This is a genomic window from Enterobacter sp. CRENT-193 (genome assembly GCF_002787395.1).
Classification (GTDB): domain Bacteria; phylum Pseudomonadota; class Gammaproteobacteria; order Enterobacterales; family Enterobacteriaceae; genus Enterobacter; species Enterobacter hormaechei_C.
This window is the reverse complement of sequence record NZ_CP024812.1, coordinates 3,369,574-3,427,244: the sequence shown is the minus strand read 5'-3', so window position 1 is coordinate 3,427,244 and position 57,671 is coordinate 3,369,574. Positions and strand designations below refer to the sequence as shown.

Genomic DNA, 57,671 nt, shown 5'->3' with positions numbered 1-57,671 from the left:
CAAACTGACCGGCGTATACGACATTGAAATTCAGAACCAACAACAGAAAACCGTCGCTCTTTTTCGCGGGAAATCGCACCGCACCGGCGGCAGTGTGACAGGAGAAGCCTGATGCGTGACGCATTTATTTGTGAGGGTGTGCGTACCCCGGTCGGTCGCTACGGTGGAGGATTATCCAGCGTGCGTGCCGATGACTTAGGGGCCGTGCCGCTGCGTGCGCTGCTGGCGCGTTACCCGCAGCTCGATCTGGAGCGCATAGATGATGTGATCTTCGGCTGCGCAAATCAGGCCGGAGAGGATAACCGCAACGTAGCGCGCATGTCGTCGCTGCTGGCCGGGCTGCCTCAGACCGTTTCCGGTACCACCATTAACCGCCTGTGCGGCTCCGGTCTGGATGCCCTTGGCTTTGCGGCACGCGCCATTAAGGCCGGGGATGGCGATCTGCTGATCGCCGGTGGCGTCGAATCCATGTCCCGTGCGCCATTCGTGATGGGCAAAGCCTCCGCGGCGTTTCAGCGTCAGGCGGAGATCTTCGACACCACCATCGGCTGGCGATTTGTGAATCCGCTCATGCATCAGCAATACGGAACTGACAGCATGCCGGAAACGGCAGAGAATGTAGCGGAATTGTTAAATATAAGCCGTGCCGATCAGGATGCATTTGCCCTGCGCAGCCAGCAGCGCACCGCGCGGGCGCAGCAGAATGGCGTTCTGGCGCAGGAGATTATCCCGGTACAGTTGGCGGGGAAAAAAGGTGCCGTAACGGAAGTGTGCGTGGACGAGCATCCGCGCGCCGAAACCACCCTTGAACAGCTTGCCGCGCTGAAAGCTCCGTTCCGCAAGAACGGTGTGGTGACGGCGGGGAACGCCTCCGGCGTGAACGACGGGGCGGCGGCGCTGATTATCGCCAGCGAGCCGATGGCGCTTGCACAGGGGTTAACCCCGCGCACCCGCATTGTGGCCATGGCGACCGCGGGCGTCGAGCCGCGCCTGATGGGATTAGGCCCGATTCCCGCCACCCGTAAGGTGCTGGAACGTGCCGGACTCAGTATCACCGATATGGACGTCATTGAGCTTAACGAAGCCTTCGCCGCACAGGCGCTGGGCGTGCTGCGTCAGCTGGGTTTGCCGGATGACGCGGAGCATGTGAACCCGAATGGCGGGGCGATCGCGTTAGGTCATCCGCTGGGAATGAGCGGTGCCAGACTGGCGCTGGCCGCGAGCAATGAATTGCACCGACGCGGCGGGCGCTACGCGCTGTGTACGATGTGCATCGGTGTGGGTCAGGGCATTGCCATGATCCTTGAGCGTGTTTGAGCGAACAATAATGTGAGTACCCTGCGATGATAAATACAACAAAGCTTGATCCGATCGAAACCGCGTCCATTGATGAATTGCAGGCGTTGCAGACCGCGCGCCTGAAGTGGACGCTGAACCACGCCTACAACAACGTTCCGATGTACAAACGCAAGTTTGACGCCGCGGGCGTTCACCCTGACGATTTTAACGAGCTGGCGGACCTGCAAAAATTCCCGTGCACCACCAAGCAGGATCTGCGCGACAACTACCCGTTCGATACCTTTGCGGTGCCGATGGAGCAGGTGGTGCGCATCCACGCCTCGTCGGGCACCACCGGAAAGCCGACCGTGGTGGGATATACCCAGAATGATATCGACAACTGGGCCAATATAGTTGCCCGTTCCCTGCGCGCCGCCGGGGGCAGCGCGAAGGATAAAATTCACGTGGCCTACGGCTACGGGCTATTCACCGGCGGGCTGGGGGCGCACTACGGTGCCGAGCGTCTGGGTGCGACGGTGATCCCGATGTCCGGCGGCCAGACGGAGAAGCAGGCGCAGCTGATCCGCGATTTTCAGCCGGATATGATCATGGTGACGCCCTCATACTGCCTGAATTTAATTGAAGAGCTGGAGCGTCAGATGGGCGGTGACGCCAGCGCCTGTTCCCTGCGCGTCGGCGTGTTTGGCGCCGAGCCGTGGACGCAGGCGATGCGCCGCGAAATTGAAAAACGGCTGGGCATTACCGCGCTGGATATCTATGGTCTCTCCGAAGTGATGGGGCCGGGCGTGGCGATGGAGTGTCTTGAAACCGCTGACGGCCCGACCATCTGGGAAGATCACTTCTACCCGGAGATCGTCAACCCGAATGACGGCACGCCGCTGGCTGACGGCGAGCAGGGCGAACTGCTATTCACCACCCTGACCAAAGAGGCGCTGCCGGTGATCCGCTACCGCACCCGCGACCTGACGCGCCTGCTGCCGGGCACTGCACGCACCATGCGCCGGATGGATCGCATCAGCGGGCGCAGCGACGACATGCTCATCATTCGCGGCGTGAACGTCTTCCCGTCACAGCTGGAAGAGGAGATCGTTAAGTTCGAACATCTTTCGCCACACTATCAGCTGGAGGTGAACCGCCGCGGGCATCTTGATTCACTTTCGGTGAAGGTCGAGCTGAAACAGAGCAGCTTAACGCTGACCCATGAGCAGCGCTGTCAGGTCTGCCATAAGCTGCGTCATCGGATTAAATCGATGGTGGGGATCTCGACCGACGTGATGATCGTTAACTGTGGCAGCATACCGCGCTCCGAGGGTAAAGCTTGCCGGGTGTTTGATTTGCGTAAAGTGGCAGCCAACGGTTGAATTCTCCTCACCCCAGCCCTCTCCCAAAGGGAGAGGGTGTATTAAGTTCCCTCTCCCTTTGGGAGAGGGTTAGGGTGAGGGTACACTCCAGATTCGTATGCTATGATTCATCCAGGAAAAAAATAACAACAGAATGAATCACATGAATAAACTTGATGCCTTTATCCAGCATGCAGTCGGCTCTGTTCCCGTCAGCGGAACGTCGCTTATCTCCTCACTGTATGGCGACGCGCTTTCGCACCGCGGCGGAGAGATCTGGCTCGGCAGCCTGGCGGCCCTGCTGGAAGGGATGGGATTTGGCGAGCGCTTTGTGCGCACCGCGCTGTTTCGCCTCAACAAAGAGGGCTGGCTGGACGTGTCCCGCATTGGCCGCCGCAGCTTTTACCGTCTCAGCGACAAGGGGCTGCGTTTGACACGCCGCGCGGAAAATAAAATCTACCGTGCGGAACTGCCGGCGTGGGATGGTAAATGGCTGCTGCTGCTCTCCGAGGGGCTGGATAAAACCACCCTCGCGGACGTGAAAAAACAGCTCATCTGGCAAGGGTTCGGCACGCTGGCGCCGAGCCTGATGGCCTCGCCGTCGCAGAACCTGGCGGACGTGCAGTCTCTGCTGCATGACGCGGGCGTGGCGGAAAACGTCATTTTCTTTGAGGCCCATTCACCGCTGGCCTTATCACGTGCGGCGTTACGAGCCCGCGTGGAAGAGTGCTGGCAGTTGACCGAACAAAACGCGATGTACGAAACGTTTATCAGCTCGTTCCGTCCGCTGTTGCCGCTGCTGAAAGAAGCGCCGCCTGAGGATTTGACCCCGGAACGCTGCTTCCAGATCCAGCTGTTACTCATTCATTTTTATCGTCGCGTGGTGCTGAAAGATCCGCTGTTGCCGGAGGAGTTACTTCCTGCGCACTGGGCGGGACAGAGCGCGCGACAGCTGTGCATTAACATCTACCAGCGCGTGGCGGCGGGAGCCCTGGCGTTTGTCAGTGAGAAGGGGGAAACCTCCGTGGGCGAGCTGCCCGCTCCCGGCACGCTTTATCACCAGCGTTTTGGTGGTCTGAATATCACATAAGGAGAGGGTATGCCTGTTTATCAAATTGATGGTCTGACGCCGGTCGTGCCTGAAGAGAGCTATGTTCACCCGACCGCGGTGCTGATTGGCGACGTGATCCTCGGCCAAGGCGTTTACGTGGGTCCCAACGCCAGCCTGCGCGGCGATTTTGGCCGGATCGTGGTGAAAGACGGCGCGAACATTCAGGATAACTGCGTGATGCACGGTTTTCCGGAGCAGGACACGGTGGTGGAAGAGGACGGGCATATCGGCCACAGTGCGATCCTGCACGGCTGCATTATCCGCCGTAATGCGCTGGTGGGGATGAATGCGGTGGTGATGGACGGGGCGACGATCGGCGAAAACAGCATCGTCGGGGCGGCGGCGTTTGTGAAGGCCAAAGCGGAAATGCCTGCGAATCACTTAATTCTTGGCAGTCCGGCGAAAGCGATTCGTGAGCTAAGTGCGCAGGAAATAGAGTGGAAAAAGCAGGGCACGCGGGAGTATCAGGTGCTGGTGGACCGTTGTAAGCAGACGCTGCACCAGGTGGAGCCGCTGCGGGAAGAAGAGCCAGGACGCAAACGGCTGGTCTTCGATGAGAATTTACGGCCCAAGTCGGCTGGCCGGGATAAATAAGGCTGTTCGCTCCCGCACGTTGATCAAGGCGTGAAAATGAGCTCAATACGCATCCGGCAGGGGCCGGTCAATCGACACCAGCTTTCCGCGCTTCATGGTGATATATCCCCCGGCTTTAAGATCTGCCAGCACGCGAAAGACATGCGTTCGTGACAGGTTAGTGCGCTTGATGATAAACAGCGCCAGGCCCTCATTCTCTCCCGTGTGGGTCTCCTGCCGATAGAGATAGCGGTACAGCATTGGTTTGATGGTCTGGTAGCTGGTGACCTGCCTGCGTTCATTGTGCAGGTCGATGGTAAATATGGACATGTAGGTCAGTATGGTGGCCAGCGCCTGCATGCGCTCAGGCCCGCCCTGGAAAAATATCTGGTCGAAGTCGACCCAGGATATTCTCACCAGCTTCACCTTCGCACTGCTGCGATATTCATACTTCGCCAGTGGACAATACCTTTCCATTAACCCTATCGGCATATACTCGATAGTATTGCCAATATTAAGGCCATCATCAGGCATTAATATCGTCAGCGACCCTTCAGTGCAAAAATAGATATAGCCAGGCTCGACGGTGAGTTTTTTATTTGCGGCAACGGTTAAGGCCTCGCCTTTACAAAGCATGTGCGGAAAAAATTGCCCAATATTGAGTTGCTGATAATAGGTATGGATATCCTGAAAATTCACGCTAAGCCTCTCCCCGCAACGTCTGCCGTGGTAGCGAGTATAGCAGCAATAGCCCCCGAATTACGAACCCATAAATAACCAGTCCCATATGGGACTATGATGGAAAGGTATTCTGTTTAGAATGGTCGTCAATGAGTTCGCATTAAAATTATCCGCCAACAGTAAATATCCAGGCGGCGCAATTAATCTATGAGGCCATTCAATGAAATTAACCCTAATTGCTAAACATCTGGCGCTTGCCGGTGTGTTGACGTCGCTGTCGCTTTCCGCGTTTGCGGAAGTGCAGCCGCAGGATGCCACTGCCACGACCCGGCAGGTAAATAACGCCCTGTATAACAAATTACCGTTTGCCGATAAAACCGACTTTGAGAACGCCCATAAAGGTTTTATCGCCCCGCTGCCGCAAAACATGATTAAAGGCGAGCAGGGGAACGTTATCTGGAACCCGGCGAAATATGATTTCGTGAAAGAGGGTGAGAAAGCCCCGGATACGGTAAACCCGAGCCTGTGGCGTCAGTCACAGTTGATCAACATTGGCGGGCTGTTTAAGGTCACCGACGGCGTGTATCAGATCCGTAATCTCGATCTCTCCAACATGACCATCATTGAGGGCGAGAAGGGCATTACCGTTATCGACCCGCTGTTAAGCGCTGAACCGGCGAAAGAAGCGCTGGATCTCTACTATGCGAACCGCGGCAAGAAACCGGTCGTCGCTGTGGTGATCACCCACAGCCACGTTGACCACTATGGCGGCCTGCGCGGCGTGGTTGACGAAGCTGACGTCAAGTCTGGCAAAGTGAAAATCTACGCGCCGGATGGCTTTATGAAAGAGGCGGTTTCCGAAAACATTATGGCCGGAAACGCGATGAGCCGCCGTGCGAGCTATATGTACGGCAACCTGCTGAAGCCGAATGCAAAAGGCCAGGTGGGTGCAGGCCTTGGCACCACCACCTCTGCGGGTACTGTCACCCTCATCCCGCCGACCGACTACATTACCCATACCGGTCAGGAAGAAGTGATCGACGGTTTGACCTACGACTTTATGATGGCGCCGGGTTCAGAAGCTCCGTCGGAGATGCTGTGGTATGTCAAAGAGAAGAAAATGATCGAGGCCGCAGAGGACGTAACTCATACCCTGCACAACACCTACTCCCTGCGCGGCGCGAAAATCCGCGACCCGCTGGCCTGGTCTAAGTACATTAACGCCGCCATTGAGCGCTGGGGGGCGGACGCAGAAGTGATTATTGCGCAGCACCACTGGCCGACCTGGGGCAACGAGAATATCGTCAAGCTGATGAAAGGCCAGCGCGATATGTATCGCTACATCAACGACCAGACCCTGCGTATGGCAAACAAGGGGCTGACCCGCGACGAGATCGCCGCCGAGTTTAAACTGCCGGAATCGCTGGAAAAACAGTGGGCGAGCCGCGGTTACTACGGCTCCGTTAGCCACGACGTCAAAGCCACCTACGTGTTTTATCTCGGCTGGTTCGACGGCAACCCGGCAACCCTCGACGAGCTGCCGCCTGAACAGGCTGCGAAGAAGTTCGTGCAGTACATGGGCGGCGCTGATGCCATCATGCAGAAAGCCAAAGCGGATTATCAGCAGGGTAATTACCGTTGGGTTGCTCAGGTGGTCAGCAAAGTGGTCTTTGCCGATCCTAACAACCAGGCTGCCCGTAATCTGGAAGCCGACGCGCTGGAGCAGTTAGGTTACCAGGCGGAAGCGGGCACCTGGCGTAACTTCTACCTGACCGGCGCGCAAGAACTGCGTAATGGCGTGAAGAAGCTGCCGACGCCGAACACCGCCAGCCCGGATACCGTGCGGGCGATGACCCCGGAAATGTTCTTCGACTACCTGGGTGTGCACATCAACGGGGTACGGGCCGGTAACGCGAAGGCGGTCTTCAATGTCGATCTCGGTAAGGATGGCGGCAAATACAAGCTGGAGCTGGAAAACGGCGTGCTGAACCATACCGCCAACGCGCAGGCGAAGGATGCCGACGCAACTATCGCGCTGGACCGTACCACGCTGAACAACATCATCCTTAAGAAAGAGACGCTGAAGCAGGCGATGTATAAGGGTGACGTGAAGGTGAGCGGAAACGGGGCGAAGCTGGAAGAGATGCTGAGCTACATGGACACATTTGACTTCTGGTTCAATATTGTGACGCCATAAGTTTAGCGTTCATCCTGGTTAATCCTGGCGCCTTGTTGCGATAAGGCGCCATTTTTTTATTCACGCATTGCCAGCGCGCTGGCGCTTGCCGGATCGAACAGCGAAATACTCTCGATCTGATCCAGCATGATCACTTTGCGAAAATCCATGGCGCTTTTGGGCTCTGAATCGAGCGTAATATCATGCTCGGCATACCATTTGCTGTAGTTATGTTCGATACAGAGCTGCATGTTTTTCCCGTCACGGTAGCCGCTCAGCATCGGAATAAGCACGATATTGGCCGTTTTTTCATACTCCAGCGTGGCGGTATGGATCATCCCAATATAGATCCGCCGCGATTTCAGCGTGACGTGCGCCAGTTCACCTTCCTCCATGCACTGATAGAGCAGCTGTTCAATCCCGCTCGATTGCGCCAGCCGCTTGTAGAGCTTTTTTCGGCCTTCGCCGTCCAGCCGCGCGCTCCCGGCCCAGTTCGAGCGGTAGAGACAGAACAGGATCGCGAAGGTCAGCATTACCACCACCGGGGCCTGAATCCCCAGGAAGCTCCAGTTCATAAAATCAATTTGCCAGTCGGCATATTTTGCAGACGTGAAATGGAACGTGTTGTCGGCGGCGGAGAGGGCGAACAACAGCAGCCACAGCAGGCCGGTGGCGATCACGCCCTGAAGAACAAAAATACAGCCATACAGCGCCACAAGAAAATAGACGTCCCAGCCAAAGGATCGCTTGATTTTAAACCGTGTTGAGAGGTCGCGGCTGGTGTACCAGTACCCGCATACCATCAATACCATGAATATTGCCGTTCCCATTTCAGGCCCTCTTCAGCGCGTTGACATGGCGCAGAAAGTCCTGCCGCACCTCGTGGCTTTTGTAGTTAACCGAGGCGTTTCCATCCTGATCGATGATGATGCGGTCGCCATCCTCTACGGCTTCGATAATTTCCTGGTGACTCATGACCTGCAACAAGGATTCCGGGCTGGAAAAGAGCGTCATCAGTAAATGTTTCATCGCGTGACATCCTTATGAATTAAAAGGATAAGTCTGGAAGATAAATGGCACCTTTGCCTTAAGGTTATCCCTAAAAAAACGGCAGCCTGGCGGCGAAATTCAACTTTATGCACAAAATGGTTGCGCGAGGTAACACTTCAGGTCTTTGAAAAATAATAAGAATAAAAAATATATCTGCGCAAACTTGGACAAATAACGTTAATTGTGTAAGTTTAAATTATGCGATTTCGCTACGTTGTTTACACCCAGGATGTGACCCATGAGCACGTTGCCGTCCGTCATCAGTCGGTTCGTTGATTACTACGCCACGCTGGATACCCAGCCACCTTCGGCGCTGGCGGGAATTTATCGCGCCGATGCCACGCTTATCGATCCCTTTGGCGAACATAGCGGGGTGTTCGCGATCCAGCGCTATTTCACCCACTTGCTGGCTAACGTCCAGCACTGTCGCTTTACCGTTGATGCGCCGTTGCAGCAGGGCGATCGCTTTGTGGTCACCTGGATGATGCACTGGTCGCACCCGCGTATTGCCCGGGGTGCAGTGCGACAGCTGCCGGGCTGCTCCGTGGTAGACATGCGCGACGATCGCATTGTTCGCCAGCGGGATTACTACGATGCCGGAGAGATGATTTACGAACATCTCCCGATACTCGGCTGGGCCGTGCGCGGCGTGAAGCGGAGAGTGAAATCATGAAAACGGTTCTGATCACCGGCGCAAGCTCGGGCATCGGGGCGGGGCTGGCGAAATCTTTTGCTGACGATGGTCACCGGGTGATTGCCTGCGGGCGCGATGCGCAACGTCTGGCCGCTGTGCATCAGCACAGCCCCAACATCACGGTGCGCCTGTTCGATATGACAGACAGGGACGCCTGTCGCCAGGCGCTGGCGGACTGTGCTGCCGACACGGTGATTCTCTGCGCCGGAACCTGCGAGTATCTCGATCGCGGCGAGGTGGATGCCGAGCTGGTGGCGCGGGTCATGACCACCAATTTCATGGGGCCGGTAAACTGCCTTGCGGCGTTGCAGCCGCAACTGGTATCCGGCAACCGCGTGGTGCTGGTCAGTTCGATGGCGCACTGGCTTCACTTCCCGCGAGCCGAAGCCTATGGGGCCTCTAAAGCGGCATTAACCTGGTTTGCCGACACGCTGCGCCTCGACTGGGAACCGAAAGGGATTGCCGTCACGGTCGTTTCACCCGGTTTTGTCGACACGCCGCTGACCCGCAAAAACGATTTCCCGATGCCAGGCCGGGTCAGCGTGGGGGACGCCGTCCACGCCATTCGTCGCGGTCTGGCAAAAGGGAAGGATCACATCGCGTTTCCCGCCGGGTTCAGCCTGGCGCTGCGCCTGCTTTCCGGCCTGCCCGATGTACTTCAGCGCGCTTTGCTGCGCGGGATGGTGCGACCATGAAAATCGCAATTATCGGCAGCGGCATCGCCGGGTTAACCTGTGCCTGGCGGCTCGCCGGACATCATCAGATCACGGTGTTTGAGGCGCAGGCCACCCCGGGCGGCCATACCGCAACGGTGGATGTCGACACGCCCCAGGGCACCTTTGCCATCGATACCGGTTTTATCGTCTACAACGACCGCACCTATCCGCGCTTCATGGGGCTGCTCAGCGAACTGGGCATCAGCGGGCAAAAAACGCAGATGAGCTTTTCGGTGCACAACCCGCAGAGCGGGCTGGAGTATAACGGGCACACGCTGACGTCGCTGTTCGCCCAGCGTCGTAATCTGCTGAACCCTGCCTTCTGGACGCTACTGAAGGAGATCGTGCGCTTTAACCGGCTGGCGAAACAGACGCTCCGGGGCGAAGTCGATGGATCCGCCACGCTGGAAACATTCCTGCGCCAGCACCGCTTTACGCCCTTTTTTGCGCGCCACTACATCCTGCCAATGGGAGCGGCTATCTGGTCGTCGTCGCTACAGGAGATGAAACGCTTTCCGCTGCCGCTCTTTTTACGCTTTTTTGAAAACCACGGTCTGCTGGACATTACCCATCGTCCGCAGTGGTACGTCGTGCCAGGCGGCTCCCGGGAGTATATCCGCGCGATGATGGACAAGCTTGGCGATCGCCTGACGCTGCACCTCAACGCGCCGGTTCAGAAGGTTGTACGCCACGATCGTGGCGTCGATATTGAGCGGGAAGGCGTCACTCATACCTTCGATCAGGTGATCTTCGCCTGTCACTCTGCTCAGGCGCTGGCGATGCTCGCCAGCCCAACGCAGGCTGAACGTGAGGTGCTGGGTGATATCGGCTGGCAGCGTAACGAGGTGGTGCTTCACAGCGATCCGCGCTGGCTGCCGGTGCGCAAGCGCGCGTGGGCGAGCTGGAACTACCGCCTCAGCGAACAGGATCGGGCCAGCGCCTGCGTCACCTACAACATGAATATCTTGCAGGGACTGCCGCCGGGTAGCCCGCTGTTTTGCGTCACCCTCAACCCGGAAACGCCGGTGGAAGAACGCTATGTGCTGCGCCGCTTTGTCTATGAGCATCCGCTTTTTAACCCGCAAAGCTGGCAAGCTCAGGCCCGGCGCGGCGAAATAAACGGTCGCCATCGGAGCTGGTTCTGCGGCGCGTACTGGTACAACGGCTTCCACGAAGATGGCGTACGCAGTGCGCTGGATGTGGTAAACGCTATCGCGGCCGGGGAGGGCAACTGAGATGAACAGCTGCCTTTACCACGGTACATTGCGCCATCGTCGGCTTGCGCCAAAAGCGCACCACTTTACCTACAGCGTCTTTATGGCCTGGCTCGATCTCGATGAGCTGGACGCGCTGCCCTCCGTCGGCGTGCGCCGTAACCGCGTTGCGCCCGCGGCATTTTATGATGCGGACTACCCGCTGGGCACGCCGCTCAAAGAGCACGTCCTTGAGCGTCTGGAAAATCTGACCGGCGAGCGTCCGGCGGGGCGGGTCATGCTTCTGACTCAGCTGCGCTATTTCGGTTTTCATTTCAACCCGGTCAATTTTTACTACTGCTATGACGGCGAAGACACTCTGCGCTGGGTTCTCGCCGAAGTGCGTAACACGCCGTGGAATGAACGACATTACTACGCGGTAGCGGGGCGGGACGCCCCGCCGACGCAGAAAGCGTTTCACGTCTCGCCCTTTAATCCGATGGATATGGTTTACCACTGGCGCTTCAACAGCCCGGACAGCACGCTGCGCATGCATATCGAAAACCATCAGGAGACGAAGGTGTTTGATGCCACCCTGACGCTACGCCGGGCGCCGCTGACGCGCGCAGCGCTGCGTTCGCTGCTGGCGCGGATCCCGTTGATGACCCTCAAAACCGTTTTCGCCATTTACTGGCAGGCGCTCAGGCTGTGGCTGAAGCGCGTGCCGCTGCATAACCATCCCCTCAGCAGGAGTGAACGCTCATGACCGATCCCGTCTTTGCGCTTGAACCCGATATCCCGCGCAACGTCCGCGTCGCGCGATGGTTGCTCTTTCGCCTGCTGAACGGTCTGCGCGGTGGCTCGCTGACGCTGCGTGAAGGCGCGCAGACGTTCCAGTTCGGCGACGCCTCCGCCGCGCTTCATGCTGAGGTACAGGTACTTGCTCCGGGCGTCTACTGGCGCATTTTAACCGGGGGCAGCCTCGCCGCGGCACAAGCGTGGATGGATGGCGACTGGGAGACGCCCCACCTGACGCCGCTGCTGGAGCTGATTGCGCGTAATAGCCAAATCCTCGGGCAGCTGGAAAAAGGGTTTCGCCTGCTCGGGAAACCGGTGGAGCGGCTACGGCACTGGATGCGGCGCAACTCCCGCGCTCAGGCGCGTGAAAATATTGCCGCCCATTACGATCTGGGCAACGCCTTCTACGCCCATTTCCTTGATGAAGACCTGCTGTACTCCAGCGCGCTGTTTAACGGGGACGAGCAGGATTTGAACGCGGCTCAGCAGGCGAAAATGGCCAGGCTGTGCGACCAGCTGGCGCTCACGGCAAACGATCATCTGCTGGAGATTGGCACCGGCTGGGGGGCGATGGCGGAATACGCCGCCCGTCACTACGGCTGTCGGGTGACCACCACCACGCTGTCGCAGGAGCAGTACCACTGGGCCACCGCGCGGATCGCCCGGGCAGGGTTGCAGGATCGCGTTGAGGTGCTGCTTTGCGACTACCGCGATCTGACCGGGGTTTACGACAAACTGGTCTCGGTTGAGATGATCGAAGCCGTCGGCCAACGCTACCTGCCAACGTTTTTCCGTACCTGTCAGGCGCGTCTGCGTCCAGGCGGGCGGATGGCGATTCAGGCCATCACCATTCAGGATCAGCGCTATCGCGACTACAGCAAAAGCGTCGATTTTATTCAGCGCTACATCTTCCCCGGCGGCTTTTTGCCCAGCATCACCGCCATGAATGAACTGATGACCCGCCATACCGATTTTGTGGTGCGTAATCTCTTCGATATGGGGCCGGACTACGCCCGCACGTTGGCGCACTGGCGTCAGCGTTTCGTTCACGCCTGGCAGGAGATTGAAAAGCTCGGGTTTGATGACCGTTTCCGGCGGATGTGGCTGTACTACCTCGGCTACTGTGAAGCCGGATTTAATGCCCGCACCATCAGCGTGGTGCAGCTGACTGCGGAACGCGTATGAAGCGTTACGGGCAGGTATTTCTGTTGGCCATCGGGTTTGATCTCTACTGGACGCTGGTGGTGCTGTTTCGCGAGCAGGGGCTGGTCATCTGGATCGCGCTGGCGGTGCTTGCCTGGCTGTTATTACCGCCATCACACCGGGTATACGCCCTTGTGCTGGCGGCGTCGGGTGCGTTGCTGGACGCCCTCTGGGCGCTGACGGGGCTGATTGCGTTCACGGGCGCGTCCCTGATGCCGCTATGGATGGTGGCGCTGTGGCTAATGTTTGCCACCGTCTGGACGCACCTGACCCGCACGACCACCTTGCCAGGATGGTTGCTGACGGTGCTGGCGACTCTGGGCGGACCGGTAGCCTACCTGATCGGCGAGCATCTTGGGGCCATTACGTTTCAGGAGCCGACCTTTATCGTCGTCAGCTGGATGTTCCCCGGCTGGCTGGTGCTGATGCTGTTTTTCCACCTGTTGATGGGGAGACAACAATGAGAAATCTGGTACTGATGCTCGCGTTATCCGTCTTCACCTGTACCGTGCAGGCGGCAGACTGGCTGAGCTGGCGCAAGGTGGGTGACGCCACCCTCACCTGGGGGCCGTTTACCGTCTATACCTCTCAGCTTCTGACGCCCGACGGCAGCTATACAGGATTAGACGGCGATAATGCGCTGATTATCACCTATGCCCGGGACATCGATGGTGACGACCTGGTCGAGGCGACCCGCGACCAGTGGCAGGCGCAGGGCATTTTGCAGCAGGAGCCGCAGAGTGAAGCCTGGCTGCGGATGCTAAAAGCGCTCTGGCCCGACGTCACGCCCGGCACGCAGCTCGCGTTTGTGGTTAATAACGGCCAGGGACAATTCTGGTATCGCCCCACGGCGTCGCAGAAAAAATTTACGCCACTCGGGCCACGTCAGACGGCAGCGTTTAGCTCACGCTTTCTGGCGATATGGCTCGATCCCCGCACCGAATATCCTGAACTGCGTCAGCAGTTAACTGGAGGAGCACAATGAAACGTTTCCTGTTTATGGCGCTTGCCCTGACGATGCTGGTGGCCGGATGTAGCACCGAGGTGACAGAGTATCGTCAGCAGCAGCCACGGCTTGATATTTTTACTTACTTCCAGGGGAAAACCGAGGCGTGGGGGATGGTGCAGGATCGCAGCGGTAAGCAGATCCGCCGTTTTCACGTCGAGATCGCCGGGGATGTTATCGGCGATACGCTGACCCTGAACGAGCATTTTGTCTACGATGACGGCGAAAAGCAGCAGCGCGTCTGGCATATCCGCCGCGTTGGGCAGAATCGCTATGAAGGCACGGCGGGTGACATAGAAGGTGTCGCGACAGGCCAGGCGGCGGGCAATGCCCTTAACTGGCGCTACAGCATGAACGTGAAGGCGGACGGCAAAACCTGGCTGCTGCACTTTGATGACTGGATGTATTTGCAGGACAGCACCCGTCTGTTCAATAAAACGGAGATGAAGAAATTTGGCGTCACCGTCGCCACGGTGACGCTGTTCTTTACCCGCAAAGAGGGCGGTTAATCCTCTTCGGGCTGAGGTTTACTGCTTGAGTAGATGAAGAAGAGCGCAATACTCAGGCAGACGACGGCCCCGAAACGGCTCACTGAAAACGGAATGGCTTCATTGTTCAGCCAGCCAAAGTTATCAATCAGCATGCTCATGGCCAGCTGGCCCAGGATAACCGCTACCGTGGCAACAGCGGTCCCGATGCGCTGCACCGCGAGCACCATAATCACGATATAGGGCACGCCGCACAGGGCGCCCAGAAGCTGCCATTTGGGTACATCCATCAGGCTGACCGCCTGTTTCGGCTCAAAAAAGAAGATCAGCAGGGCGGTCACCAGCGCGCCGACGGAAAACGTCAGAAACGCGCTTTTGAATACCCCCACGCTGCTGCCTAATTGCCCGTTAATGGCAGCCTGAATGCTCAGCGTTGCGCCGCCAATCACCGCCAGAATAATCATAATCACTGTCATAACGTTACCCCTGCGCCACGAGAATGAGCGCGGCGATGATAAATCCCAGCGCAATAATGCGTTTTGTATCGATCCTGCGGTGCGGCGTACCCAGCAGGCCATAGTGGTCGATAATCAGGCTTTTAAAAACCTGGCCTGCCAGAATGCCGATCATCGTCATGGCAATGCCGATCGCAGGCGTGGCAATGGTGAGAATGATGACGTAAACCGGGCCGAGCACGCCGCCCAACAGGTGCCATGAAGGCTGCGCAAAAAATGAGGGACTGTTGCGGGGGCTGAAAAACAGCATCAGCAGAAACGTTAGCCCCGTTCCCACGCTAAATATGCTGAACGCCGCCCACAGGTCGCCCACCTCTGCGCCCAGCGGCCCCAGCAGCCCGGCTTCCACGGACAGCCCCATGCCACCGGCAATCACCAGTAAAATTAAAATAATGTGCATAACGCTTTTTCTCCTTTTTCCAGGCGGAGAAGATTACGTCTGAACATCATTGAGAAAAATGCCATAATGCAGGAAACACCTGTGCAGGAAATGCATTAATGATAGATGCCGGACATATCAGCATTCGCGCGCTGCTGATCTTCATCGACGTTTATGAAACGCAGAATTTTTCCGTGGTGGCGAGGCGGGAAGGGATTTCTGCGTCGCAGGTCTCACGCGTGATCCACCAGCTTGAGGACGCCCTCGGGCAACAGCTTTTCTACCGCAACACGCGGGCGATTATGCCCACAGAGAGCGGGCATCTTTTTGTGCGCTATGCCAGGGCGATGGCCGGGAATATGGAGGACGCGCGACGCGAGTTGGATGAACGCGCCCGCGAGCCGTCGGGCACGCTGCGTATCAATGGCCCGGTCTTTTTCGGACAGAGGCACATCGCGCCTGGCCTGCCGGGGCTTCTGGCGCGTTACCCGCGCCTCTCCATTGAACTGACCCTCACCGACGATTTTATCGATCCGCACCGTGACGCCGCGGACGTTATCTTCCGCATCGGCGCGCTGACGGACTCCTCGTTTCACGCCCGGGTGTTTGGTCAGCAGTTCTACCATCTGGCGGCCTCGCCGGACTATCTGCAAAAACATGGCGCGCCCGAGGGGCCGGACGATCTCAGCCTTCACCACTGTCTGGTTTACCGCGGCTCGTCCGGGCCTAACCGCTGGCTGATCCGACAGCCGGGCGAGGCGTGGGTTCACTATCCCATCGTACCGCTGATGACTTCCAATAACGCGGAAACGCTCCTGATTGCGGCGCTGGGCGGTATGGGCGTTGTGCTTTTCCCGGACTGGATGGTGAGCGAACGACTCAAAAGCGGTGAGCTGGTGGCACTGCTGCCGGAAATGGAGTGTTCAATTAATACGGAGCCATTGACGATTGCGGCGATTTACCCGAACGCGCGTCATCCGCCCCTGAACGTCAGGGCGGTGATTGATTACTATATTGAGCGATTCGGTACGCCGCTGTACTGGCAAACCTGAAGGTTAGCGGGCAAGCTCGCGACGGATAATGTCAGCCCCGGCGCTTAACGCCTTCAGCTTACCGTTGGCGACCTGGCGGGAAAGGGGAGCCATACCGCAGTTGGTGGACGGATAGAGCTTATCTGCATCAACAAACTGCAACGCCTTGCGCAGCGTATCGGCGACCTCTTCAGGCGTTTCGATGGTCTGGGTGGCGACGTCAATTGCCCCGACCATCACTTTTTTACCACGGATAAGCTCCAGCAGATCCATTGGTACGCGCGAGTTATGGCACTCCAGCGAGATAATATCGATCTTTGAGGTCTGCAACTTAGGAAACGCCTCTTCATACTGGCGCCACTCGGAGCCGAGCGTCTTTTTCCAGTCCGTATTGGCTTTGATGCCGTACCCGTAACAGATATGTACCGCGGTTTCGCATTTCAGTCCTTCAATGGCGCGCTCCAGCGCGGCAATGCCCCAGTCATTCACCTCGTCGAAAAAGACGTTAAAGGCAGGTTCATCGAACTGAATAATGTCGACACCGGCCGCCTCCAGCTCGCGGGCTTCCTGATTAAGGATTTTTGCGAACTCCCAGGCCAGCTTTTCACGGCTTTTATAGTGAGCATCGTATAGCGTGTCGATCATGGTCATCGGGCCGGGCAGCGCCCACTTGATCGGCTTGTCCGTCAGCTGGCGCAGGTATTTCGCGTCGTCAACAAACACCGGTTTCTGACGCGCCACCGCGTCTACCACGGTCGGCACGCTCGCATCGTAACGGTTACGGATGCGTACCGTCTGACGGTTCTCAAAATCCACGCCGCTGAGATGTTCAATAAAGGTGGTGACGAAATGCTGGCGAGTTTGTTCCCCGTCGCTGACGATATCAATCCCGGCGCGAATCTGTTCATCCAGAGACAAACGTAGCGCATCCTGTTTCCCTGCAAGTAATTCCTCGTCCTGGAGTTTCCACGGCGACCAGAGCGTTTCCGGCTGCGCAAGCCAGGTGGGTTTCGGCAGGCTGCCAGCCGTCGATGTCGGGAGCAATGTTTTCATGAGAAGAACCTTTTATCCGTATTAAATGAAAGCGTGAAGTGATGAGACCACTGCTCAAGAAGGGTTTTGTAGGGTTTGATAAACCGCTCTTCGGTATATTTCCCCTGTTCAATGGCCAGCCGGCTGCGCTCTTCACGGTCATAGACGATTTTTGTTAATGAGTGATCCTGCTGATTCAGGTCGGGCTGATAGCACTGTCCCGCAGCGGAATTGGCATTGTAAATTTCCGGTCGATAGATCTTCTGGAACGTCTCCATGGTGCTGATGGTGCCGATCAGCTCCAGATTGGTGTAATCACGCAGTAAATCGCCGGTGAAGAAGAAGGCGAAAGGCGCGACGCTGTTTTCCGGCATGAAATAGCGAACCTTCAGGCCCATCTTCGCGAAGTACTGTTCCGTTAGCGACTCGCCGTCCGGCTGGTACTCATACCCCAGCACCGGGTGGTGGTTACCGGTACGACGATAGGTGTCTTTGCTGGAGACGCTCAGGCAGATCACCGGCGCTTTTTTGAAGTTCGCCTGATATTCCTCAGAATGAACGAAGCTTTTAAAGATATTGCCGTGCAGCTCGCCAAAATTCTCGGGGAGGGTAAAACGGGGTTGATCTTTATTATGCTCCAGCAGCAGGACGCTGAAATCATAGTCACGAACATACGATGAGAAGTTATTTCCGACGATGCCTTCGATGCGCTCGTGGGTTTTTTTATCCACGATTGTCGTTTGCAGAATTTCGATGGCCGGGAAAGTAAAATCGCCGCCGATATTCATATCGACTGAAATAATCTCCAGCTCGACGGCATAGCGGTCAGCTTTCGGGTTATCCCAGCTCGCCAGCGCGTTAAAGCGGTTGTTGATCATCACCAGCGTGTTGCGCAGGTTCTCCTGACGCTTCTCGCCACGCGCCAGGTTGGCGAAGTTGGTGGTCGTGCGCGTGTTTTCTGACGGGTTATAATTTTCATCAAAGCAACTGCGCTTAAGGGTAAATGTGAAAGCCTGACTCATTTGGTTATGCATCCTAAGTTCATGTTGCCGGAACGTTATCAATGCATAATTTATGCCTGAGCCCCTGGCGCAGGGGAAGTGACTTAATTTCACTGCAACATGAGGGTTCTTCATGAACTGCGCGATTCAGGTATAATCCCCCGACATTTCCAACCGGTTTAAACGAACATGACAAAACTCACCCTACAAGAGCAGATGCTGAAAGCGGGCTTAGTCAGCAGTAAAAAGATGGCCAAGGTCCAGCGCACGGCGAAAAAATCCCGCGTCCAGGCTCGCGAGGCGAGAGAGGCTGTTGAAGAGAACAAGAAAGCCCAGCTGGAGCGTGATAAGCAGCTGAGCGAACAGCAAAAACAGGCGGTGCTGGCAAAAGAGTTCAGGGCGCAGGTGAAGCAGCTGATTGAGATGAACCGCATCACCGTGGCGAAGGGCAACATTACCTTTAACTTTACCGACGGCAACCTGATCAAAAAAATCGAGGTCGATAAGCAGACGCAAACCCAGCTGATCAACGGCCGTCTGGCGATTGCCCGACTGGTGATTAATGCGAAGGGCGACTGTGATTACGCGATTATCCCGGCGGTGGTGGCGGATAAAATTGCCCAACGCGATGCGGACAGCATTGTGCTTAACAGCGCGCTGAGTCAGGAAGAGCAGGACGAAGACGATCCGTACGCAGACTTTAAAATCCCTGACGATTTAATGTGGTAATCCCCGCTCAGAATGGCGCGGCGTGACAGGCGTTTATCGTCTCGCCGCTCAGCGGATGAATAAAATTCAGAACGCTGGCATGCAGCATCAGCCGGGGCGTTTCTTCCGCGCCCGGCCATTCCAGACCACCATACAGATCGCACCCCAGAATAGGGTGGCCTAACTGCTGGCAGTGAATGCGCAGCTGGTGGGTGCGCCCGGTCTCCGGGGTAAGCTCTACCCGCGTCAATGGCATTGTCGTATCCTGATAAATACGTTCCATCACCCGATAGCGGGAGCGAGCGGGCTTACCTGTGCGGGCACAGATCGTCATCAGCGGAAACAGCGCCGGATCTTTGGCAATCGGGGCATCCACGGTCCCTTCGTCCTGTTCCACATGTCCGCACAACAGGGCGGTGTAAACCTTGCTCACGGCGCGCTGGCTGAACTGGTGGCAAAGCGCGGCGTTAATCGCTTTGTTACGCGCAATGACCATCAGACCCGAAGTGCCAAAATCAAGACGATGCACCAGCGTGCAGCCGGGAAAGGTTTGCACCAGACGGTAGTGGACGGAATCGCGGTTTTGCGGATTTTTCCCGGACAGGCTGAGCAGGCCGGAAGGTTTGTTGATCAGCAGCAGATGCTCGTCCTGCCAGAGGATCTCAATGTCGTCGTGACAGGGTGGTGCAATAAACGTATCGATAATGACAGACATCAGGCCGCCCGGCTGGAGAGTGGGTGCGGATGATAACGAAATATGCAGGAAAAGAAAAACCCTCCCACCGGGCGGTGAGAGGGGGAGATCTTAGGCAGCGACCAGGCTGTCGATAGCGGCTTTCGCGTCGGACTGCGCTTTGGTAGCCACTTCCGGGCCGTAAGCGATACCTTCAGCGAACACAAAGTTCACGTCGGTAATGCCGATGAAGCCGAGGAACAGGGTCATGTACGGCGCCACCAGGTCGGTTGGGGTATCTTTGTGAATACCGCCGCGGCTGGTCAGTACAACCGCACGCTTGCCTTTTACCAGACCTTCCGGGCCGTTCTCGGTGTAACGGAAGGTTACGCCAGCGCGCGCCACCAGGTCGAAGTAGTTCTTCAGCTGGGTAGGAATGTTGAAGTTGTACATTGGGGCGTTGATCACGATAACGTCGTGCGCCTGCAATTCAGCAATCAGCTCGTCGGAAAGCGCCAGGGCTTCCTGCTGACGCGGGGTAAGAGGCGCATCGCTCGGACGCAGCGCGCCAACCAGCTCGCCGTCCAGCACAGGAATTGGGTTTGCCGCCAGGTCACGCACGGTGATTTCATCCGCGCTGTGCTGTTCACGCCACTGTTCAACGAAATAGTCAGACAGCTGACCAGACTGTGAATACCCTGCCAGAATACTGGATTTCAACACTAATACTTTGCTCATGGGAAATTCCTGTTTTGTATTTGATTGAGGGGGTTGCCCCGTTGCTTGTTGACACTTTATTCACAATCCTGCCACAGGGATAGCGCAATATATCGAAGCCTATGTTCGAATTTTTTGAATAAGGCGCGCAAAGCGCTGATGTGGTACTCTATAGCAATCATTAAAAAGAGATTTTATCCGGCAGTGCACTGCCCGTTAACGCTATGACAGAACACCAAAAATTGACCTTCTCCATGCTGATGCAAAAGCTTGATTCACTGATGCTGCGCGATAAACAGCGGTTTGCGCGCCGTCTGCACGGCGTTAAGAAGGTTAAAAATCCTGATGCACAACAGGCCATTTACCAGGAAATGGCCAAAGAGATTGAACAGGCGGCAGGGAAAGTTGTGCTGCGTGAAGCCGCACGCCCGGAGATTACCTATCCGGAAAACCTGCCCGTCAGCCAGAAGAAACAGGACATTCTTGAGGCCGTACGCGACCACCAGGTGGTGATCGTCGCGGGGGAAACCGGTTCAGGTAAAACCACCCAGTTGCCGAAAATCTGCATGGAGCTGGGCCGCGGGTTGAAAGGGCTGATCGGTCACACCCAGCCGCGTCGTCTGGCGGCGCGCACCGTGGCGAACCGTATTGCGGAAGAGCTGCAAACGGAGCCGGGCGGCTGCATCGGCTACAAGGTGCGATTCAGCGACCACGTCAGCGATAACACCATGGTTAAGCTGATGACAGACGGTATCCTGCTGGCGGAAATCCAGCAGGATCGTCTGCTGATGCAGTACGACACCATCATCATCGATGAAGCGCACGAGCGCAGCCTGAACATCGACTTCCTGCTCGGCTACCTGAAAGAGCTGCTGCCCCGGCGTCCGGATCTGAAAATCATCATCACCTCTGCGACCATTGACCCGGAGCGTTTCTCAAAACATTTCAACAATGCGCCGATCATTGAAGTCTCAGGCCGAACCTACCCGGTTGAAGTGCGCTATCGCCCGATTGTGGAAGAGGCGGACGATACCGAGCGCGACCAGCTTCAGGCCATCTTCGATGCCGTCGACGAGCTGGGCAACGAGAGTTCTGGCGACATTCTGATCTTCATGAGCGGCGAGCGCGAGATCCGGGATACCGCCGATGCGCTCAGCAAACGCGATCTGCGCCATACCGAGATCCTGCCGCTGTACGCGCGCCTGTCCAACAGTGAGCAGAACCGCGTGTTCCAGCCGCACAGCGGACGCCGCATCGTGCTGGCGACCAACGTGGCCGAAACCTCGCTCACCGTGCCGGGCATTAAATACGTGATCGACCCGGGTACGGCGCGCATCAGCCGCTACAGCTACCGAACCAAAGTTCAGCGCCTGCCGATTGAGCCGGTTTCCCAGGCGTCGGCTAATCAGCGTAAGGGCCGCTGCGGCCGCGTGTCGGAAGGGATCTGTATTCGTCTTTATTCGGAAGACGATTTCCTGTCGCGCCCGGAGTTTACCGATCCGGAAATTCTGCGGACCAACCTGGCATCCGTTATCCTGCAAATGACCGCGCTGGGGCTGGGCGATATCGCCGCCTTCCCGTTTGTGGAAGCGCCGGACAAGCGCAACATTCAGGACGGCGTGCGTCTGCTGGAAGAGCTCGGGGCGATTACCACCGACGAGCAGGCGACGGCCTACAAGCTAACGCCATTGGGCCGCCAGCTTAGCCAGTTGCCGGTCGACCCGCGTCTGGCGCGCATGGTGCTGGAGGCGCAAAAACACGGCTGCGTGCGCGAGGCGATGATCATCACCTCGGCGCTCTCCATTCAGGATCCGCGCGAGCGCCCAATGGACAAGCAGCAGGCGTCGGATGAAAAACACCGTCGCTTCCACGATAAAGAGTCTGATTTCCTGGCCTTTGTGAATCTGTGGAACTACCTGGGCGAGCAGCAAAAAACGCTCTCTTCAAATCAGTTCCGCCGTCAGTGCCGGGTGGATTTCCTCAACTACCTGCGCGTGCGCGAGTGGCAGGATATCTACACCCAACTGCGCCAGGTGGTAAAAGAGCTGGGCATTCCGGTCAACAGTGAACCGGCGGAGTACCGCGAAATTCATATCGCCTTGCTGACCGGCCTGCTGTCCCATATCGGGATGAAGGATGCGGATAAACAGGAATTTACCGGCGCACGCAACGCGCGTTTCTCCATCTTCCCGGGCTCCGGGTTGTTTAAAAAGCCGCCGAAGTGGACCATGGTCGCCGAGCTGGTGGAAACCAGCCGTCTGTGGGGGCGTATCGCCGCGCGTATCGATCCGGAGTGGGTTGAGCCGGTGGCGCAGCACCTGCTGAAACGCTCATACAGCGAGCCGCACTGGGAGCGCGGGCAGGGCGCGGTGATGGCGACGGAAAAAGTCACCGTCTACGGCCTGCCGGTGGTGGCCGCGCGTAAGGTTAACTACAGCCAGATCGATCCGGCGCTGAGTCGCGAGCTGTTTATCCGCCATGCGCTGGTGGAGGGCGACTGGCAGACGCGTCATGCGTTCTTCCGCGAAAACCTGAAGCTGCGCGCCGAGGTGGAAGAGCTTGAGCACAAGTCCCGCCGCCGCGACATTCTGGTGGACGACGAGACGCTGTTTGAGTTTTACGACCAGCGCATCAGCCACGATGTGATCTCGGCGCGCCATTTCGACAGCTGGTGGAAGAAAGCCAGCAAAGAGACCCCGGACCTGCTCAACTTTGAAAAGAGCATGCTGATCAAAGAGGGCGCGGAGTCGGTCAGCAAGCTCGACTACCCGAACTTCTGGCATCAGGGCAACCTCAAGCTGCGTCTGACCTATCAGTTTGAGCCGGGGGCCGACGCGGACGGCGTGACCGTTCATATTCCGCTGCCGCTGTTAAACCAGGTCGACGAGAGCGGGTTTGAGTGGCAAATTCCCGGCCTGCGCCGCGAGCTGGTCATTGCGTTAATCAAATCCCTGCCTAAACCGGTGCGGCGTAACTTTGTGCCGGCGCCGAACTACGCCGAAGCGTTTTTGGGCCGCGTCACGCCGCTGGAGCTGCCGCTGCTGGACGCGCTGGAGCGTGAGTTCCGACGCATGACCGGGACCACCATCGACCGCGACGACTGGAACTGGGATCAGGTGCCCGATCACCTGAAAATCACCTTCCGCGTGGTGGACGATAAAAACAAAAAGCTGCTGGAAGGCCGCTCGCTTTCGGAACTGAAGGACGCCCTGAAGGGCAAAGTGCAGGAAACCCTGTCTGCCGTGGCGGACGACGGTATCGAGCAGAGCGGGCTGCACATCTGGAGCTTTGGTCAGCTTCCGGAAAGCTATGAGCAGAAGCGCGGGAACTATAAGGTCAAAGCCTGGCCCGCGCTGGTGGATGAGCGCGATAGCGTGGCGATTAAGCTCTTTGACAATCCGCAGGAACAACAGCAGATGATGTGGCGCGGGCTGCGTCGACTGCTTCTGCTTAACATCCCGTCGCCGATTAAGTATCTGCACGAGAAGCTGCCGAACAAAGCCAAGCTGGGGCTCTACTTTAACCCGTACGGTAAGGTGCTGGATCTGATCGACGACTGCATCTCCTGCGGTGTGGATAAGCTGATCCACGAGGCGGGCGGTCCGGTCTGGACGGAAGAGGGCTTTGCTCAGCTTCATGAAAAGGTGCGCGCGGAGCTGAACGACACCGTGGTGGAGATTGCCAAACAGGTCGAGCAGATCCTTACCGCCGTGTTCAATATCAACAAGCGCCTGAAGGGGCGGGTGGATATGACCATGGCCCTGGGGCTGTCGGACGTGAAGGCGCAGATGGCGGGGCTGGTGTATCGGGGCTTTGTGACCGGCAACGGCTTTAAGCGTCTGGGCGATACGCTGCGTTATTTGCAGGCGATTGAGAAGCGTCTGGAGAAAATGGCGGTCGATCCGCATCGCGATCGCGCGCAGATGCTGAAAGTCGAAAACGTGCAGCAGGCGTGGCAGCAGTGGCTCAACAAACTGCCGCCAGCGCGTCGCGATGACGACGACGTGCGGGAGATCCGCTGGATGATCGAGGAGCTGCGCGTCAGCTTCTTTGCCCAGCAGCTCGGTACGCCGTATCCGATTTCGGATAAGCGTATCTTGCAGGCGATGGAGCAGATCTCCGGCTAAAACCGTTGCCCGGTGGCGCTGCGCTTACCGGGCCTACGGGAGAGCATGTGGGCCGGGTAAGGCGCAGCGCCACCCGGCATGTTTTCACGCACTGCTCCAACCGCCGCCCAGCGCTTTATACAAATCAATTTGCGCCAGCAACAGGTTGTTTTTCACCTGTACCACGCTGGTCTGCACCGAGAACAGCGTGCGCTGCGCATCGAGCACATCCAGATAAGAAGAGTACCCGTTGCGGTAGCGGTTTTGCGCAATCCGCAGCGTCTCCTGCGCGACCGCCTGCTGTGCCAGCAGCTCGGTAAGCTGTTCCTGATAGCGGGTGATGGCATCAAGGCTGTCATTCACCTCAGCAAATGCGTTACGCACGGTTTTTTCGTAGCTATACAGAGCCTGATTCCGCTGGGACTGGGAGATATCCACCTGCGCATTCAGCGCCTGACGGTTCAGCAGCGGCGCAAGAATACTGCCGCCCACGCTCCAGAGCTGTAGGGGGTTATCCAGCAATCCCGACAGCGTGCGATCCTGCACCGATCCCGTGGCCGTGAGGTTGATCGACGGCAGCAGGCTGGCGCGCGATGCCGCCAGCGTCGCGTCTGCCGCAATCAGCTGACGTTCCGCCTGAACGATATCCGGGCGCCGGTTGAGTAGTGTCGACGGCAGCTGGGAGGGCAGTTTCAGCGGCGTCAGGGCATCAAAGCTTTCACCGCGCGCAACGTTACCCGGGTTGCTGCCCACCAGCAGGCTAAGCGCATTTTCCTGCTGTGCAATCTGGTGCTGAAGCAGTGGAACCTGGGCGCGGGTGGCGCGCAGCTCAGAATCCGATTGCATCAGCTCAAGGCGAGAGCTGTATCCCGTCTCAAATTGTCGTTTGGCGAGATTGAACGCTTCTTCACGCGACTTCAGCGTGGATTGGGTAACGCGAAGCTGTTCATCCAGCGACAGCAGGGTGACATACCCGGAGGCCACCGATGATGCGACGGTAAGATCAGCCGCCGCTGCCGCCGCCTTTTGTGCCTCCAGCGATGCTTCAGCGGCACGGGAGGTGCTACGGTTTACGCCCCAGATATCCACGTCGTAGCTGGCGGTCAGGCTGCCTTTGTACAACGTACCGTATACCGGAAGCCCCGTGGCGGCGGACTGCGAGCGTGCGCGCGTCCCGGTCACGCCCGCGTCAAGCGACGGGAACAGACTGCCGTCGGCGGCGAACACCCGGGCCTGGTACTCGTTAATCCGCTCGCGTGCAATCAGCACGTCGCTGTTGTTCTTCAGCGCCTGATCCACATAGCGGTTCAGATTGCTGTCGTGAAAATTTCGCCACCAGAGCTGCTCTGTCGGGCTGGCTGGCCCCGACGTCGCGCGCCACTGGGCCGGTATGTGCAGGGACGATTTGGCGGGCTCAACGTCAACCGACTGGCATCCCGCCAGGATAGCCATCATCAGCAGGCCGGCTATCGGGCGAAGCGTCATTGTTTCGCCTCCCGCGTGTCGATGGTCACCTGCACCGACATGCCAGGGCGCAGCAGCCGGTACGCCTCCGGCTCACCGAGTACTTCAATGCGTACCGGGATGCGCTGGGCGATTTTAACAAAGTTGCCCGTGGCGTTATCCGGGGTGATAGCGCTGAACTCGACGCCTGTGGCCGGGGATATGCTCTCCACGCGTCCCTGATAGGCTTTATCGTTTAAGGCATCGACGGTGAATTTCACCGGCTGTCCGACGCGTAAATTCGCCAGCTGCGTCTCTTTGATATTGGCGATCACCCAGTGCTGCGGCGGGACCAGCGTGGTAAGGTGCGTCCCGGCGGCGACGTACGCCCCCAGACGCACTGCAATCTGCCCGAGCTGACCATCACGCGGCGCGACAATCCGGGTGTTTTGCAGATCGATCTGCGCCAGCTCCAGCGCGGCTTTTGCATTCTCAACGTCGGCCTCCAGCGAGCCGCGATTGACGATAACCGTTTGTAAATCCTGACGCGACATCTCAAGCGTTGCTTTCGCCTGGTCGATATCGGCGCTCCCCTGGGCGGCACTGGCCAGTGCCGAATCGCGCTCGCGAATGGAAAGGGAGCCGTCCGCGGTCAGCTCTTTCACGCGTTTCAAATCCGCCTGGGTTTTCAGACTTTGGGCACGGGCGTTTTTCAGCGCCGCCTCGTTTTTGGCAATCACCGCTTCCGCACTTCTGCGCTGTTGCAGGTTGTTATTAAGAGCTGCAATTTTCATTGCCAGCTGCGCCTCGGCCTGATGGACGCGCTGGCGATAGATACGGTCATCTATCTGCAACAGCAGCTCGCCTTTTTTAACCTGCGCGAAATCCTGAACATGGACCTCGGTAATGTAGCCGTTTACCTGAGGACTGATGAACGTAGTCTGGCCGCGCACGTAGGCGTTATCGGTAAACTGGGCATGACGCGTGAACGGGGGCAGCTGCCAGGCATAAAGGATCACCAGTACCCCGACAATGCCGATAGCCGCGGCGGTGAAAATGGACACGACGCGCACGTTTTTACGGGTGTTGGCCTGCTCTTTGGCGGCATCCTGCTGACTCATAACCTCTCCTGAAAAATAGTCATTACTTGTTGCCAGTGGCGTTCTTAAGGGCCATACGGGCGGTGATGCGCAGGCGCAGCAAGCGCCATAAAATCCAGACCAGCGTGGCAGTGGCAATGCTCGCCGTCAGGAGATAAGTATCGTTGTAAGCCAGAATATTTGCCTCAAGCGCCGTCACCGTCTGGAGCTGGGTAATGGCCTGGGTTCCCAGCAGGGAACTGTCGCCAATCAGGCTTTTGTACATCTGGGTGTAAAGCTGAATACGTTCGTTCACCAGCGGGTTAAGGGTGGTGAGCTGGTCAGCCAGCAGGCTGGAATGGTACTTCTCGCGCCAGGTCTGGAAGGTGCCGAGGATCGCGGAACCCAGCAGGCCCCCAAGGTTCTGACTCATGCCAAACATCACGGAAAAGCTGACCAGGTTGCGCGGGTCGGCGATCACCCCGCCAATGGCTGCCAGCATCGCAGGCGCGAGGAAGAAAGCGCTGCCGAAGCCCAGCAGGAACTGGCTGAAAATAAGCTGATCCGGCCGGGTCAGGTTGTTGGACTGGCTGTCCAGCAGCGAGGCGACGATCATCAGCACCAGCGAGGTGATTATCGGCCAGGCCAGTTTAGTGGGCTTAATCGTCAGACAGCTGGTGACGATACCGCAGACGATCCCGGCGAAAATAGCCCACGCCAGATGGGTCATCTGTTCATTCTGTAGGCCCACATATTGCAGCCAGCCGATGACGCCCGTGTTCTGCTCCGCCAGTACGATGCGGATCAGCAGCATAATCAGCCCCAGGCGTACGATGCTGCCGCTGGACAGCCAACGGGTATTAAGCAGCGGGTTGCTGCGGTTATGTTCAAACACGATCGCAGAGACAATCAGCACCAGCGAGAGGGCCAGCGCCCAGCCGATCCACGGCGCTTCAAACCACCAGTCCAGACGCCCTAACGACAGAACCGCGCACAGCAGCGCCATGCCGGGCGCAAGCAAAAAAAAGGTAATGAAATCTTTCTTCTCAAAGACTTTGCGCCGATCGCCCGGCGGCAGCTTTAGCACCATCACGCAGGCCAGGGAGATCAGGGCCAGACCCAGCTCGAAGAAGTACAGCCCGCGCCACTCATCAAGCTGTAACAGCTCGGTGGAGAACAGCCGCGGCAGCGGGATCGCCAGCGACGACCCGGTAATGCCAATGGTCAGCGCCTTCAGTCGATGCTTTGCGGGCCAGGCCTGGATCTGGTAATAAATGCCGAGCGAGCTGAGCGCGGCGGCGACCATCCCGTGTGCCGCCCTTACCATCAGCGCCGAGCTAAGATCGTTCACAAACAGGTGGAAAAAGGTGACCAGCACATACAGCACCAGGAAGCCTTCCGTAAAGGCGCGCAAACCGTACTGCTGGCGAAACTTTACCAGCAGCAGGTTGATGGAAACGTTGGTCATGACATAGACGGCAGGCAACCAGGCGATTTCAGTCGACCAGGCGCCAAAAGTGCCTTGCAGATTTTGCAGATTAGCGGTGACGACCGCGTTACCCAGCGCCCCGGTCAGACATACCAGCAGGCCGACCACGCCATAGGCGATCCGTTTTGGGGTTGGATGTTCCGGGGTGGAAGGGGAACCCAGCAGGGCGGGTTTCTCGTGTGGCTGCCACTCGCGAGGAGCATAAGGGTCGCGTTGGGGCAGGCGCATAACGTGGTTTACCTTTCAAAATGTTGAATTGTGAGCGGGCTAATGATTCTAAGGCTGACGCAAATCATAATTCAAGTGAATACGATTTTCTCAAGTTAATCAAATGTGAGTGCTTTTTGAGAACGTTCCAGCCCGTTTTTTCAGCATTCATGCCATAGCATGACGCGCAGAAAGGGGGATAATCGATGGCTCTGTATGCTGTAAGGAGGTAACGATGACAATGGCACTTTTCCCCTGTCTGCCTGGCACAACCCTCGAGGCCGTGAATACCGTTGGGGCGTGGCTTGCTCAGGACGACTATCAGGACAATCAGCCCGTTGATCTGGTGATTCTGGCGGGTAATGCGGTGGTCCCCGCGATTGATGCTGCCTGTAAAAACGCGGCTGAACAGGGTGTTCCTCTGATCATCAGCGGCGGGATCGGTCACTCGACGACCTTCCTCTACGCCGCGATTGCGAAACACCCCCGCTATAACAGGATACCCACCACCGGGCGGGCTGAGGCAGCTATTCTGGCCGACATCGCCCGTGAATTCTGGAACATTCCGGCTGAGCATCTTCACGTTGAGGATCAGTCGACCAACTGTGGTGAAAACGCCCGCTTCAGCCGGGCGTTGATGAAACAATCCGGACTGAACGCCGCCCGGGTGCTGGTGGTGCAGGACCCGACGATGCAGCGGCGCACAATGGCTACGTTTGCCCGCGTATGCCGCGACGAGGCCGCAGCGCCCGCATGGGTGAGTCATCCCGGCCTGACGCCCGTGCTGCAAAACAGCGACGACGGTCTGGTGTTTAGCGGCCCGGCCGAGGGGTTATGGCCGGTAGAACGTTACCTGTCGCTGGTGCTGGGTGAATTTCCGCGACTCAGGGACGACATCAACGGCTACGGTCCGGCGGGACGTGATTTCATTGCCCATGTCGATATCCCTGCCGACGTGGACGCCGCGTGGCAGATCCTGCGAAACGACGTCATTCTCACCGACGCGCTGGTGAGCCGTTCTCTGCTGTAATGCTCTTGCCCGTTTGCGCCATCTTTTACGCAAACGGGCAGCCTTTGTTGCCGATTTGTGATTTTGGAAACGGGCTGCCCCGTATCTTTTATGAGATATCTCACAAAAACAGACTCATAGAGTAGGCAATTGCCCCGGTAATTATAGTTTTTAACAATAAGTTTACTTGTTAAAAACAGTGTGATTACAGGAGCAGGTTATGACAGTACCCGTACAACATCCTATGTATATTGATGGACAGTTTGTTGCCTGGCAGGGTGATGCATGGATTGACGTGATCAATCCGGCCACGGAAGAGGTCATTTCCCGTATTCCCGACGGCACCGCCGAGGACGCCCGCAAAGCCATTGACGCGGCAGAGCGCGCGCAGGCTGGCTGGGAGGCGCTGCCAGCCATTGAACGCGCCAGCTGGCTACGCAAAATTTCCGCCGGGATCCGCGAGCGCGTCAGTGAAATCAGCGCGTTGATTGTGGCCGAAGGCGGCAAGATCCAGCAGCTGGCGGAAGTGGAAGTGAACTTTACCGCTGACTATATCGACTATATGGCCGAGTGGGCGCGCCGGTATGAAGGGGAAATCATTCAGAGCGACCGTCCGGGCGAGAATATTCTGGTGTTTAAGCGTGCCCTTGGCGTCACCACCGGCATTCTGCCGTGGAACTTTCCATTCTTCCTGATTGCCCGTAAGCTTGCTCCCGCGCTGATCACCGGCAACACCATCGTTATCAAACCGAGCGAATTTACCCCAAACAACGCCATTGCGTTTGCCAAAATCGTCGATGAGATTGGCCTGCCGAAAGGCGTCTTTAACCTGGTGCTGGGCCGGGGTGAAACCGTCGGACAGGAGCTGGCCGGGAATCCGAAAGTGGCGATGGTCAGCATGACCGGCAGCGTCGGGGCAGGTGAAAAGATCATGGCTGCGGCTGCGAAAAACATCACCAAAGTGGGGCTGGAGCTGGGCGGTAAAGCCCCGGCCATCGTGATGGACGATGCCGATCTTGAGCTGGCCGTGAAGGCCATTGTGGATTCACGCGTCATCAATACCGGGCAGGTGTGTAACTGCGCGGAACGTGTCTATGTCCAGAAGGGGATCTACGACCGCTTTGTGAATCGTCTGGGCGAGGCAATGAAAACCGTCCAGTTTGGCAATCCGGCTGAGCGAACGGATATTGCCATGGGGCCGCTGATCAACGCCGCCGCGCTGGAGCGCGTGGAGCAGAAGGTGGCGCGCGCGGTGCAGGAGGGGGCCAAAGTGGTCCTTGGCGGTAAAGCGGCAGAAGGTAAAGGGTATTTTTATCCCCCAACGCTGCTGCTGGACGTGCGTCAGGATATGGCCATCATGCACGAAGAGACCTTTGGCCCGGTGCTGCCGGTGGTGGCTTTCGACACCCTGGAAGAGGCCCTGAACATGGCCAACGACAGCGACTACGGTTTAACCTCGTCTGTTTATACGCAGGACCTGAACGTCGCCATGAAAGCCATTAAGGGGCTTAAGTTCGGCGAGACCTACATTAACCGTGAAAACTTTGAAGCGATGCAGGGCTTCCATGCGGGCTGGCGGAAATCCGGAATCGGCGGGGCAGATGGTAAACACGGTCTGAATGAGTATTTGCAGACGCAGGTGGTCTATTTACAGTCGTAATCAGGAGCCCCCTCCATGCGAGGGGGTTCACATTTTCAGGAAAGGTGGTTATGTTGGCGCGATAATGGTTATTTATCGGGAAACAACATGCGCACAAAATATACGGGTCTGCAAATCAGCATTCACTGGCTGGTTTTTCTGTTAGTTATTATGGCCTATTGCGCCATGGAGTTCAGGGGATGGTTCCCGCGAAGCGATCGTCCGCTCATTAATATGATCCACGTTTCCTGCGGGATCAGCATCCTGGTGCTGATGGTGGCGCGCCTGCTTATCCGCCTCAAATTCCCGGCTCCGCCTATTCAACCGAAACCAAAAGCGATGATCACCGGGCTGTCCCATCTGGGGCATCTGGTTATCTACCTGCTGTTCATTGCGCTGCCGCTGATCGGCATGGTGATGATGTATAACCGGGGAAATGACTGGTTTGCGTTTGGCCTGACGATGCCGCATGCGGCGGAGGGGAATTTTGACCTGGTGGATACGCTAAAAGCGTGGCACGTGACGCTGGCGAATCTGGGATATTTCGTGATTGGTTTGCACGCCTTTGCCGCGCTGATGCATCACTATTTCTGGAAAGACAACACGCTGCTGCGGATGATGCCAAAAAAGCGTCAGTAACCGATAATGCCCTGCGAACCCGCAGGGCATTTTTTTGCGGCTTATTGCAGTTGCGCGCGCTCCTGCGCCGTTAAGTCCAGTTCCTGAGTTGTACCCGTTTCTGAAGATTTTACCGCCGCTTCCAGCACCGCCATCACCGCCAGGGCTTCCACCGGCGGGACCGGGTTGTCAATCTTGCCGTTCAGGGCATCGCGCACGTTTATATAGTACTGCCGCTGGTCGCCTTTTGGCGCAGGGATAGCGCTGGCTTCACCCTGGGCATTAAGCAGCACCATAGCGTCGCTGTCTTCACCCCAGCGTTCACTACCCGGAATGACGCCTGCCAGCAGCTGGGCTTCCTGCTGATCGATGCGCGCTTTCACCACGCTAGCCTTGTCACCGTGAATGGTAAAGCGGGATACGCCGCCCGCCACCAGCATGCTGCAATGGAGGACCACTTTGTGTTCCGGATAATTCAGCACCACGTGCGCCCAGTCGTTAATCTCCGCGCCGTCACGGAGGGTGGCGATGTTGCCCTGTACCGACTGCGGCAGACCAAAAAGCTGTAGCGTCTGGTCAATCATGTGCGGGCCTAAGTCGAACCACAGGCCGCTGCCGGGAACGTTTTGCTCTCTCCAGCGCACGCGAACCTCCGGGCGGAAACGATCGATATGCGACTCAAAATGTTTCACCTTGCCGATGCTGCCTTGCGCAATCACCTGCTTAATGCCGAGAAAATCGCTGTCCCAGCGGCGGTTATGGAAGACAGAAAGCAGCCGCTGTTTTTCTTCAGCCAGCGCAATCAGATCCCGCGCTTCCTGCATATCCAGCGTGAACGGCTTATCTACTACCACATGCTTGCCGGCATTGAGCGCCAGGGTGGCCAGCGGCGCATGGGTCGCGTTAGGGGAGGCGATAACCACCAGATCGATATCCGGGTGCTGAATGGCCTCTTCCGGCGTGGCGACAACGAGCACGTCCGGCAGATCGCGTTTCACTTTCTCTTCATCCCGGGATGAGATCACCGCCAGCTTCAGGCCGTCAACGGACTGGATCAGCGGGGCATGGAACGTCTTACCCACAAAACCATACCCGATCAGCGCAATATTCATTGTCTTCACTTTATTCATGACCTTCTCCACGTTAATGTGCGCAAACGGTAACCTGCACGGCGCTATGGTCCCCGAGCTCTGCCCAGGGACGATCTAAAAACAGTTGATGAATCTCGGATAACCCTGACACCAGATACGGTTCGCACTGGTTGAGTTTTAGATGGTCGGCGACTACCCAGTGCGCCTGGCTTGCGGCCAGCATGGCACGCTTCACTTCGGCATCCGCCTCCTGACTGGCGCTCAATCCGAGTTCGGCATGGATGGCGCATGCGCCAAGGATGGCAATATCCGCCCGGTAGCGAGAGAGCAGTGAAAGGGTGGCGCTTCCGGCAAACAGGCGCTGTTTCTGATCCCACTTTCCACCGAGCAGGATCAGGTCGATACCTTCCCGATCGCTCACCTGTTGGGCGATATCAAGAGAAGGGGTGATGATGGTCAGCGGCCCATGAAGGAAAGAGGCAACGGCCAGCAGTGTGCTTCCGGCATCCAGAAACAGCGTCGAGCCCGCAGGCACGCATTGCGCAACCTGTTTACCCAGCCGCTGCTTGATTTCAGGCAGCAAGGTATTCCTGCTAACCCGGTTCATCGTCGAGAGATTCAGCGCGATGGCGCCACCATGGTTTTTTTGTGCCAGTCCCTGTTTTTCCAGGTCGGTCAGATCGCGACGGATGGTGTCCGCTGAAACCTGCAATCGATCTGCCAGCTCGGTAATGCTGGCCTGGCCTTGTTCAGTAATGATATCAAGCACATATTTCTGTCTGGCGGTTTTATGCATGGGCGCAGTATCCTGCAAAATGTCGCAATACTTCGCAGTTTACAGCATTTTGCAGAAAAGGGAATCGGGACAGGCGCGGGATGTTATCCAAAAACAGTTTAATGGTGTGATTATTGATATCGCATTAATCAGTCATCAAAAACATGTATGTATCTTTTAGGTATGTTGTTATCGCTATGTTTTACTTATAAATTTGGCTTAAGCTGCCACATTCCAGCGCCTAATTGATATTTATAACTAATTTGTAATTATAAATTAGTGTATATATCTAACAATCTGTGTTTATAAAGTAAAATAATCCAGTTTTATTCGGTGGATTACTTAAATTGACATTTCTTTGAAAATCTTTGTGTCTGATTCGGGATGAAATTAACGCAAAAATGTACACCGGGGTATTTTAGAATTTTCTTTATATTACAGGGGGTTTATTTGTTTCATCTGAAAGGTCTTTTATAACGTTTTGTCCAGAAACCCCATCTTTTTTCTTATTTGTAACAACACATTAACATTGCGGGTGTGGTTGCTTATATCACATTTTGTTATGCTGCGAATCACTAAATATTTAAGTAAATTCTTAAAAGAAAAAAAGGATTGAACGGCTCTCGTCTCAATTGAAATGGGTTAGGGGAACTCTTGCCCGGAATTAATGGAGAAGGGGCAATGGATTTCTGGCGAATTATTTGTACCTCTTCCTGGGTATTTATTTGGCTATCACCTGGAGTCGGGGGATATTATGAAGATGAAATGCAATAACAGGTTACTCAGATTATCTGCCTCCCTGACCTTAATTTCGTTGGTGGTGACTGCGGCTAATGCAAATAACGGCCAGGCGGGGATATCTCCCGTTGCGGCAATGACGATGAAAGAAAGTATTCTTTTCGCTCTCGATCGCGACCCCTCGGTGAGTCAGCAGGCGGCACAGCTGGGGATCGGCCAGGCACAAATAGACGAAGCGCGCAGTGGCTGGATGCCACAAATAGCCCTGAACGGGAGTACAGGTCACAGCCAGACCACCGATTCAAGCGGCTCGTTGCGAAATTCCGCAGCCTGGGGCCTGAGTCTAACGCAGCTGGTGTACGATTTTGGCAAGACCAACAACAGCATCAGCCAGTCTTCAGCTCAGCGTGACAGCTATCGCTACCAGCTGATGAGCACGATGTCTGCCGTCGCGGAAAAAACAGCCCTCAGCTATGTGGAAGTGAAACGCTACAGCGATCTGTTGCACGCGGCAAAAGAGAACGTGCAGGCGCTTAAAAACGTTGAGCAGCTGGCAAAACTCCGCGCCGACGCTGGCGTAAGCTCCACCTCTGATGAGCTTCAGACCCGCACCCGTATTGCCGGGATGCAGGCGACGGTAGAGCAGTACAATGCGTCCCTGAACAGCGCCCGCGCGCGGCTGGCGGTATTAACTGGCATACAGGCTGAACGCTATTCACCGGTTCCGGGAGGTCTGGCCGTGGAGCCGGATTCTCTCAATCGGATTGATTATTCACTGATCCCAACGGTGATGGCCGCGCAGAACATGGAGCGTTCAGCCCAGTACGGCGTAGAAACCGCGAAGTCTCAGCACTGGCCGACCTTAAGCCTGAAAGGGGGCCGCACCCGCTATGAGTCGGATAATCGCGCGTACTGGGATGATCAGATCCAGCTCAATATTGACGCACCGCTTTATCAGGGCGGCGCGGTCTCGGCGCGCGTCCGTCAGGCCGAGGGCGCAAGGGCAATGGCATCGTCGCAGGTCGATCAGGCCCGTTTTGATGTCCTGCAAAAAGCCTCCGTCGCACAGGCCGACTGGACCGGGGCGCGTGGACGAATGGAAGCCGGGAAGCGTCAGCTGGAAAATGCGTTGCGCGCCCGCGATGTCTACAAAAATGAATATACCCTGAGCAAGCGCAGCATTAACGATCTGCTCAGCGTGGAGCAGGATGTCTGGTCTGCCACCTCAGCGAAAATAATGGCTGAATACGATGGCTGGAGTGCGGCGATTAATTACGCCTCCGCGGTGGATAATCTCATGCCGCTTATCGGAATAGAGAAAAACGCTGCCGCGAAATTACCTGATTTAAGTTAAAAAAAGGCGCGCCTTTCTGCGCGAAATAAGTCAGACAATAATGGGTGATTTTTCCCAAGGATAGCTACATCCCTCTGGTGGACATATCCACAGGAATACGCGCACCTGCAAGGAGAAGAATATGAGTACCGCAAAAGTTGTTGATGTCATCATTCGCAAAACGGCAGAGAAGACGAAATTAACCGGTGAAGGGAATCTCTCGGTCTCTATTTCCTCACCGAGCGTGATTGAAATTCAGGGTTCTGCTCAGGACGTGGTGCGTTATGTCCGCCAGGGGAATGACCTCCTCATTTATATGAAAGATGGCAGCGTGATCCGCTGCAATAATTATTTTGTCGAAGACACGGAAACCCATAATCATTCCGAACTGGTATTTAACGATAACCAGGCGTTGACGCATATTTCATTTGCCGATGCCGGCGAAGCATCAGGCGTTGCCGCCACCGAATTAACCGCCCAGGCTGCACCCATTAGCAGCATTGAACCTTTCCTGGAGCAGGGAAGCGTATTAAGCGATGCGCCGTGGGGCTGGATTGCCGGTGCGGCGTTAGGGGGCGGTGCGATCGGCGCACTGCTGGCTCACGGCGGCGATGGCGAAACCAAAACGAAGGTTATTGATAATACGAAAGAAGTCGAAAGCGCTACGCCGACATTTTTGCTGGCGGACAACGCGGGTGACAAGCAGGGCGTGCTGAGTGCAAAAGAGGTCACGGATGATAACACCCCCACCTTCAGCGGTACCGGGCAGCCGGGCGCGACCATTCAGGTTAAAGACGGCAGCGGCAGCACCATCGCCAGCACCATGGTCGCGAAGGACGGCACCTGGACGGTAACACTCCCGACCCAGGCGGACGGGGAACATACCTGGTCCGTCGTACAGATCGACGGCAGTAAAACGACCTCTGCGGGCAGTATTACCGTAACCGTTTCTACAGCGGATACCAGCGTGACGCTCGCCGCCACGGCGGGCGATAACGTGATCAACGCCAGCGAGCAGGCCGCTGGCTTTACGCTGTCCGGCACCAGCAAAAACCTGGCGCAGGGAACGGCGCTTACCGTCACGCTCAACGGTAAAACCTATACCGCAGAAGTGGGGGCAAACGGCGCATGGAGCGTGAAGGTCCCTGCTGCCGACGCACAGGCGCTGGGCGATGGTACCTGGACGGTCAACGTCAGCGGAAAAGACGCGGCGGGCAACACCGTGTCCGGCAGCCAGACGATTGGCGTGGATACCGCCTCGCCAGTGATCTCTGTCGACACGATCGCCCAGGACAACATCATCAACGCGGCTGAACATAATCAGCCGCTGACGCTGACGGGGAAAACCGATGCGGAAGCGGGCCAGATTGTGACGGTCACGCTGAACGGCAAAAATCACACGGCGACCGTGGGCAGCGACGGCAGCTGGTTCGTTACGCTTCCGGCCAGTGAAGTACAGACGCTGGCTAACGGCGAGCACACCCTGACGGTAAACGTCAGCGACAAAGCGGGTAATGGGTCCTCCATCACCGCCGATTTCACGGTCGATACCGCAGCGCCAGTGGTCACTATCAACACCGTCGCGGGCGACGACATTCTGAACACCAGCGAGCAGGGGCAGGCGCAGATTATTTCCGGCCAGGCGAACGGCGCGGCGGAGGGCGACGTTGTCACCGTGACCGTTGGCGGCAAGACCTTTACCGGTGTCGTTCAGGCGGACGGCACCTGGAGCGTCGGCGTGCCTGCCTCCGTCATTGGCGCGCTGGGGGAAGGTAGCCACAGCATTTCGGTTGCCGTGACCGATGCGGCGGGCAACACCGGCAGCGCGACGCACGGCATTACGCTGAGCGGCAACCCGCCGGAATTTACCCTTGATCCCATCAGCCAGGATAACGTCCTGAATGCGCAGGAGGCCATGCAGCCCCTGAGCCTGAGCGGGACCAGTAATCTGCCGAACGGCAGCGCTGTCACCGTGACGCTGAACAACGTTAACTATCAGACCACCGTTGAGAACGGTCGCTGGTCCGTTCAGGTGCCGGTCTCCGACGTGCTGGATCTGGCGAATACCCTTTACACCGTCAGCGTCAGCGGCACCGACAGCGTGGGTAACAGCGGCTCCGCCGAGGCGAATCTGCTGGTAGACACCGTGCTGCCGCAGGTGATCGTCAACACCTTTGCCGGGGATAACCTGGTCAATAACGCCGAAGCGGCGGTTGACCAAACCCTCAGTGGACGCGTCACCGGCGCGGCGGCGGGCGATACCGTTTCTGTCACCGTGGGCGGCAAGAGCTACACCGCGACGGTTGGCAGCGACCTGAAATGGAGCGTGACGATCCCATCGGCCGACCTCCAGGCGTTTGGCGACGGCGATTTAACCTTCAGCGCCTCTGTCACCAATGCGCACGGCAATACCGGCACCGGCGAACGTGATATCAACATCAACGCCGAACTGCCGGGCCTGCGCGTGAACACGATCTCTGGCGATGACGTGATTAACGCCATCGAGCAGCAGCAGGATCTGGCCGTCACCGGCTCCAGCACTCATCTGGCCGAAGGCACACAGATCACCGTTACCATCAATAATGTCGAATACGTCACCACGGTTAACGCCAGCGGCAGCTGGCAGATTGGCGTGCCGGCGGCGGACCTTCAGGCATGGACGGCGGGAGGCATCACCGTCAGCGTCAGCGCGGAAGATGCCTGGGGCAACACCGTGGCGGCTGAACACCCGATCGAGCTTGACCTGAATGCGGTGGCTGTCACCATCGATACCGTAACCACTGACGATATGCTCAACGCGGCAGAAAAAGGCGCGGATGTCACGCTTTCTGGTCAGACGCAGGGCGTGGAGGCCGGGCAGACCGTGGTGGTGAAATTCGCGGATCAAACCTTTACTGCACAGGTGCAGCAGGACGGCTCCTGGCACCTGACCGTTCCGGCGAGCGCGATGGAAACGCTGATCGACGGGCGTGCGCAGGTGAGCGTCAGCGTGACTAACGTCAACGGCAACAGCGCGGACGCCTCACGCGTGGTGATCGTCGATACGCAGCCGCCAGCCATTACGCTTGATAACCTGACCGACGACAACATCATTAATGCGGCAGAAGCGCAGCAGGATCTGGTGCTCAGCGGCAGCACAACCGCTGAAACGGGCCAGACGGTCACCGTGACGCTGAACGGTAAATCTTACCAGACCACGGTACAGGCGGACGGTCGCTGGCAGCTGAACGTGCCTGCCGCCGACGTGGGCGCGCTGACCGATGGCAATGTCACCGTGACGGCCACCGTCAGTGACGTGGCGGGCAACAGCAGCAGCGCGGACCGCGTTGGGCTGGTGGATGCTACCGTACCGCAGGTGACCATCAACGATTTCGTCACCGACACCAACACCGTTAACCAGCTGGCCCATGCTCAGGCGCAGATCCTGAGCGGCTCCGTCACCGGCGCGGCGGCGGGCGATTTGGTCACCATCACCATCAATAACGTGGACTACACCACCGTGGTGGATGCGGCAGGAAACTGGAGTCTCGGCCTGCCTGCGTCCGTCATTCAGGGGCTGACGGACGGCACCTGGACTATTAACGTCTCCGTGACCGATCGGTCCGGCAACACCGGCAGCAGTTCAGTGGATGTGGTGGTCAATACTGTGACGCCCGTTATCGGTATTAACACGCTGGCAGCGGATGACGTGATCAATGCGGCAGAGAAGGGCGAAGATCTGCTGCTTTCCGGTACCAGCAACCAGCCGGAAGGAACCACCATCACTGTTAATCTGAACGGTATCAACTACTCCGCCACCACCGACGCCAGCGGCAACTGGAGCGTTACCGTACCCGCCTCTGCGGTGAGCGCGCTGGGTGAAGCCAATTACACCGTAACGGCGAGCGTCACCGATAATGTGGGCAATAGCGCCGCTGCCACGCACGATGTGCTGGTGGACAGCTCGCTGCCGGTTGTTACCCTCAACAACTTTGCGGGCGACAATATCGTCAACGCGGCGGAAGTGGCCGCAGGGCAAACCCTGACCGGAAAGGTTTCTAACGCGGCATCGGGTGATACCGTCACGATTATCCTCGGCGGGCAGACATACACGGCTACCGTACAGGACGATCTCACCTGGAGCCTGCCGTTAACCCAGAGTCAGTTAACCGCGCTCGGCAACGGCGACCTGACCGTGTCGGCCAGCGTGACGAACGCGCACGGCAATACCGGATCGTCTTCCCTGGATGTCACCATTGACGCCGAGCTGCCCGGCCTGCGCATTGATACCGTCGCCGGTGACGACGTCATTAACATAATTGAACACGCGCAGAACCTGGTTATCTCCGGCACCAGCACCGACCTGGCGGCGGGTAGCACCGTCACCGTGAGCATCAACGGCAAGAGTTATTCCGCATCGGTACTGGCGGACGGCACATGGCAGGCTGCGGTTCCGGCCGCAGACGTCTCCCGGTGGGCGGACGGGTCGCTCACCATCAGCGCCAGCGCGCAGGATACCTCCGGCAACCCGGTGAACATCGGCACCGTGGTGGATGTCGATCTCGCCCCGGTGGCGATAAGCATTAACAGCGTGACGGACGACAACGTGCTGAACGCGGCAGAAAAAGGCCAGGATCTGGTGCTGTCCGGCTCCTCCTCGAACGTTGAAGCGGGCCAGACCGTTACCATTATCTTTGCGGGTAAAACCTGGACCACGACGGTCGATTCCAACGGCGACTGGACCTGCACCGTACCGGCTGCCGATCTGAGCGGCCTGAAGGACGGCGACGCCAGCGTACAGGTCAGCGTAACCAACGTGAACGGCAATGCGGCCTCTTCCTCGCAGGCATTCAGCGTCGCTACCGCCGCGCCAGCGGTCACCATCAACACCATCAGCGGCGACAACATGCTGAATGCGGCAGAGGCGGCGCAGGATCTGACCCTGAGCGGGACGTCTACTGCCGAAGCAGGCCAGACGGTCACCGTGGCCTTCAACGGCAATCAGTACACCGCCCAGGTGCAGGCAAACGGCAGCTGGACGCTGGACGTACCGGCGGCGGATATGGCAGGCATCGCCGACGGCAGCGCGGCGGTCACGGTGACTGTGTCCGATAAAGCGGGCAACCCGGCCAGTGCAGGGGCGTCCGTGCTGGTCGACACTACCGTGCCGCAGATTACCTTCGACATTGTGGCGGGCGACGACATTGTTAATATTGCCGAGCACGGCCAGGCGCTGATTGTCACCGGCAAGGTGACGGGCGCGCAGGCGGGCGATGTGATTACCTTGACCCTGAACGGCAAAGACTACACAGCGATGCTGGACGGTGCCGGAAGCTGGAGCGTGGGCGTTCCGGCGGCAGACGTGGGCGCGCTGGCTAACGGCGATCAGACGATCTCCGCCACGGTCACCGATAAAGCGGGCAACAGCACCAGCGCGACGCACGCGTTTGACGTCTCCCTGACCGCGCCGGTGATTGCCATCAATACCCTGGCGGTTGACGACGTGATCAACGCGACCGAGAAAGGCCAGGACCTGTTGATCTCCGGTACCAGCAACCAGCCGGACGGGACCCGCATCACCGTAACCCTGAACGGTATCAGTTACGCCGCCACCACCGATGCCAGCGGTAACTGGAGCGTCACCGTTCCGGCGGCAAATGTCTCGGCATTGGGCGAAGCGAGCTATAGCGTGACGGCCAGCGTGACCGATACTGCGGGTAATAGTGCGAACACCAGCCATAGCGTGCTGGTCGACAGCGCGCTGCCGCAGGTCACCATTAATGCGGTTGCCACCGACGACGTCATTAACGCGGCGGAAGTGGCTTCCGGACAAACCCTGAGCGGGAAAGTGAGCGGTGCCGCGAGTGGTGACACTGTCACAATTTCGGTGGGTGGCAATACCTACACGACAACCGTGCAGGACGATTTAAGCTGGTCGGTTAACGTCGCGTCTGACGTGTTAACCGCCATCGGCAACGGCGACCTGACCGTGTCCGCCAGCGTCACTAACGGCCACGGTAATACCGGCTCCGGCGAGCGCGACATCACGATTGATGCCAACCTGCCTGGCCTGCGGGTCAATAAGGTGGCGGGTGACGACGTGATCAACAGCATCGAACACGGACAAAACATGATTATCACCGGCTCCAGCGACGGTCTGGCAGCGGGTTCAGCATTGACGGTGACCGTTAACGGTAAAACCTACGCGGCCACCGTACTGGCAGACGGTACCTGGACGGCCGCCGTTCCGGCAGCAGACGTCGGCGCGCTGAGCGAAGGCACCGTCACCGTGACCGTTGAAGGCCAGAGCGCAGCGGGCAACCCGGTTTCTATCAGCCACGACGTGAAGGTCGACCTGGCGACGGTTGCTATCAGCATTGACGCTATCGCTACCGACGACGTAATCAATGCGGCAGAAAAAGGCGCAGATCTGGTGCTGTCGGGTGCCACCACCAACGTGGAAGAAAACCAGACCGTTACCATCACTTTCGGCGGTAAGACCTATAGCGCGACGGTGGATGCCAGCGGCCACTGGACGGCGACCGTACCGTCTGCCGATTTAGGTAGCCTGAAAGACGGCGACGCCAGCGTGCAGGTCAGCGTCACCAACGTGAACGGCAACAGCGCCTCGGCGGGCCGCGAGTACAGCGTGGACGCCACCGCGCCGACGGTGTCCATCGAGATCGTCAGCGACAACAACATCATCAACGCGGCCGAAGCGCAGCAGGATCTGGTCGTTAACGGTGTCTCCAACGCCGAAGCGGGCCAGACCGTCACCGTGACGCTGAACGGCGTGGACTACACCACCACCGTACAGGCGAACGGCAGCTGGAGCGTCACCGTACCGTCTGCGGATATCGGCGCGATTACCGACGGCAGTTACACCATCACGGCAGCCGTCGCGGATAAGGCGGGTAACCCGGCCTTGGCGGACCGCGATGTGCTGGTGGATACTACGGTGCCACAGCTGACCATTAACACCGTTTCCGACGACGACGTGATCAACAGCGCCGAGCATGCGCAGGCGCTAATTGTCACCGGTTCCGTGACCGGTGCGGCGGCGGGCGACGTGGTGACCGTCACCATCAATAACAAAGATTACACCGCGACCCTGGACGCTTCCGGCAGGTGGAGCGTGGGCGTGCCTGCGGCGGACGTGAGTGCCCTGACCGCCGGGGATCACACGATCACCGCGGCGCTGACCGATAAAGCCGGAAACAGCAACAGCACAACGCACGAGGTTGAAGTCAACCTCACTGCGCCGGTGCTGACCATTGACACCGTGTCCGGCGACGATGTGATCAACAGCAGTGAGAAAACGCAGGATCTGACCATCACAGGTACGGCTTCCGGGCTGGCCGCGGGCGCGGTGGTCACCGTGATGCTCAACGGCAAAGCGTACAGCGCCACGGTGGATACCAATGGCCAATGGACCACAACCGTTCCGGCGAGCGAGGTGGGGCAACTGGGTGAAGCGCTTTACACCGTGTCGGCCTCCGCAACGGACAGCGTCGGCAACAGCACCAGCACCTCGCACACCGTGAACGTGGAATCCGTGCTGCCTGGCGTCATCATTAACACCGTGGCGGGCGACGACGTGATCAACGCGGCGGAGCTGGCAACCGGCCAGACCATTAGCGGCACAGTGGTGAATGCCGAAGCGGGCAACACCGTGACTGTGTCTGTTGGCGGCCATAACTACACCGCAACGGTGCAGAGCGATCTGACCTGGTCCGTCAGCGTACCGGAATCTGTGCTCACCGCGCTGGGCAATGGCGATCTGACCGTGACCGCCAGCGTCACGAACGGCGTGGGCAACAGCGGCAGCGGAGAGCGCGATATCACTATCGACGCGAATCTGCCGGGCCTGCGCGTGGACACCGTAGCGGGCGATGACGTGATTAACAGCATCGAACACGGGCAGAATCTGATTATCACGGGTTCAAGCGACGGCCTGACGGCGGGCACAGCGCTGACCGTCACCGTAAACGGTAAAACCTATGCAGCCACGGTGCTGGCAGACGGCACCTGGAGCGCGGCGATCCCTTCTGCGGACGTGAGTGCCCTTGCCGCAGGCACGGTCACCGTGAACGTTGAAGGCCAGAGCAGCGCGGGCAATCCGGTGACTATCAACCATGATGTGACCGTGGATCTGGCAAACGTCGCGATCAGCATTGACGCCATCGCTTCCGATGACGTGATCAACGCCGCCGAGAGGGGTGCGGATCTGGTGCTCTCCGGCACCACCGCGAATGTAGAGGAAAATCAAACCGTCACCATCACCTTCGGCGGCAAGAGCTACACTGCCACGGTGGACGCTGAGGGTAAATGGACCGCCACGGTGCCGTCTGCGGATCTGGCTGGCCTGAAGGACGGTGACGCCAGCGTGCAGGTGAGCGTCACCAACGTGAACGGCAACAGCGCGTCTGCGGGCCGCGAGTACAGCGTGGATGCTACCGCGCCGTCCGTGACCATCAACACGATTGCCACCGACGATATCCTCAACGCCTCAGAAGCACAGTCCGACCTTGCAATCTCCGGCACCAGCACCGCCGAAGCAGGCCAGACGGTGACCGTATCGCTGAACGGCAAAGATTACACCACAACCGTCAGCGCGAACGGCAGCTGGACGCTGAACGTGCCGGCAGCTGACCTTGCAGGATTAACCGACGGCAGCGTCACCGTAACCGCGAGCGTGAGCGACAAGGCGGGTAACCCGGCGTCGGTTGACCACGCCCTGACGGTGGACGTCACCGTACCTGCGGTGACCATCCACACCGTGGCAGGCGACGACGTGATTAACGTGGCTGAACACAATCAGGCGCAGATTATCAGCGGCTCCGCCACCGGCGCGGCGGCGGGCGATAAGGTCACCGTCACGATCGGCGGCCAGACTTATACCACCGTGCTGGATGCGGCGGGTAACTGGAGCGTGGGCGTTCCGGCGAATGTGATTTCAGGCCTCAGCGACGGCACCGTGACCGTCTCTGTGTCAGTCACCGACGCGGCGGGCAATACCGGCAGCGGCACGCATAATGTGACCGTCGATACCGGTCTGCCATCGGTCAGCTTCAACGCCATCAGTGATGACAACGTCCTGAACGCCGTTGAAAAAGGCCAGGATCTGAGCGTCAGCGGCACCAGCGCCAACCTGGCGGAAGGCACCCAGGTCACCGTGACCCTGAACGGTAAAAACTACACGGCGACAACTGCGGCAGACGGCACCTGGAGCCTGACGGTTCCGGCTGCGGATCTGGCCGGTCTCGGTCAGGCCAGTTACACCCTGAACGCGACGGCCACCAACGGCGTGGGCAACAGCGTGAGCAATTCTGCGAACCTGCTTGTCGACACCGCGCTGCCAACCGTCACCATCAACACCGTGGCGGGCGACAACGTCATCAACGCGGCGGAAGTGGCCGCGGGTCAGACCCTGAGCGGCACCGTGGCGAATGCCGAAGCGGGCAACACCGTGACCGTCGCTATCGGCGGCCACAGCTACACCGCAACGGTGCAGAATAATCTGTCCTGGTCCGTCAACGTGCCGTCTGACGTGCTGACCGCACTCGGCAACGGCAGCCTGAGCGTAACCGCGACCGTCACCAACGGCCACGGCAACACCGGCACCGGCGAACGCGAGATCGCTATCGACGCTAACCTGCCGGGGCTGCGCGTCGATACCGTGGCGGGTGACGACGTGGTCAACACCATCGAGCACGCGCAGAACCTGATTGTTTCAGGCACCAGCGACGGGCTGGCGCCGGGCACGGCGCTGACGGTTACCGTCAACGGTAAAGATTACGCGCCAACGGTGCTGGCAGACGGCACCTGGCGCGCGGCGATCCCGTCCACCGACGTGAGCGCGTGGCCGGAAGGCACCGTGAAAATCAGCGTTACCGGTGACAGCGCGGCGGGTAATCCGATCATCATCAGCCACGACGTGACCGTTGATCTGGCTACCGTTGCCATCAGCATCAATGCGCTTGCCACCGACGACGTGATTAACGCGGCGGAGAAGGGCGCGGATCTGGTGCTGTCCGGTGTGACCACCAACGTGGAAGCCGGGCAGACCGTGACCATTAGTCTGAACGGCAGGATCTACACCACCACCGTGGACGACAGCGGCAACTGGACTTACACCGTGCCGTCAGCGGATCTGGCTGGCCTGAAGGATGGTGACGCCAGCGTACAGGTGAGCGTCACCAATGTGAACGGCAACAGCGCCTCGGCGGGCCGTGAGTACAGCGTGGATGCTACCGCGCCGTCCGTGACCATCAACACCATTGCCACCGACGATATCCTCAACGCCTCAGAAGCGCAGTCCGACCTGGCAATCTCCGGCACCAGCACCGCCGAAGCGGGCCAGACGGTGACCGTATCGCTGAACGGCAAAGATTACACCACAACCGTCAGCGCGAACGGCAGCTGGACGCTGAACGTTCCGGCGGCGGATCTGGCAGGATTAAGCGACGGCAGCGTCACCGTGACCGCGAGCGTGAGCGACAAGGCGGGTAACCCGGCGTCGGCGGACCACAACCTTACGGTGGACGTCACCGTTCCGGCAGTGACCATCCACACCGTGGCAGGCGACGACGTGATTAACGTGGCTGAACACAATCAGGCGCAGATTATCAGCGGCTCCGCCACCGGCGCGGCGGCGGGCGATAAGGTCACCGTCACGATCGGCGGCCAGACTTATACCACCGTGCTGGACGCGGCGGGTAACTGGAGCGTGGGTGTCCCGGCAAATGTGATTTCAGGCCTCAGCGACGGAACCGTGACCGTCTCTGTGTCAGTCACCGACGCGGCGGGCAACACCGGCAGCGGCACGCATAATGTGACCGTCGATACCGGTCTGCCATCGGTCAGCTTCAACGCCATCAGCGATGATAATGTGCTGAACGCGGTAGAGAAGGGTCAGGATCTGCGCGTCAGCGGCACCAGCGCCAACCTGGGAGAAGGCACCGTGGTGGCCGTGACCCTCAACGGCAAAAACTACACGGCCACGACGGCGGCAGACGGCACCTGGAGCCTGACCATTCCGGCAGCGGATCTGACCGGTCTCGGTCAGGCCAGTTACACCCTGAACGCGACGGCCACCAACGGCGTGGGCAACAGCGTGAGCAACACCGCGAACCTGCTGGTAGATACCGCGCTGCCAACCGTCACCATCAACACCATTGCGGGCGATAACGTCATCAACGCGGCGGAAGTGGCCGCGGGTCAGACCCTCAGCGGCAAGGTAGCGAACGCGGAGGCGGGCAATACCGTCACCGTGACCATTGGCGGCAACACGTACACCGCGACAGTGCAGAGCGATCTGACCTGGTCCGTGAACGTGCCGGAATCCGTCCTGACGGCGCTGGGCAACGGCGACCTGACGGTGTCTGCGACTGTGACCAACGGCCACGGCAACACGGGAACGGGCGAGCGCGATGTCACCATCGACGCCAGCCTGCCGGGGCTGCGCGTGAATACCGTGGCGGGCGATGACGTGATCAACAGCATTGAGCATGGTCAAAACCTGATCGTCTCCGGCACCAGTGACGGGCTGGCGGCAGGCACAACGCTCACCGTGACCGTGAATGGCAAGACCTATGCCGCGTCGGTACTGGCAGACGGCTCCTGGACCGCGGCGATCCCGGCGGCAGACGTGGGCGCTCTGGCCGCAGGCACGATGACCGTCACCGTAGCGGGCCAGAGCACGGCGGGCAACCCGGTCTCCATCAGCCATGACGTGATCGTCGATCTGGCGGCGGTGGCTATCAGCATTGATGCGATTGCCACCGACAACGTGATTAACGCGGCGGAGAAAGGCGTGGATCTGGTGCTCTCCGGCAGCACCTCGAACGTGGAGGAAAACCAGACCGTTACCGTTACCTTCGGCGGCAAGACGTACACCGCGAAGGTGGATGCTGACGGTAACTGGACGGCCACCGTGCCTTCCGCCGATCTCGCGGGCCTGAAGGACGGTGACGCCAGCGTGCAGGTGAGCGTCACCAACGCGCACGGCAACAGCGCGTCTGCGGGCCGGGAGTACAGCGTGGATGCCACAGCGCCAACCGTGACGATTGACACGGTAGCCGGCGACAACGTGATCAACGGCAGCGAAGCGGCTGCGGGCGTGGCCATTTCCGGCACCACCACGGCTGAAGTCGGTCAGACGGTCACCGTGACGCTGGGCGGAAACAGCTACACCGCACAGGTTCAGCAGGGCGGCGTCTGGAGCGTGAACGTGCCGGGCACAGACCTTTCCGCACTGGCGGATAACGGTTACACCGTGCAGGCCAGCGTGAGTGACGCCGCGGGTAATCCGGGCAGCGCGGGGAAAGCGATTACGTTTGATACCACGCCGCCGACCGTCAGCTTTAACGTTGTGGCGGGAGATGACGTCATCAACAGCGTGGAGCACGGGCAGGCGCAGATCGTCAGCGGCACCGCAACCGGCGCCAGCGTCGGCGATAAGGTGGTCATCACCATCGGTTCGAACCAGTACACCACCACCGTTGACGCCAGCGGCAAATGGAGCGTGGGCGTTCCGGCCAGCGTGATTTCCGCGCTGACCGACGGCACCGTGACCCTTAGCGCGACTATCACCGACAGTGCGGGTAACAGCAGCACCCAGACCCACGACGTGGTGGTAAATACCGCATCGGTCGCGCTGACCGTCAACACCCTCAGCGGTGATGACGTGATCAATGCGGCAGAAGCGGGCGCGTCGCTGGTCATCAACGGCTCCAGCGCGCAGTTCGCCAGCGGTACGCAGGTCACTATCAACCTGAATGGTAAGAGCTATACGGCCACTATCCAGAGCGATGGCTCCTGGACAACCACCGTACCGGCCGCCGACGTGGGCACCCTGGCCGACGGCGCGAGCTACCAGGTTTCTGTTTCGGCGCAGGACAGCGCCGGGAACAGCGCCTCGGCGACGCACACCATCAGCGTGGACACCACCGCGCCGGTGATTAGCGTGAACACGTTGTCGGGCGACGATGTGCTGAATGCGGCGGAAGCGCAGCAGCCGCTGACCGTGCACGGATCTTCCAGCGCGGAGGCGGGTCAGACCGTTACCGTGACGCTGGGAGGAAAAACCTACACTGCGCTTGTCGGCAGCGACGGCACCTGGACGCTCGACGTGCCGGCAGCCGACCTGGCCGCCCTGAGCCAGGGCGCGCTGACGGTCACCGCTTCGGTCAACGATAAAGCCGGTAACAGCGGCCAGACGACGCATACCTTAACGGTCGATACCATCGCGCCAGCCGTCACCATTAGCACCGTGGCCGATGACGATATCGTCAACAACGCCGAGCAGCTGGCGGGGCAGACCATCAGCGGGACCACCACCGCGGAACAGGGCCAGACGGTGACCGTCTCCTTCAACGGCCACAGCTATCAGGCGACCGTCGGGGCGAATGGCTCCTGGTCGGTCTTCGTGCCGGGGCGTGATTTCCTTGGCCTGAGCGACGGGGATTACACCATTACGGCTACGGTGAGCGATAAGGCAGGTAACCCGGGCAGCGCAACGCACGACGTGACGCTTAACGGCGACGTGCCGACCATCGCCATTAACACCTTTGCGCAGGACGATATCGTAAATGCCGCCGAACATGGCACGCCACTGGTTATCAGCGGCACCACCGATGCGCCAGCGGGCCAGACGGTGACAATTACGCTTAACGGTAAAACCTACACGGCTACCGTTCAAAATGACGGCACCTGGAGCTATACGGTCGGCAGCGCAGACGTGACCGCGCTGGCGGACGGCGGTTCGTACGTGATTAACGCGCAGGTGAGCAACGCCATCGGCAACAGCGTCAGCGATAACCACACCGTAACCGTGGATCTCACCGCACCGTCGATGGGGATCAGCATTGATTCCCTGCAAAACGATACCGGCCTCAGCGCGAATGACTTCATCACCAACGACAGCCAGGTGGTGGTGAATGGTTCCCTGACCGCGCAGCTCGGCAATAACGAGAAGGCGCAGATCAGCCTTGACGGCGGCGTCACCTGGATCGACCTGACCGTCACCGGCACCACCTGGCGCTACACTGATGGTCGCACCCTGACGGACGGTACGTATCAGTACCAGGTACGCGTGATTGATAACGCGGGCAACGTTGGGGCAACGGACAGCCAGGACGTGGTAATCGATCTGACGAAGCCTGCGGCGGCGACCATTACCGTGGATTCCGTCTCGCAGGATACCGGCCTGTCCGACAGCGACTTCATTACCAGCGACAACCAGATCAGCCTGAAAGGTACGCTCGGCGCGGCCCTGGGCAACGGCGACCACGCCCAGATCAGCCTGGACGGTGGCGCGACCTGGACTGACGTGAGCGTTAGCGGCCTGAGCTGGACGTATATTGATGGCCGTACGCTGACCGACGGGGATTACAACTACCAGCTGCGCGTGATTGACGAGGCGGGGAATATCAGCGCCACCACCAGCCAGGTGGTGACCATTGATACCGTCGCGCCGGACGCCAGCAAAACGATCGCTATCGACAGCATCAGCGACGATACCGGCCTGAGCAGCAGCGACTTTATCACTCGCGACACGTCCCTGACCCTGCACGGCTCACTCGGCGCGACGCTGGCCGACGGCGAATATGCCCAGATCAGCATCGACGGCGGCGTCACCTGGCAGAACGTGATCGTCACCGGCAACAGCTGGTACTACGTGGACGGCCGCACGCTGGGTAACCAGACCTATGACTACTACGTTCGCGTAGTGGATGCGGCGGGCAACGTGGGTGCTAGCGCTCATCAGCAGGTGACGGTCGATACGGTCGCGCCGGATGCGGCGATTACGGTGACCGTGGATAACATCACCGTCGATACCGGTTTCGATAACAATGACTTCCTGACCAGTTCGACCTCGTACACGCTCAACGGGACGCTCGGGGCCGAACTCGGGGCGGGTGAGTATGTGCAGGTGAGCATGGATGGCGGCTCCACCTGGGTTTACGCCACGGTAAGCGGTACCCAGTGGCGCTATACCGACGCGCGCACCCTGGCCGACGGCGACTACCGCTATCAGGTGCGGGTTGTCGATCAGGCGGGCAACGTCGGGGCCACCACCACGCAGGACGTGACGGTGGATACCCAGGCGCCGCAGTACGGCATCACCATTGACAGCATCAGCGAAGATACCGGGCAGTCCGGAAGTGATTTCATCACCATGGACACCTCGCTGACAATCAACGGTTCGTTGGGCAGCGCGCTGGCCAGCGACGAGCGCGTACAGATTAGCCTCGACGGCGGCAATACCTGGATTGACGCTACCGTCACTAACCAGCGCTGGAGCTATACGGACACCCGCGATCTGACGGACGGGGATTACAACTACCAGGTGCGGATCATCGACCTGGCGGGCAACGTCGGCTCAACCTCTTCGCAGGTGGTAACGGTTGATACCACGCCGCCTGATACGGTGGGAACGGTGGTCAGCTATACCGACGGGGAAGGCGAACGTCAGGGCAGCTTCGGCGCTTCGGTGGCAACAGATGACAACTCTCCAGTGATTAACGGGACGCTTAACCGTGCGCCGGACAGTGGCGAGATCGTGCAACTGTATCGTGACGGTGTGCTGCTGGGACAGGTGACGATGAACGGCGCCGCCAGCTGGTATTTCCAGGACAGTGGTCTGAATGACGGTAATCACGTCTATATGCTGCGTGTGACCGATCTGGCAGGTAACTTCACCGACTCAGATGATTTCGTGCTGAAAGTGGATACGAGCATCCCGACCACCACCGTGACCATTAACCCTCAGACGACGACAGATAGCACCCCGATTCTGAGTGGACTTGTATCGGCGGGACTGACCAACGGCGAGTACGTGGTTATCACCGTGAACGATAAAACCTACACCTCAGAGACTGGCGGTGCGGTCGTGGTCGATCCGGATAACAACACATGGTATTTGCAGCTCCCTGACGGCGATGCGCTGAGCGTGAAGAATTATGATGTTACGGCACAGGTGAAAAGCAGCGCCGGCAACGGCAATACCGCTGGGTTGACTACCGGTAGCCTGATTGTAGGGAGTGAAGAATCATTGACGCCGGCCTGGTCATTTACCGCCGCGAACTACTCCTATTCTGCCAGCTATATGCTGGATTCGGATGGGCTGTGGACGATTATGGCCAACCAGCAATTCGCATCCGCCAATACCAGTAGCCGTAACGCTTACACCGTTTCAGGCAATTTCTCAATGACGGGGAGTTACACAACCGGTACTTACGCGGATATCAACCGCGACGGGCTGGCTGACGTGCTGGCGGAAGGGACAAGTTACTCGTACATGGTGCAGCTGATTAACAATGGAGACGGTACATACACCTCCAGTACGCTGACCAATATGGGGGCTGCGGTGTGGTATGGCGCGGTGGTCGCCATTGACATCAAGGGCGATGGTTACACTGACTTTGTCATCGGCGATGCTGGCGGGCCTGATTCCAGCACCGTCATGCTCAATAACAACGGCACGCTGACGGGCAGTTCGAAGTCCGGTACGTACTCCAGTTTCGTATCGGGATCAACGGTAGGTAACTACAACAGTCTGATTGAAACGTCCGGTGTGGATTTGAACAACGACGGGAAAGTGGATATTGCCCAGCATACGACCAACGGGGGCAACAACTATGCCCTGTCGACCATGTTTAACCAGGGCAATGGCTCATTTACGTGGGGGCAAAACTTCACCAATACCATGTACAGCGGCTATGGTTCCGCCGCAGCGTCCAATGCCGTGAGTATGACCTGGGCCGACTTTAACGGTGATGGTTACATGGACCTGTATATGAGCATGTCCCGTACCTCCAGCGGAACCAGTCAGGGCGGGGTGTTAATGCTGAACGACGGTAGCGGCAACCTTCTGGCCGGCACCGCGGTTGGAACGGCGACCACGGATAAGTTTGTGGGTAACGTCAGCGTGGCGGTGGACTGGAACCTCGACGGTCACATGGACATCATCAAGCTGGCGAATAGCGGGCAGTCTTATCTTTACACCAATGATGGACTGGCAGGTACTGCAAGCTTTACTGCTTCGAAATTCAGTACCGCTACGTCAACTCAGGTATCCGGCGCGGCTCTGCTTGATTACGACTGGGATGGCGCACAGGATCTGCTCATTTTCCGTCAAAACGGTACGGTTTTACTGGAGCGGAATACCAATACGGTCGCACCAGGTACGGCCTTGCATCTGAAGATTGTCGACAGCGAAGGGATTAACGCCTTCTTTGGCAACACTGTCCAGCTGTACAACGCGGCAGGCCAGCTGGTCGCCAGTGAAATCATCAATGCCCAGTCCGGGATTGGCATTAACGATTCCTCGTCGCTCATCAGTTTTTACGGCCTGGATCCCAGCGAGACGTATCACGCGGTGCTGGTTCGTGCCGTTAACGGTGTTTCGAGTAACGTAACCTGGGACGGGCTGACGGCAGGAGACGGTAAAGAAAGTTACGCCCTGACGGCTGAAGCTGCTACGGGCGGTCACCAGGGCACCCTGACAGGAACCGGCTACAACGATACCTTTATCGCTGAAGCAGGGACGTATACCTACAACGGTTCCGGTGGCTGGACGACGACCTCTGAACACGACACGTGGAGCAGTACGGGCGGCATGGATGTCGTGGATTATCGCAACGCCACTTCCGGCGTCACCGTCGATTTAGGACGCTCTACGGCGCAGAGTACCGGATTCGATACCGCGACACTGGTGAATATTGAAGGCATCAACGGCTCCGACTATGACGACGTGATCACCGGCAACAGCGGTGATAACCAGTTCGAAGGCCGGGGCGGGAACGACACCTTCAACATCGGCAGCGGCGGTCACGATACGTTGCTCTATAAGCTGATCAACGCGTCTGACGCGACGGGCGGCAACGGCAGCGATGTGGTGAACGGCTTTACCGTCGGCACCTGGGAAGGGACGGCGGATACGGACCGTATCGACCTGCGCGACCTGCTTTCTGACAGCGGTTATACCGGCACCGGCTCGGCGAGCTACGTCAACGGCGTGGCGACGCTGGACAGCAGCGCGGGCAACATCGCCGACTACATCCGCGTGGTGCAGAACGGCAGCAACACCGAGATCCAGGTTGACCTGGACGGCACCGGCGGTCAGTTCTCGCCCACCACGCTGGTGACGCTGAACGGGGTGCAGACAGATCTGGCGACGCTGCTGGCGAACCACCAGCTGTTAATTGCGTAAAACACTGCCGCGGGGAGCGATCCTCGCGGCTTTTTGCGTTTCTTTACACGAATAGCCATAACCCTATATTTCACAAGATTATTTTGCGGGCTCGTTTAGACAGTGTTCGATTTCTAATCATCCCGGAAAGGTATCATTTCAGTGCGAAATCATCGCCCTGAACAGGACGTAGCATTATGAAGACACATCCACAGTACGAACCCTGGTTGCAGGGCATGCTCATCATCGCGAAATATTATCGGCTGGATTTTTCGGCGGAGCATGTTCGGGTCACGATTAACCATGAAAGCCAGTCGCCACGCCAGCTGGTGCTGGAGGAGATGGCGCGCCAGCTTGGCCTGGGGATGCGTTGGGTGGCGGCGGAAGCCCTATCGCTCGATCCGTGGCGTTTACCGCTGCTGGCGGAGTTTACCGGCGGGCAAATTGCGGTCATCAACCGTATGGACAACGATGGGAACGTCAGCGTGCAGTTTAGCGGCGACGGCGGCCTGGAGACAACGCTGACGCGGGACGAGCTCGGTTCGCGGTTAAAGGGGCTGATGGTGCTGCGTCCCCTGGAGTCCACGCCGGATGCGCGCGTGGATGATTACATCAAACCCTATGAGAAAAACTGGTTCTGGCAGCTGGCGCTGAAAGACTGGCGTCGTTACAGCGATATTATGCTGGTGGCGCTGGTCGCCAACGTGCTGGCGCTTTCCGGCATGGTCTTCTCCATGCAGGTCTACGACAGGGTGGTACCGTCGCAGTCAGAAGCCACGCTGTGGGTGCTGTTTGGCGGCGTGATGATTGCCATCGTGTTCGAATTCATCATGCGCATGCTGCGCGTGCACATTTCTGACGTGGTGGGGAAGCGCGCCGATCTGCGCATCTCTGAACGCGTCTTTGCCCACGCGCTGCGGATTAAAAACGGCGCACGCTCGAAATCAACCGGATCGTTTATCGCGCAGATCCGCGAGCTGGAATCGGTGCGGGAGCTGATCACCTCCACCACCATTGCCGCTATCTCCGATCTGCCGTTCTTCCTGCTGTTCGTCTTCATCCTGTGGATGATAGGCGGCCCGCTGGTGCTGGTGGTGCTGCTGGCCGTACCGCTGCTGCTCATTCCCGGCCTGCTGGTGCAGCGCCCGCTGGGGAAACTCTCCAGCGAAGGGATGCGTGAATCGGCGATTCGCAACGCCACGCTGGTGGAAGCGGTGCAGGGGCTTGAGGACATCAAGCTGATGCGCGCTGAGCAGCGGTTCCAGAACCAGTGGAATAACACCAATGACGTTGCCGCCAGCGTCGGCATGAAGCAGCGCTGGCTGACGGGGCTGCTGCTAACCTGGACCCAGGAGGTGCAATCTATCGTCTACGCCGTGGTGCTGCTGGTGGGGTGTTACCTGGTCATCAGCGGTGACATGACCACCGGTGCGCTGGTGGGCACCTCGATTCTGGCGTCCCGGACCATTGCGCCGCTGTCGCAAATTTCTGGCGTGCTTTCCCGCTGGCAGTCAGCAAAGGTGGCCCGCAAGGGACTGGATGACCTGATGCAGCGCCCGATTGACGATCCCCAGCACGGAAAGAAGGTGCATAAAGCCCACCTGCGCGGTGATTATCTGCTGGACGACGTGGGGTTTTATTACGACGAAGAAGAGAAGCTCACCGTGCTGAATATCAGCAAACTACGCATTCGCGCCGGGGAGCGCGTGGCGGTGCTCGGGCGGAATGGTTCGGGGAAAAGCACCTTGCTGCACCTCCTCGCGGGAATGCAGGAGCCGCAGCAGGGCAGCATTTTGCTGGACGATATTGCTCTCAATCATCTTGACCCGGCCGACGTGCGCCGCGATATGCAGTTGCTCAGCCAGCAGGCGCGGCTGTTCTTCGGCTCCGTACGCGACAACATCCTGATGGGTAATCCGCTGGCGACAGACGAGGAAATCCATCAGGCGCTGGTCAACAGCGGCGCGCTGGAGTATGTGCGCAAGCAGAAAATGGGGCTAAACACCATCATCAACGAGGGCGGAACGGGGCTTTCCGGCGGGCAACGTCAGGCGCTGCTGCTGGCGCGCGCGCTGATCACCTCGCCGAATATTCTGCTGCTGGATGAACCCACCGCCTGGCTGGATGAGGTCAGCGAGAAGCAGTTTATCCAGCATCTGCACCAGTGGCTCGGTAAGCGCCGGACGCTGGTGGTGGCGACGCATCGCCTGCCGATTCTGGACCTGGTTGACCGCATCATCGTCCTGGAAAACGGCAAAGTGGTGATGGATGGCCCTCGTGATGCCATTTTACGCCAGCACGGAATGGCCCCGCAGCAGGCGCCGCAGCGTACGGTTAAACTGAAAACGGAGGGCGTGGCATGAATGATTTCTCCCGCTTTAATAGCCGACTGAAGGAGCCCCGCCTGCCGCGTTCGTCGCTGGTGGCATGGTCGCTGTTTGCCCTGCTGGTGGTGTTTATTACCTGGGCCAGCCTGTTCCAGCTGGATGAGGTCACGACGGGCAGTGGCAAGGTGATCCCGTCCTCCCACGAGCAGGTGATCCAGTCCCTGGAAGGGGGGATTATTCACAGTCTGATGGTGCGCGAAGGCGACATCGTCGAGCGTGGTCAACAGCTTGCCCAACTGGACCGGACGAAAACCGAGTCCAGCGTGCTGGAGAGCGAGTCTCGATTAAACGCTGCAATGGCGACGGCCGCGCGTCTGAATGCTGAGGTGAACGACACCGGGCTGACATTCCCGGCAGAGCTGGATGACGACGTTGAGCTGGTCAAACAGGAAACGGCGCTTTATCAGTCACGTCGCGAAAGCCTTGAAAAAGGGCTGGCGGGTTTACGCCAGGGAGCGGATCTCGTGCAGCGTGAACTGGCATTAACGCGCCCGCTGGTGACGCAGGGGGCGGCCAGTAAGGTCGAAGTCTTACGCCTTGAACGCCAAAAAAATGAGCTGGAGAGCAAAATCACCGAGATGAAAAACCAGTACTACGTTCGCGCCCGCGAAGAACTGGCGAAAGCGAACGCAGAAATAGAGGCGCAGCGTTCGGTCATGAAAGGACGCGAAGATTCACTCACCCGCTTAACGTTTAATGCGCCGGTGCGTGGCATCGTGAAGGATATTGACGTGACGACGGTGGGCGGGGTGATCCCGCCGAACGGCAAACTGATGAGCCTGGTACCGCTTGATGACCAGATGGTGATAGAAGCGAAAATCTCGCCGCGCGATGTCGCGTTTATCCATCCCGGGCAAAAAGCGCTGGTGAAAATCACCGCCTATGATTACTCGATCTACGGCGGGCTGGAAGGGGAGGTGACGATGATTTCCCCGGATACCCTTCAGGACGAGGTGAAACGGGATGTTTATTATTATCGCGTTTATATTCGTACAGACAGTAACCATCTGACCAACAGGCAGGGCAAGGCGTTCCCGGTGTTCCCGGGCATGATAGCCACAGTTGATATCAAAACCGGCAGTAAATCCGTCATTGATTATCTGCTGAAACCGTTGAATAAGGCAAAAGAGGCGCTGCGCGAGCGGTAAGAAAGGCGTTCAGCAAACCGAACGCCCGTCAGATCAGAGTGTAGGCGTCA

At 58.4% G+C, this 57,671-nt stretch carries 39 protein-coding genes (2 of these 39 only partly in view); 24 read left to right on the top strand and 15 right to left on the bottom strand.

The window, feature by feature from the left end:
* From paaI to paaY, 5 genes are all read left to right on the top strand, one after another.
* On the top strand, positions 1-112 hold the final stretch of the coding sequence (paaI, locus tag CU081_RS16990) for a hydroxyphenylacetyl-CoA thioesterase PaaI (protein ID WP_003857335.1). It extends 311 nt beyond the left edge of the window; only the last 112 of its 423 coding nucleotides appear in the window; its start codon lies beyond the left edge, outside the window; its stop codon occupies positions 110-112.
* Positions 112-1,317 (top strand): 3-oxoadipyl-CoA thiolase, encoded by a 1,206-nt coding sequence (gene pcaF / locus CU081_RS16985; RefSeq protein ID WP_003857333.1) that lies wholly within the window; start codon positions 112-114, stop codon positions 1,315-1,317. The genes paaI and pcaF overlap by 1 nt, the downstream gene beginning before the upstream one ends.
* Before the next feature lie 26 nt (positions 1,318-1,343).
* Positions 1,344-2,660: a phenylacetate--CoA ligase PaaK gene (paaK, locus tag CU081_RS16980; protein WP_003857330.1), complete on the top strand. Its 1,317-nt coding sequence runs from the start codon at positions 1,344-1,346 to the stop codon at positions 2,658-2,660.
* Positions 2,661-2,793: 133 nt separating this feature from the next.
* Positions 2,794-3,729 carry a phenylacetic acid degradation operon negative regulatory protein PaaX gene (gene paaX / locus CU081_RS16975; protein ID WP_032645622.1) on the top strand — a complete coding sequence of 312 codons (936 nt, stop codon included), beginning with the start codon at positions 2,794-2,796 and terminating at the stop codon, positions 3,727-3,729.
* Positions 3,730-3,738: 9 nt separating this feature from the next.
* Entirely contained in the window at positions 3,739-4,344 is a 606-nt protein-coding gene (gene paaY, locus CU081_RS16970; RefSeq protein WP_003857325.1) for a phenylacetic acid degradation protein PaaY, read from the top strand.
* Positions 4,345-4,386: 42 nt separating this feature from the next.
* On the opposite strand, the gene CU081_RS16965 is transcribed toward paaY, so the two are convergent.
* Positions 4,387-5,022, bottom strand: a complete 636-nt coding sequence (locus tag CU081_RS16965; protein ID WP_003857323.1) for a helix-turn-helix domain-containing protein — start codon at positions 5,020-5,022, stop codon at positions 4,387-4,389.
* A gap of 202 nt (positions 5,023-5,224) precedes the next feature.
* Between CU081_RS16965 and CU081_RS16960 the strand changes: the two genes are divergently transcribed.
* Entirely contained in the window at positions 5,225-7,201 is a 1,977-nt protein-coding gene (locus CU081_RS16960; protein ID WP_003857321.1) for an alkyl/aryl-sulfatase, read from the top strand.
* A gap of 56 nt (positions 7,202-7,257) precedes the next feature.
* Here the strand turns inward: CU081_RS16960 and CU081_RS16955 are convergent, their stop codons facing one another.
* Positions 7,258-8,010, bottom strand: coding sequence for a hypothetical protein (locus CU081_RS16955; protein WP_022651152.1), 753 nt, complete (start codon positions 8,008-8,010; stop codon positions 7,258-7,260).
* A 1-nt stretch (position 8,011) separates the two neighbouring features.
* A complete protein-coding gene (locus tag CU081_RS16950; RefSeq protein ID WP_003857318.1) occupies positions 8,012-8,209 on the bottom strand; it encodes a hypothetical protein in 198 nt (65 codons plus the stop codon).
* Positions 8,210-8,468: 259 nt separating this feature from the next.
* On the opposite strand from CU081_RS16950, the gene CU081_RS16945 reads away from it, so the two are divergent.
* The 8 genes from CU081_RS16945 to CU081_RS16910 are packed head-to-tail and all read left to right on the top strand — an operon-like array spanning position 8,469 to position 14,349.
* Entirely contained in the window at positions 8,469-8,903 is a 435-nt protein-coding gene (locus CU081_RS16945) for a nuclear transport factor 2 family protein (protein ID WP_003857316.1), read from the top strand.
* A complete protein-coding gene (locus CU081_RS16940; RefSeq protein ID WP_003857315.1) occupies positions 8,900-9,619 on the top strand; it encodes an SDR family NAD(P)-dependent oxidoreductase in 720 nt (239 codons plus the stop codon). The genes CU081_RS16945 and CU081_RS16940 overlap by 4 nt, the downstream gene beginning before the upstream one ends.
* Positions 9,616-10,875: an NAD(P)/FAD-dependent oxidoreductase gene (locus CU081_RS16935; RefSeq protein WP_003857313.1), complete on the top strand. Its 1,260-nt coding sequence runs from the start codon at positions 9,616-9,618 to the stop codon at positions 10,873-10,875. Before CU081_RS16940 ends, CU081_RS16935 begins: the two co-directional genes overlap by 4 nt.
* Before the next feature lies 1 nt (position 10,876).
* Positions 10,877-11,599, top strand: a complete 723-nt coding sequence (locus CU081_RS16930) for a DUF1365 domain-containing protein (RefSeq protein ID WP_003857311.1) — start codon at positions 10,877-10,879, stop codon at positions 11,597-11,599.
* Positions 11,596-12,816: an SAM-dependent methyltransferase gene (locus tag CU081_RS16925; RefSeq protein WP_003857310.1), complete on the top strand. Its 1,221-nt coding sequence runs from the start codon at positions 11,596-11,598 to the stop codon at positions 12,814-12,816. The genes CU081_RS16930 and CU081_RS16925 overlap by 4 nt, the downstream gene beginning before the upstream one ends.
* Entirely contained in the window at positions 12,813-13,298 is a 486-nt protein-coding gene (locus tag CU081_RS16920) for a DUF2878 domain-containing protein (RefSeq protein WP_003857308.1), read from the top strand. The genes CU081_RS16925 and CU081_RS16920 overlap by 4 nt, the downstream gene beginning before the upstream one ends.
* Positions 13,295-13,819 (top strand): hypothetical protein, encoded by a 525-nt coding sequence (locus CU081_RS16915; RefSeq protein ID WP_003857307.1) that lies wholly within the window; start codon positions 13,295-13,297, stop codon positions 13,817-13,819. The genes CU081_RS16920 and CU081_RS16915 overlap by 4 nt, the downstream gene beginning before the upstream one ends.
* Positions 13,816-14,349 carry a DUF3833 domain-containing protein gene (locus CU081_RS16910; RefSeq protein WP_003857306.1) on the top strand — a complete coding sequence of 178 codons (534 nt, stop codon included), beginning with the start codon at positions 13,816-13,818 and terminating at the stop codon, positions 14,347-14,349. The genes CU081_RS16915 and CU081_RS16910 overlap by 4 nt, the downstream gene beginning before the upstream one ends.
* Here the strand turns inward: CU081_RS16910 and CU081_RS16905 are convergent.
* The gene (locus CU081_RS16905; protein WP_003857305.1) at positions 14,346-14,804 is read right to left on the bottom strand and encodes a DMT family transporter; all 459 of its coding nucleotides are present in this window, start codon (positions 14,802-14,804) and stop codon (positions 14,346-14,348) included. The two genes, CU081_RS16910 and CU081_RS16905, sit on opposite strands and share 4 nt — an antisense overlap.
* Before the next feature lie 4 nt (positions 14,805-14,808).
* On the bottom strand, positions 14,809-15,243 hold the full coding sequence (locus tag CU081_RS16900) for a DMT family transporter (protein ID WP_003857304.1): 435 nt from the start codon (positions 15,241-15,243) through the stop codon (positions 14,809-14,811).
* A gap of 98 nt (positions 15,244-15,341) precedes the next feature.
* On the opposite strand from CU081_RS16900, the gene CU081_RS16895 reads away from it, so the two are divergent.
* Positions 15,342-16,274, top strand: coding sequence for a LysR family transcriptional regulator (locus CU081_RS16895; RefSeq protein WP_003857303.1), 933 nt, complete (start codon positions 15,342-15,344; stop codon positions 16,272-16,274).
* Positions 16,275-16,277: 3 nt separating this feature from the next.
* On the opposite strand, the gene CU081_RS16890 is transcribed toward CU081_RS16895, so the two are convergent.
* Together CU081_RS16890 and CU081_RS16885 are read right to left on the bottom strand one after the other, a co-directional pair.
* Positions 16,278-17,306: a methionine synthase gene (locus CU081_RS16890; RefSeq protein WP_003857302.1), complete on the bottom strand. Its 1,029-nt coding sequence runs from the start codon at positions 17,304-17,306 to the stop codon at positions 16,278-16,280.
* Positions 17,303-18,307 carry a DUF1852 domain-containing protein gene (locus CU081_RS16885; protein ID WP_022651153.1) on the bottom strand — a complete coding sequence of 335 codons (1,005 nt, stop codon included), beginning with the start codon at positions 18,305-18,307 and terminating at the stop codon, positions 17,303-17,305. The genes CU081_RS16890 and CU081_RS16885 overlap by 4 nt, the downstream gene beginning before the upstream one ends.
* Positions 18,308-18,475: 168 nt before the next feature.
* Between CU081_RS16885 and CU081_RS16880 the strand changes: the two genes are divergently transcribed.
* On the top strand, positions 18,476-19,015 hold the full coding sequence (locus CU081_RS16880) for a DUF2058 domain-containing protein (protein ID WP_003857300.1): 540 nt from the start codon (positions 18,476-18,478) through the stop codon (positions 19,013-19,015).
* A gap of 7 nt (positions 19,016-19,022) precedes the next feature.
* Here the strand turns inward: CU081_RS16880 and CU081_RS16875 are convergent, their stop codons facing one another.
* Both CU081_RS16875 and azoR read right to left on the bottom strand, forming a co-directional pair.
* Positions 19,023-19,709, bottom strand: coding sequence for an RluA family pseudouridine synthase (locus CU081_RS16875; RefSeq protein WP_003857299.1), 687 nt, complete (start codon positions 19,707-19,709; stop codon positions 19,023-19,025).
* A 90-nt stretch (positions 19,710-19,799) separates the two neighbouring features.
* Complete coding sequence (azoR, locus tag CU081_RS16870) at positions 19,800-20,405, bottom strand: FMN-dependent NADH-azoreductase (RefSeq protein ID WP_003857298.1); 606 nt, start codon at positions 20,403-20,405, stop codon at positions 19,800-19,802.
* Positions 20,406-20,608: 203 nt separating this feature from the next.
* Here azoR and hrpA point away from each other — a divergent pair, with 203 nt between their 5' ends.
* Entirely contained in the window at positions 20,609-24,511 is a 3,903-nt protein-coding gene (hrpA, locus tag CU081_RS16865) for an ATP-dependent RNA helicase HrpA (protein WP_022651154.1), read from the top strand.
* An 84-nt stretch (positions 24,512-24,595) separates the two neighbouring features.
* Here the strand turns inward: hrpA and CU081_RS16860 are convergent, their stop codons facing one another.
* From CU081_RS16860 to CU081_RS16850, 3 genes are read right to left on the bottom strand one after another with little or no spacing between them, the layout of a single operon-like run.
* Positions 24,596-25,975: an efflux transporter outer membrane subunit gene (locus CU081_RS16860; RefSeq protein WP_022651155.1), complete on the bottom strand. Its 1,380-nt coding sequence runs from the start codon at positions 25,973-25,975 to the stop codon at positions 24,596-24,598.
* On the bottom strand, positions 25,972-27,054 hold the full coding sequence (locus CU081_RS16855; RefSeq protein ID WP_003857294.1) for an HlyD family secretion protein: 1,083 nt from the start codon (positions 27,052-27,054) through the stop codon (positions 25,972-25,974). The genes CU081_RS16860 and CU081_RS16855 overlap by 4 nt, the downstream gene beginning before the upstream one ends.
* A 22-nt stretch (positions 27,055-27,076) precedes the next feature.
* Positions 27,077-28,729, bottom strand: coding sequence for an MFS transporter (locus CU081_RS16850; protein WP_039268876.1), 1,653 nt, complete (start codon positions 28,727-28,729; stop codon positions 27,077-27,079).
* Between the two features lie 214 nt (positions 28,730-28,943).
* On the opposite strand from CU081_RS16850, the gene CU081_RS16845 reads away from it, so the two are divergent.
* The 3 genes from CU081_RS16845 to cybB all read left to right on the top strand — a co-directional run bounded on the left by CU081_RS16845 (position 28,944) and on the right by cybB (position 31,995).
* The gene (locus tag CU081_RS16845; protein WP_022651157.1) at positions 28,944-29,738 is read left to right on the top strand and encodes a YdcF family protein; all 795 of its coding nucleotides are present in this window, start codon (positions 28,944-28,946) and stop codon (positions 29,736-29,738) included.
* Between the two features lie 199 nt (positions 29,739-29,937).
* Positions 29,938-31,377, top strand: a complete 1,440-nt coding sequence (aldA, locus tag CU081_RS16840) for an aldehyde dehydrogenase (protein ID WP_022651158.1) — start codon at positions 29,938-29,940, stop codon at positions 31,375-31,377.
* Positions 31,378-31,464: 87 nt separating this feature from the next.
* Positions 31,465-31,995 carry a cytochrome b561 gene (cybB, locus tag CU081_RS16835; RefSeq protein ID WP_003857288.1) on the top strand — a complete coding sequence of 177 codons (531 nt, stop codon included), beginning with the start codon at positions 31,465-31,467 and terminating at the stop codon, positions 31,993-31,995.
* 41 nt (positions 31,996-32,036) lie between these two features.
* Here the strand turns inward: cybB and CU081_RS16830 are convergent, their stop codons facing one another.
* A complete protein-coding gene (locus CU081_RS16830; protein WP_032658359.1) occupies positions 32,037-33,104 on the bottom strand; it encodes an oxidoreductase in 1,068 nt (355 codons plus the stop codon).
* Between the two features lie 13 nt (positions 33,105-33,117).
* Entirely contained in the window at positions 33,118-33,861 is a 744-nt protein-coding gene (locus tag CU081_RS16825) for a DeoR/GlpR family DNA-binding transcription regulator (protein ID WP_022651161.1), read from the bottom strand.
* Positions 33,862-34,594: 733 nt separating this feature from the next.
* On the opposite strand from CU081_RS16825, the gene CU081_RS16820 reads away from it, so the two are divergent.
* The 4 genes from CU081_RS16820 (at position 34,595) to CU081_RS16805 (ending at position 57,621) form a co-directional block, all read left to right on the top strand.
* Positions 34,595-35,932, top strand: a complete 1,338-nt coding sequence (locus tag CU081_RS16820; RefSeq protein WP_022651162.1) for a TolC family outer membrane protein — start codon at positions 34,595-34,597, stop codon at positions 35,930-35,932.
* 121 nt (positions 35,933-36,053) lie between these two features.
* Entirely contained in the window at positions 36,054-54,107 is an 18,054-nt protein-coding gene (locus tag CU081_RS16815) for an Ig-like domain-containing protein (protein ID WP_058647463.1), read from the top strand.
* A gap of 176 nt (positions 54,108-54,283) precedes the next feature.
* A complete protein-coding gene (locus tag CU081_RS16810; RefSeq protein WP_022651164.1) occupies positions 54,284-56,449 on the top strand; it encodes a type I secretion system permease/ATPase in 2,166 nt (721 codons plus the stop codon).
* Positions 56,446-57,621 (top strand): HlyD family type I secretion periplasmic adaptor subunit, encoded by a 1,176-nt coding sequence (locus CU081_RS16805; protein WP_022651165.1) that lies wholly within the window; start codon positions 56,446-56,448, stop codon positions 57,619-57,621. The genes CU081_RS16810 and CU081_RS16805 overlap by 4 nt, the downstream gene beginning before the upstream one ends.
* Positions 57,622-57,654: 33 nt before the next feature.
* Here the strand turns inward: CU081_RS16805 and CU081_RS16800 are convergent, their stop codons facing one another.
* Positions 57,655-57,671 carry the 3' end of a hypothetical protein gene (locus CU081_RS16800; protein WP_032634546.1) on the bottom strand. The gene runs 868 nt beyond the window's last position, so 17 of the gene's 885 nt are visible here — the last part of the coding sequence; its start codon lies beyond the right edge, outside the window; it ends in the stop codon at positions 57,655-57,657.

What these genes read in the sequence shown, in the direction of transcription:
- CU081_RS16950 (WP_003857318.1), bottom strand. Translation starts at nt 8,209, where the DNA reads ATGAAACATTTACTGATGACGCTCTTTTCCAGCCCGGAATCCTTGTTG.
- CU081_RS16910 (WP_003857306.1), top strand. Translation starts at nt 13,816, where the DNA reads ATGAAACGTTTCCTGTTTATGGCGCTTGCCCTGACGATGCTGGTGGCC.
- CU081_RS16925 (WP_003857310.1), top strand. Translation starts at nt 11,596, where the DNA reads ATGACCGATCCCGTCTTTGCGCTTGAACCCGATATCCCGCGCAACGTC.
- CU081_RS16930 (WP_003857311.1), top strand. Translation starts at nt 10,877, where the DNA reads ATGAACAGCTGCCTTTACCACGGTACATTGCGCCATCGTCGGCTTGCG.
- paaX (WP_032645622.1), top strand. Translation starts at nt 2,794, where the DNA reads ATGAATCACATGAATAAACTTGATGCCTTTATCCAGCATGCAGTCGGC.
- CU081_RS16880 (WP_003857300.1), top strand. Translation starts at nt 18,476, where the DNA reads ATGACAAAACTCACCCTACAAGAGCAGATGCTGAAAGCGGGCTTAGTC.
- CU081_RS16920 (WP_003857308.1), top strand. Translation starts at nt 12,813, where the DNA reads ATGAAGCGTTACGGGCAGGTATTTCTGTTGGCCATCGGGTTTGATCTC.
- CU081_RS16825 (WP_022651161.1), bottom strand. Translation starts at nt 33,861, where the DNA reads ATGCATAAAACCGCCAGACAGAAATATGTGCTTGATATCATTACTGAA.
- CU081_RS16885 (WP_022651153.1), bottom strand. Translation starts at nt 18,307, where the DNA reads ATGAGTCAGGCTTTCACATTTACCCTTAAGCGCAGTTGCTTTGATGAA.
- cybB (WP_003857288.1), top strand. Translation starts at nt 31,465, where the DNA reads ATGCGCACAAAATATACGGGTCTGCAAATCAGCATTCACTGGCTGGTT.
- CU081_RS16820 (WP_022651162.1), top strand. Translation starts at nt 34,595, where the DNA reads ATGAAGATGAAATGCAATAACAGGTTACTCAGATTATCTGCCTCCCTG.
- CU081_RS16805 (WP_022651165.1), top strand. Translation starts at nt 56,446, where the DNA reads ATGAATGATTTCTCCCGCTTTAATAGCCGACTGAAGGAGCCCCGCCTG.
- hrpA (WP_022651154.1), top strand. Translation starts at nt 20,609, where the DNA reads ATGACAGAACACCAAAAATTGACCTTCTCCATGCTGATGCAAAAGCTT.
- CU081_RS16815 (WP_058647463.1), top strand. Translation starts at nt 36,054, where the DNA reads ATGAGTACCGCAAAAGTTGTTGATGTCATCATTCGCAAAACGGCAGAG.
- CU081_RS16900 (WP_003857304.1), bottom strand. Translation starts at nt 15,243, where the DNA reads ATGCACATTATTTTAATTTTACTGGTGATTGCCGGTGGCATGGGGCTG.
- paaY (WP_003857325.1), top strand. Translation starts at nt 3,739, where the DNA reads ATGCCTGTTTATCAAATTGATGGTCTGACGCCGGTCGTGCCTGAAGAG.
- CU081_RS16875 (WP_003857299.1), bottom strand. Translation starts at nt 19,709, where the DNA reads ATGTCTGTCATTATCGATACGTTTATTGCACCACCCTGTCACGACGAC.
- CU081_RS16935 (WP_003857313.1), top strand. Translation starts at nt 9,616, where the DNA reads ATGAAAATCGCAATTATCGGCAGCGGCATCGCCGGGTTAACCTGTGCC.
- CU081_RS16915 (WP_003857307.1), top strand. Translation starts at nt 13,295, where the DNA reads ATGAGAAATCTGGTACTGATGCTCGCGTTATCCGTCTTCACCTGTACC.
- CU081_RS16905 (WP_003857305.1), bottom strand. Translation starts at nt 14,804, where the DNA reads ATGACAGTGATTATGATTATTCTGGCGGTGATTGGCGGCGCAACGCTG.
- CU081_RS16945 (WP_003857316.1), top strand. Translation starts at nt 8,469, where the DNA reads ATGAGCACGTTGCCGTCCGTCATCAGTCGGTTCGTTGATTACTACGCC.
- CU081_RS16890 (WP_003857302.1), bottom strand. Translation starts at nt 17,306, where the DNA reads ATGAAAACATTGCTCCCGACATCGACGGCTGGCAGCCTGCCGAAACCC.
- CU081_RS16955 (WP_022651152.1), bottom strand. Translation starts at nt 8,010, where the DNA reads ATGGGAACGGCAATATTCATGGTATTGATGGTATGCGGGTACTGGTAC.
- aldA (WP_022651158.1), top strand. Translation starts at nt 29,938, where the DNA reads ATGACAGTACCCGTACAACATCCTATGTATATTGATGGACAGTTTGTT.
- CU081_RS16845 (WP_022651157.1), top strand. Translation starts at nt 28,944, where the DNA reads ATGACAATGGCACTTTTCCCCTGTCTGCCTGGCACAACCCTCGAGGCC.
- paaK (WP_003857330.1), top strand. Translation starts at nt 1,344, where the DNA reads ATGATAAATACAACAAAGCTTGATCCGATCGAAACCGCGTCCATTGAT.
- CU081_RS16895 (WP_003857303.1), top strand. Translation starts at nt 15,342, where the DNA reads ATGATAGATGCCGGACATATCAGCATTCGCGCGCTGCTGATCTTCATC.
- CU081_RS16850 (WP_039268876.1), bottom strand. Translation starts at nt 28,729, where the DNA reads ATGCGCCTGCCCCAACGCGACCCTTATGCTCCTCGCGAGTGGCAGCCA.
- pcaF (WP_003857333.1), top strand. Translation starts at nt 112, where the DNA reads ATGCGTGACGCATTTATTTGTGAGGGTGTGCGTACCCCGGTCGGTCGC.
- azoR (WP_003857298.1), bottom strand. Translation starts at nt 20,405, where the DNA reads ATGAGCAAAGTATTAGTGTTGAAATCCAGTATTCTGGCAGGGTATTCA.
- CU081_RS16960 (WP_003857321.1), top strand. Translation starts at nt 5,225, where the DNA reads ATGAAATTAACCCTAATTGCTAAACATCTGGCGCTTGCCGGTGTGTTG.
- CU081_RS16855 (WP_003857294.1), bottom strand. Translation starts at nt 27,054, where the DNA reads ATGAGTCAGCAGGATGCCGCCAAAGAGCAGGCCAACACCCGTAAAAAC.
- CU081_RS16830 (WP_032658359.1), bottom strand. Translation starts at nt 33,104, where the DNA reads ATGAATAAAGTGAAGACAATGAATATTGCGCTGATCGGGTATGGTTTT.
- CU081_RS16860 (WP_022651155.1), bottom strand. Translation starts at nt 25,975, where the DNA reads ATGACGCTTCGCCCGATAGCCGGCCTGCTGATGATGGCTATCCTGGCG.
- CU081_RS16810 (WP_022651164.1), top strand. Translation starts at nt 54,284, where the DNA reads ATGAAGACACATCCACAGTACGAACCCTGGTTGCAGGGCATGCTCATC.
- CU081_RS16940 (WP_003857315.1), top strand. Translation starts at nt 8,900, where the DNA reads ATGAAAACGGTTCTGATCACCGGCGCAAGCTCGGGCATCGGGGCGGGG.